48 protein-coding genes, 1 tRNA gene and 2 pseudogenes (2 of these 51 cut by a window edge) are annotated in these 56,868 nt (G+C 73.6%); 17 read left to right on the top strand and 34 right to left on the bottom strand.

Going from position 1 to position 56,868, the window contains the following annotated elements:
- Both OYE22_RS22035 and OYE22_RS22030 read right to left on the bottom strand, forming a co-directional pair.
- A protein-coding gene (locus OYE22_RS22035) for an immune inhibitor A domain-containing protein (protein ID WP_277322009.1) crosses the window boundary here: on the bottom strand, positions 1 to 1,107 show its beginning. The gene continues 1,296 nt to the left of window position 1, outside the view; 1,107 of the gene's 2,403 nt are visible here — the first part of the coding sequence; its start codon is at positions 1,105 to 1,107; the stop codon falls past the left edge of the window.
- Positions 1,108 to 1,303: 196 nt separating this feature from the next.
- Positions 1,304 to 1,720, bottom strand: coding sequence for a hypothetical protein (locus OYE22_RS22030; protein WP_277322008.1), 417 nt, complete (start codon positions 1,718 to 1,720; stop codon positions 1,304 to 1,306).
- 352 nt (positions 1,721 to 2,072) lie between these two features.
- Between OYE22_RS22030 and OYE22_RS22025 the strand changes: the two genes are divergently transcribed.
- The gene (locus OYE22_RS22025) at positions 2,073 to 2,348 is read left to right on the top strand and encodes a hypothetical protein (RefSeq protein WP_277322007.1); all 276 of its coding nucleotides are present in this window, start codon (positions 2,073 to 2,075) and stop codon (positions 2,346 to 2,348) included.
- A 144-nt stretch (positions 2,349 to 2,492) separates the two neighbouring features.
- Here the strand turns inward: OYE22_RS22025 and OYE22_RS22020 are convergent, their stop codons facing one another.
- The 4 genes and pseudogenes from OYE22_RS22020 to OYE22_RS22005 all read right to left on the bottom strand — a co-directional run.
- The gene (locus OYE22_RS22020) at positions 2,493 to 3,032 is read right to left on the bottom strand and encodes an RDD family protein (protein WP_277322006.1); all 540 of its coding nucleotides are present in this window, start codon (positions 3,030 to 3,032) and stop codon (positions 2,493 to 2,495) included.
- 153 nt (positions 3,033 to 3,185) lie between these two features.
- On the bottom strand, positions 3,186 to 4,166 hold the full coding sequence (locus tag OYE22_RS22015) for an RDD family protein (RefSeq protein ID WP_277322005.1): 981 nt from the start codon (positions 4,164 to 4,166) through the stop codon (positions 3,186 to 3,188).
- A gap of 115 nt (positions 4,167 to 4,281) precedes the next feature.
- Positions 4,282 to 5,064 carry an RDD family protein gene (locus OYE22_RS22010; RefSeq protein ID WP_277322004.1) on the bottom strand — a complete coding sequence of 261 codons (783 nt, stop codon included), beginning with the start codon at positions 5,062 to 5,064 and terminating at the stop codon, positions 4,282 to 4,284.
- A 1,009-nt stretch (positions 5,065 to 6,073) separates the two neighbouring features.
- Positions 6,074 to 6,154: pseudogene (locus tag OYE22_RS22005) on the bottom strand (DUF2510 domain-containing protein); the annotation flags it as partial.
- Between the two features lie 356 nt (positions 6,155 to 6,510).
- On the opposite strand from OYE22_RS22005, the gene OYE22_RS22000 reads away from it, so the two are divergent.
- Positions 6,511 to 6,990: an SsgA family sporulation/cell division regulator gene (locus OYE22_RS22000; protein WP_176161864.1), complete on the top strand. Its 480-nt coding sequence runs from the start codon at positions 6,511 to 6,513 to the stop codon at positions 6,988 to 6,990.
- A 17-nt stretch (positions 6,991 to 7,007) separates the two neighbouring features.
- Here OYE22_RS22000 and OYE22_RS21995 read toward each other — a convergent pair whose 3' ends face one another.
- From OYE22_RS21995 to OYE22_RS21985, 3 genes are all read right to left on the bottom strand, one after another.
- Positions 7,008 to 7,400 carry a VOC family protein gene (locus OYE22_RS21995; protein ID WP_277324260.1) on the bottom strand — a complete coding sequence of 131 codons (393 nt, stop codon included), beginning with the start codon at positions 7,398 to 7,400 and terminating at the stop codon, positions 7,008 to 7,010.
- Positions 7,401 to 7,674: 274 nt separating this feature from the next.
- Positions 7,675 to 7,953 carry a hypothetical protein gene (locus OYE22_RS21990; protein ID WP_277322003.1) on the bottom strand — a complete coding sequence of 93 codons (279 nt, stop codon included), beginning with the start codon at positions 7,951 to 7,953 and terminating at the stop codon, positions 7,675 to 7,677.
- 218 nt (positions 7,954 to 8,171) lie between these two features.
- Positions 8,172 to 9,539, bottom strand: a complete 1,368-nt coding sequence (locus OYE22_RS21985; protein WP_277322002.1) for an FAD-linked oxidase C-terminal domain-containing protein — start codon at positions 9,537 to 9,539, stop codon at positions 8,172 to 8,174.
- 421 nt (positions 9,540 to 9,960) lie between these two features.
- Between OYE22_RS21985 and OYE22_RS21980 the strand changes: the two genes are divergently transcribed.
- On the top strand, positions 9,961 to 10,251 hold the full coding sequence (locus OYE22_RS21980) for a hypothetical protein (protein WP_277322001.1): 291 nt from the start codon (positions 9,961 to 9,963) through the stop codon (positions 10,249 to 10,251).
- 189 nt (positions 10,252 to 10,440) lie between these two features.
- Here OYE22_RS21980 and hppD read toward each other — a convergent pair whose 3' ends face one another.
- A complete protein-coding gene (gene hppD / locus OYE22_RS21975) occupies positions 10,441 to 11,586 on the bottom strand; it encodes a 4-hydroxyphenylpyruvate dioxygenase (protein WP_277322000.1) in 1,146 nt (381 codons plus the stop codon).
- A 223-nt stretch (positions 11,587 to 11,809) separates the two neighbouring features.
- On the opposite strand from hppD, the gene OYE22_RS21970 reads away from it, so the two are divergent.
- From OYE22_RS21970 to OYE22_RS21945, 6 genes are all read left to right on the top strand, one after another.
- On the top strand, positions 11,810 to 12,277 hold the full coding sequence (locus OYE22_RS21970) for an Lrp/AsnC family transcriptional regulator (protein ID WP_176161869.1): 468 nt from the start codon (positions 11,810 to 11,812) through the stop codon (positions 12,275 to 12,277).
- Between the two features lie 15 nt (positions 12,278 to 12,292).
- Positions 12,293 to 12,940: an ABC transporter permease gene (locus OYE22_RS21965; RefSeq protein WP_277321999.1), complete on the top strand. Its 648-nt coding sequence runs from the start codon at positions 12,293 to 12,295 to the stop codon at positions 12,938 to 12,940.
- A 118-nt stretch (positions 12,941 to 13,058) separates the two neighbouring features.
- Entirely contained in the window at positions 13,059 to 14,294 is a 1,236-nt protein-coding gene (locus OYE22_RS21960; RefSeq protein ID WP_277324259.1) for a betaine/proline/choline family ABC transporter ATP-binding protein, read from the top strand.
- Complete coding sequence (locus tag OYE22_RS21955; RefSeq protein ID WP_277321998.1) at positions 14,291 to 15,154, top strand: ABC transporter permease; 864 nt, start codon at positions 14,291 to 14,293, stop codon at positions 15,152 to 15,154. Before OYE22_RS21960 ends, OYE22_RS21955 begins: the two co-directional genes overlap by 4 nt.
- Before the next feature lie 179 nt (positions 15,155 to 15,333).
- Complete coding sequence (locus tag OYE22_RS21950) at positions 15,334 to 16,224, top strand: glycine betaine ABC transporter substrate-binding protein (protein ID WP_277324258.1); 891 nt, start codon at positions 15,334 to 15,336, stop codon at positions 16,222 to 16,224.
- A gap of 172 nt (positions 16,225 to 16,396) precedes the next feature.
- Entirely contained in the window at positions 16,397 to 17,137 is a 741-nt protein-coding gene (locus OYE22_RS21945; RefSeq protein ID WP_348652237.1) for a winged helix-turn-helix domain-containing protein, read from the top strand.
- Between the two features lie 213 nt (positions 17,138 to 17,350).
- Here OYE22_RS21945 and OYE22_RS21940 read toward each other — a convergent pair whose 3' ends face one another.
- The 9 genes from OYE22_RS21940 to OYE22_RS21900 all read right to left on the bottom strand — a co-directional run bounded on the left by OYE22_RS21940 (position 17,351) and on the right by OYE22_RS21900 (position 26,716).
- On the bottom strand, positions 17,351 to 18,130 hold the full coding sequence (locus OYE22_RS21940) for a S16 family serine protease (protein WP_277321997.1): 780 nt from the start codon (positions 18,128 to 18,130) through the stop codon (positions 17,351 to 17,353).
- A gap of 217 nt (positions 18,131 to 18,347) precedes the next feature.
- Entirely contained in the window at positions 18,348 to 18,986 is a 639-nt protein-coding gene (locus OYE22_RS21935) for a helix-turn-helix domain-containing protein (protein WP_176161876.1), read from the bottom strand.
- A gap of 422 nt (positions 18,987 to 19,408) precedes the next feature.
- On the bottom strand, positions 19,409 to 21,193 hold the full coding sequence (locus tag OYE22_RS21930; RefSeq protein WP_176161877.1) for a DEAD/DEAH box helicase: 1,785 nt from the start codon (positions 21,191 to 21,193) through the stop codon (positions 19,409 to 19,411).
- 143 nt (positions 21,194 to 21,336) lie between these two features.
- On the bottom strand, positions 21,337 to 21,714 hold the full coding sequence (locus tag OYE22_RS21925; protein WP_187062828.1) for a type II toxin-antitoxin system death-on-curing family toxin: 378 nt from the start codon (positions 21,712 to 21,714) through the stop codon (positions 21,337 to 21,339).
- A complete protein-coding gene (locus OYE22_RS21920; protein WP_277321996.1) occupies positions 21,714 to 21,911 on the bottom strand; it encodes an Arc family DNA-binding protein in 198 nt (65 codons plus the stop codon). Before OYE22_RS21920 ends, OYE22_RS21925 begins: the two co-directional genes overlap by 1 nt.
- Positions 21,912 to 21,943: 32 nt before the next feature.
- Positions 21,944 to 23,608 (bottom strand): MFS transporter, encoded by a 1,665-nt coding sequence (locus tag OYE22_RS21915; protein WP_277321995.1) that lies wholly within the window; start codon positions 23,606 to 23,608, stop codon positions 21,944 to 21,946.
- 288 nt (positions 23,609 to 23,896) lie between these two features.
- On the bottom strand, positions 23,897 to 24,913 hold the full coding sequence (locus tag OYE22_RS21910; protein ID WP_277324257.1) for a putative sulfate exporter family transporter: 1,017 nt from the start codon (positions 24,911 to 24,913) through the stop codon (positions 23,897 to 23,899).
- A 185-nt stretch (positions 24,914 to 25,098) separates the two neighbouring features.
- Positions 25,099 to 25,671 carry a cysteine dioxygenase family protein gene (locus OYE22_RS21905; protein WP_277321994.1) on the bottom strand — a complete coding sequence of 191 codons (573 nt, stop codon included), beginning with the start codon at positions 25,669 to 25,671 and terminating at the stop codon, positions 25,099 to 25,101.
- Positions 25,672 to 25,810: 139 nt separating this feature from the next.
- Entirely contained in the window at positions 25,811 to 26,716 is a 906-nt protein-coding gene (locus tag OYE22_RS21900) for a LysR family transcriptional regulator (RefSeq protein WP_277321993.1), read from the bottom strand.
- A gap of 288 nt (positions 26,717 to 27,004) precedes the next feature.
- On the opposite strand from OYE22_RS21900, the gene OYE22_RS21895 reads away from it, so the two are divergent.
- Together OYE22_RS21895 and OYE22_RS21890 are read left to right on the top strand one after the other, a co-directional pair.
- Complete coding sequence (locus tag OYE22_RS21895) at positions 27,005 to 27,910, top strand: alpha/beta hydrolase (RefSeq protein ID WP_277321992.1); 906 nt, start codon at positions 27,005 to 27,007, stop codon at positions 27,908 to 27,910.
- 452 nt (positions 27,911 to 28,362) lie between these two features.
- A tRNA-Cys gene (locus OYE22_RS21890) sits at positions 28,363 to 28,434 on the top strand.
- 113 nt (positions 28,435 to 28,547) lie between these two features.
- On the opposite strand, the gene OYE22_RS21885 is transcribed toward OYE22_RS21890, so the two are convergent.
- Positions 28,548 to 28,889, bottom strand: a complete 342-nt coding sequence (locus OYE22_RS21885; RefSeq protein ID WP_277321991.1) for a DUF1330 domain-containing protein — start codon at positions 28,887 to 28,889, stop codon at positions 28,548 to 28,550.
- Between the two features lie 584 nt (positions 28,890 to 29,473).
- Between OYE22_RS21885 and OYE22_RS21880 the strand changes: the two genes are divergently transcribed.
- The 3 genes from OYE22_RS21880 (at position 29,474) to OYE22_RS21870 (ending at position 34,761) form a co-directional block, all read left to right on the top strand.
- On the top strand, positions 29,474 to 29,893 hold the full coding sequence (locus OYE22_RS21880; protein ID WP_277321990.1) for a GNAT family N-acetyltransferase: 420 nt from the start codon (positions 29,474 to 29,476) through the stop codon (positions 29,891 to 29,893).
- Between the two features lie 421 nt (positions 29,894 to 30,314).
- Positions 30,315 to 34,511: an amino acid adenylation domain-containing protein gene (locus OYE22_RS21875; protein WP_277321989.1), complete on the top strand. Its 4,197-nt coding sequence runs from the start codon at positions 30,315 to 30,317 to the stop codon at positions 34,509 to 34,511.
- A 34-nt stretch (positions 34,512 to 34,545) separates the two neighbouring features.
- The gene (locus OYE22_RS21870; RefSeq protein WP_277321988.1) at positions 34,546 to 34,761 is read left to right on the top strand and encodes an MbtH family protein; all 216 of its coding nucleotides are present in this window, start codon (positions 34,546 to 34,548) and stop codon (positions 34,759 to 34,761) included.
- Positions 34,762 to 34,875: 114 nt separating this feature from the next.
- Here the strand turns inward: OYE22_RS21870 and OYE22_RS21865 are convergent, their stop codons facing one another.
- Positions 34,876 to 35,478: a TetR/AcrR family transcriptional regulator gene (locus OYE22_RS21865; protein WP_277321987.1), complete on the bottom strand. Its 603-nt coding sequence runs from the start codon at positions 35,476 to 35,478 to the stop codon at positions 34,876 to 34,878.
- Between the two features lie 204 nt (positions 35,479 to 35,682).
- On the opposite strand from OYE22_RS21865, the gene OYE22_RS21860 reads away from it, so the two are divergent.
- Positions 35,683 to 36,315, top strand: a complete 633-nt coding sequence (locus OYE22_RS21860; RefSeq protein ID WP_277321986.1) for a DUF2867 domain-containing protein — start codon at positions 35,683 to 35,685, stop codon at positions 36,313 to 36,315.
- A gap of 168 nt (positions 36,316 to 36,483) precedes the next feature.
- Here OYE22_RS21860 and OYE22_RS21855 read toward each other — a convergent pair whose 3' ends face one another.
- The 9 genes and pseudogenes from OYE22_RS21855 to OYE22_RS21815 form a co-directional block, all read right to left on the bottom strand.
- Positions 36,484 to 38,823: a molybdopterin cofactor-binding domain-containing protein gene (locus tag OYE22_RS21855; RefSeq protein WP_277321985.1), complete on the bottom strand. Its 2,340-nt coding sequence runs from the start codon at positions 38,821 to 38,823 to the stop codon at positions 36,484 to 36,486.
- On the bottom strand, positions 38,820 to 40,883 hold the full coding sequence (locus tag OYE22_RS21850) for a 2Fe-2S iron-sulfur cluster-binding protein (RefSeq protein WP_277324256.1): 2,064 nt from the start codon (positions 40,881 to 40,883) through the stop codon (positions 38,820 to 38,822). The genes OYE22_RS21855 and OYE22_RS21850 overlap by 4 nt, the downstream gene beginning before the upstream one ends.
- 2,441 nt (positions 40,884 to 43,324) lie before the next feature.
- A pseudogene (locus tag OYE22_RS21845) lies at positions 43,325 to 44,222 on the bottom strand (FAD binding domain-containing protein).
- A 776-nt stretch (positions 44,223 to 44,998) separates the two neighbouring features.
- Positions 44,999 to 45,847, bottom strand: coding sequence for a carbohydrate ABC transporter permease (locus OYE22_RS21840; RefSeq protein ID WP_187063086.1), 849 nt, complete (start codon positions 45,845 to 45,847; stop codon positions 44,999 to 45,001).
- A gap of 110 nt (positions 45,848 to 45,957) precedes the next feature.
- Positions 45,958 to 47,013: a sugar ABC transporter permease gene (locus OYE22_RS21835; RefSeq protein WP_277321984.1), complete on the bottom strand. Its 1,056-nt coding sequence runs from the start codon at positions 47,011 to 47,013 to the stop codon at positions 45,958 to 45,960.
- An 11-nt stretch (positions 47,014 to 47,024) separates the two neighbouring features.
- A complete protein-coding gene (locus tag OYE22_RS21830) occupies positions 47,025 to 48,326 on the bottom strand; it encodes an extracellular solute-binding protein (protein ID WP_277321983.1) in 1,302 nt (433 codons plus the stop codon).
- Between the two features lie 512 nt (positions 48,327 to 48,838).
- Positions 48,839 to 49,231, bottom strand: coding sequence for a hypothetical protein (locus OYE22_RS21825; RefSeq protein WP_277321982.1), 393 nt, complete (start codon positions 49,229 to 49,231; stop codon positions 48,839 to 48,841).
- Positions 49,232 to 49,351: 120 nt separating this feature from the next.
- Positions 49,352 to 49,660, bottom strand: a complete 309-nt coding sequence (locus OYE22_RS21820; protein ID WP_176161892.1) for a DUF3039 domain-containing protein — start codon at positions 49,658 to 49,660, stop codon at positions 49,352 to 49,354.
- A 15-nt stretch (positions 49,661 to 49,675) separates the two neighbouring features.
- Positions 49,676 to 50,989: an MFS transporter gene (locus OYE22_RS21815; RefSeq protein ID WP_277321981.1), complete on the bottom strand. Its 1,314-nt coding sequence runs from the start codon at positions 50,987 to 50,989 to the stop codon at positions 49,676 to 49,678.
- Between the two features lie 150 nt (positions 50,990 to 51,139).
- Here OYE22_RS21815 and OYE22_RS21810 point away from each other — a divergent pair, with 150 nt between their 5' ends.
- Positions 51,140 to 52,090 (top strand): LysR family transcriptional regulator, encoded by a 951-nt coding sequence (locus tag OYE22_RS21810; RefSeq protein WP_277321980.1) that lies wholly within the window; start codon positions 51,140 to 51,142, stop codon positions 52,088 to 52,090.
- A gap of 53 nt (positions 52,091 to 52,143) precedes the next feature.
- On the opposite strand, the gene OYE22_RS21805 is transcribed toward OYE22_RS21810, so the two are convergent.
- Positions 52,144 to 52,674 (bottom strand): VOC family protein, encoded by a 531-nt coding sequence (locus tag OYE22_RS21805; protein WP_277321979.1) that lies wholly within the window; start codon positions 52,672 to 52,674, stop codon positions 52,144 to 52,146.
- Positions 52,675 to 53,092: 418 nt separating this feature from the next.
- The gene (locus OYE22_RS21800) at positions 53,093 to 53,740 is read right to left on the bottom strand and encodes a YqgE/AlgH family protein (RefSeq protein ID WP_277321978.1); all 648 of its coding nucleotides are present in this window, start codon (positions 53,738 to 53,740) and stop codon (positions 53,093 to 53,095) included.
- 251 nt (positions 53,741 to 53,991) lie between these two features.
- Between OYE22_RS21800 and murA the strand changes: the two genes are divergently transcribed.
- Positions 53,992 to 55,332: a UDP-N-acetylglucosamine 1-carboxyvinyltransferase gene (murA, locus tag OYE22_RS21795; RefSeq protein WP_176161897.1), complete on the top strand. Its 1,341-nt coding sequence runs from the start codon at positions 53,992 to 53,994 to the stop codon at positions 55,330 to 55,332.
- 798 nt (positions 55,333 to 56,130) lie between these two features.
- On the opposite strand, the gene OYE22_RS21790 is transcribed toward murA, so the two are convergent.
- Positions 56,131 to 56,409: an HU family DNA-binding protein gene (locus tag OYE22_RS21790; protein WP_176161898.1), complete on the bottom strand. Its 279-nt coding sequence runs from the start codon at positions 56,407 to 56,409 to the stop codon at positions 56,131 to 56,133.
- A gap of 356 nt (positions 56,410 to 56,765) precedes the next feature.
- Positions 56,766 to 56,868, bottom strand: the 3' portion of a protein-coding gene (locus OYE22_RS21785; protein ID WP_277321977.1) for an NAD-dependent malic enzyme. The gene runs 1,319 nt beyond the window's last position; 103 of the gene's 1,422 nt are visible here — the last part of the coding sequence; the start codon falls outside the window, past its right edge — the gene reads right to left on this strand; its stop codon occupies positions 56,766 to 56,768.

The raw sequence follows: 56,868 nt of genomic DNA, 5'->3' as shown, positions 1-56,868 counted from the left end.
GCCGAGGTCGTGGCCGTACTCGTGGGCGAAGACGCCGAGTCCGCCGTTCTCCGGCTGCATCGTGTAGTCGCCGACCCAGATGCCGGTGCTGCCGATCTGGGCGCCACCGGACCTGTTGCCCTCCGGGCCCGTCTTGCCGGCGTCGGTGCCGTACGCGTACCAGCGGTGCGCCCACAGCGCGTTCTCGCCCTGCACGCCGCCGCCGGCCGACTCGTCCTCGCCCGCGTGGACGATCTGGAAGTGGTCGATGTAGCCGTCGGGCTCGTTGAAGTTGCCGTCACCGTCGAAGTCGTAGCGGTCCCACTGGTCGTACTTGGCCAGGTCCGCCTTGATCTGCGCGTCGGTGCGGCCGGCGGCCTTCTGGTCCTCGGCCCACCGGGTCACGCCGTCGCGGATCAGGTCCCAGGCGTTGGAGCAGTTGGTGTCGCCGCAGTAGTTGGAGCCGTAGCGGGCCTCGTTGTAGTCGACCTTGACCCAGTCGGAGACCTCGCCCTCGACCGAGTAGCGGCCCGAGGACTGCTTCTCGTAGTACTTCTTGAGCGATTCCTTGTTCTTCGCCTTCGAGAAGTACAGGTCCTCGAAGTGCTTGCGGTTGTAGTCCGCCTTCCAGGCCGTGCTGTTGTCCTTGGCACGGTCCGGCTTGGCTATCTGGTTGTGCGCGGGGCCGGGGTCGCCGCCGTACTTCTTGACTGGGGGCTGCGGACCGTCCGGGCCGTCGGGGTCGTACGTGGTCTCGTTGTCGACCTTGTCGCCGAACTCGACCAGGATCGTGAAGATCTTGTCGGTCTTCTCCCGGCCCAACTCGACGTACTTGCCGCGGTCGAGCTTGACCACCTGGGACGCGCCACGGCGTTCGGCCTTGGCCTCGCCGGAGATGACCTGACGCAGCGCGTCCTCGCGCTGCGCCTTCTGCTGCTCGCTGAACGGGCCTTCCAGGTCGTGCTCGACGTGCTTGCGCGGTGCGGCGGGGTCGTGGCTCGCCGCCTCCGTCGCCGCCGGGGCCTTGGCCGCCGGGGCGCTGCTACGGTCGTCGGCCTGGGCCGCGCTCACCGAGAGCGCGCCGGCTCCGAGAGCGCCGATCACCGTGGCGATGGCGATGGGTCTCATCGCCCTCCGTTGACTTTTCACCTGAGTACTGCCTCCCCAGTCAAGATGAGTGTCGCTATTTGACCGGAGTTAATGCAGAAAAGACAGACCTTGACTTGGACACGCCAGCCCAGTACGTTTTTTGCCCTTCACGCTCCGCATAGCGAACGGCTGGGCGGTGTAATCCAGAGGCGCTCACCAAGTCGCCGCAGTCGGCTCAGTTGTCGGGCGTGGGCCGTCGCGTGCTCACGGGCGGGCACGTCGGGTCCGCCGTCGCTGATGTGAAGCAGGCGTACGCCTCGACCCCGGGCTTGGCGCTCGGGGCGGGCGCCAACTCCTCGACGGCATCGGCACATTCGGACGGGATGGCGTAGTCCCGGGCCTCGACCACAATCCGCTGTTCGATCACCGACCCTCGTTCGGTCGCCAACGGTTGCTCGGTCGCCGCCTCGCGCACGTGCCGATCCCGCCCGTACTCGATCTCGCTCGCGATCTCGACGCACTGCGCGTACGACAGCGGCGGCGTTGTCGAGGAGGGACTCGACTCCGGCCCCTCGGGCACACCCGGCCGGGCCGCCAGGACGATTCCGGCGGCAGCGGCCAACACGGCGACGGTTCCCAGTACATGACGCACGACGGGTCAGCTTCCTTCACGCTTGGCACGGTGACTGCCATATCTGATCAGAAATGCGCAGTCCGCGTGGGGGCAACGTAAGGGCAGCGTGGAATCGGCTGATTACCTGGCCGAACCTCAACGCCCCGACACCCACGCCCCTCCCCCGGCTGTCAACCGGCGCGCGGCGAACGGACGTTGTTTGGCCGGATGATTCCGTGCGCCCCTTGTGCACCGGCACCGTGGGTTAGGTCACGCTTACTGGAAGTCCGTGTGGGGCATTCAGCACCGTAGGGTTTTTTCCGTTGACATCCCCGCGTGACGCTTGCCCCCACAGCGCCCCCATATCGTCTTCTTGAGGACGGATATTGCCATGCCGCGTCCGACCCCAGCCCAGCTCGTCTACGGTTCGGCGACCGTCGTCCTGTCGACCCTCGCCATGCTGCTGCTCTCCGAGGTGCGATCAGGTGCGGGCGTGGCGGTCATCGCGGTGGCCGGCCTCGCCCTCGGGCTGCTCGTCGCCGTGACCGTGCCCATACCCCGGCCCACCCCGGCGTCCTCGGGCCGCGCCGCGGACTCCTCGCCCGTGACCCGGCTCCCGCTCCAGCGCTCCGAGCCGCGCGCCACCGAGCACAGCCTGCACAGCTGACCCGCGCCACACGGCCAGACGCCCGGCCAGGCGCCAGACACACCCGGCCACAGAGCCACCCGGCCAGACACGGCGAAGCCGGCCCGCGAGGACGGGCCGGCTTCGCCGTGTCTGGCCGGGGGACGCGTACGGAGCGCGGTGTGGTCAGCGCGCCTCGACGACCACGGTCTTGGCCACCTTGTCGTGCAGGCACTGCTGGAAGGGCTTGTCCCACAGGTGCCACAACGAGTTGAGCAGCCAGAACAGCGTGCCCAGGAGGATGGGCTGGGCGATGCCGGGCAGGGCGTAGACGGCGGCCCGCGCCCAGCCCTTGCCGCGCGGGATGTCGCCGTCGGCCAGCACGGCCACCCGGATGCGGGCCGCCTTCTTGCCGAGGGTCTGGCCGTCGCGGGCGAGCATGGCGCCCTCGTAGCCGAAGTACACGATGAACGTGAGGACGGCGCTGATCGCGGTCTTGCCGATGTCCGGGTCGTTCGGGTCGTCCATCGCGGACTGCAGCGCACCCGTGGCGGCGAGCGCCAGCGTCCAGATGACGCCGAGGATCAACGTGTCGAGCAGCCGGGCCACGAACCGTTGGCCCGAGGTGGCCAGCGGAGCCATTCCGGCGGGGATGCCGGGGGGCTGCGTCATGGGGTACGGGGAGTGTGGCGGCCCGTACGGGGGCGGCGGCTGGTTGGCGCTCATGCCCCGATTACATCAGCGAGCGCCGCTCGCGCCCAGATCGGGCCTGGGAATACCCCCCGGGTCGTTACCCATCGGCAATCTGTGTCGGCACGAGCCCGCCCCGATCGGGACCGTTGGGCCGGGTGCGACGGGCGGGGCGGGGGCGGCCCGGGCTTACTCGGTGGAGACGACGACCGTCTTGGCCACCTTGTCGTGCAGGCACTGTCGGTACGGCCGGTCCCAGGTGCACCACAGGATGTTGACGAGCCAGAAGAGGAAGCCGCAACACGGGACGATCTGTGGCAGTGCGTAGGTTCCCGCCCGGAACCAGCCGGGCTGCCCCGTCGGATTCGCGCCATTGTTGAGCATCGCCACCCGCAGCTTCATCAGCTTCTTGCCGACGGTCTGGCCGCGCGTGGTGAGCATCAGTCCCTCGTAGATGAAGTAGACGAGCGCGAAGACGATCTGCGTCGCCGACGACTTGCCCGTGTCGTCGGGGTCGGTGGGGTCGTAGCCGCCGAGCGACAGAAGCATGATCACGCTGACCGGGATGGCGACGATGAGCCCGTCGATGATCCTGGCGACCAGCCGTCGCCCGAGCCCGCCCAGCGGCGGCATGCCGGCCAACGGATCGGCGGCCCCGCCGTAGGGGTCGCCACCGTAGGGATCACCGCCGTACGGGGGCACGCCGCCGTACCCGCCGGGCTGGTCCCCGTACGGGCCGCCGTAGGGCCCGCCGTACGGGGAGCCGCCGCCCGGCGAACCGTTGTACGGGCCGCCGCCGGGCGGACCGCCCTGCCCGGCCTGGCCGCCCTGGCCGCCTCCGCCGGGCCAGCCGGGCTGGCTCGCGGCGGGCCCGGGGTGGGCCGCGTCGAACGGGCCCGGTCCGCCGGCCGGGCCCGGTCCGCCGGCGCCGGGTGGGCCGCCCGGAGCCCCCGCGGCCGGCTGGCCCGCGCCCGGGGAGCCCGGGGCACCCGGGGCACCCGGGGCACCCGGGGCACCCGGGGCACCCGTGCCAGGCTGGTCGCCCGAGCCGGCCGCCGGGTCGGGCGCGCCCGACCCGGGGTGACCCGAGGGCGGCTGCGGCGGCTTGCGCAGCGGATCGTCGTCTCGCGGCGGCTCGCCGGGGCCGGGCTGGGGCTGGTCGGTGCTCATGGCCCGAGTCGAACCCGGCGGCGGGCCCGGCGCATCCGGCGAGCGCCGTTCGGGCGACGTGGCTGGCCCGTCCGAGCGGGCGGGCCGCCGCGCGCGCCACCCGCCACCGAACGGGCTACTCCCGGCCCGAGGCCACGAACGTGCGCGCCGCCTTGTCGTGCCAGCACTGCCGCCACGGCCGGTCGAACAGGCACCACACCACGTTCACCAGACCGATGACCAGCAGCCCGAGCACCCCGTACACCAACCACCGGCGCAGTGCCGCGCCGAAGGTCGGGGTGTCGTGGTCCTCGATGTCGAGCACCCGCACCCCGCACAGCTTCTTGCCCAGCGTGCGCCCCCACTTGGCGGTGGGCAGCGCCTCGTAGACCACGCCGAGCAGCAGCAGCGCCGCGAGCGCCAGGGCCAGGTAGCCGCCGGTGGTGCCGTCGAGCAGGTAGACGGTGACGGTCTCGCCGCTCTGCTTGGCCTCGTCCACCTTCTCGTCGATGTGGTCCTTGGCCCGCGTCCACAGCGGCAACACGACGGCGCCGACGAGTCCGCCGAGCACCAGCGTGTCGACGAGCCGGGCGGCCAGTCGCCGGCCGAGCCCGGCCGGCCGGCCCTGCGCCTGGGCCGCGCTCAGGAACGGGTTGTTGACCGGCGGCTTCCACGGGATGACGTCGTCGATCGAGCCGGCGTGCGCGCCGCCCTGGCCCGCCGGCTGGGCGAGGTCGTGCACGCGCTGCGCCCAGTCGGCCTGGCCGGCGCCGACGCCCGACGCCCCAGGAGCGGGGGCGGGCGCGGGGGCCGGTTGCGCGGGGCCGGCCGCCGGGGTGCGAGGCGGGGTGCCCTGAGTCGGGATCTGGGTGCCCGGCACCGGCTGGGGGTGGGCGTCCGGGGCACCGTGGTGCGGCACGGCCCGCGCGGGAGGTGTCGCGGGGGGCCGGCGCGGGGGCCGGCTGGGCCGTGGCCGTTGGCGTGAGGGCGGGGCTCGTCTGGGCCTGCCCCGCGCGGCCCCGCGCGTCGCCGTCGCGGCCCAGCGCCCGGATGGTCAGCGTGCCGTCCCGGCCGCCCGGGGTGGGCGGGCCGGCCGCTGCCGCGTCCCGCGACTGGCCCTGGCCGCCGCCCGGTTCGGCGTCCTGGCGTTCGCGGCGCGGCGCCCGGATGGTGAGCGTGCCGTCGCCGCCGGCCCGCGGCGCGGCCCCGTCCGCCCCGGCGGCTCCGGGCTGGCCGGCGCCCTGGCGGAGGGCGGCGTCGGCGGGAGACGGCTCGGTGGGCGCGGCGCCCTGGCGGGGCAGGGCGGGGGTGCCGCCCGCCGGGAGGGCCGCGCGGGGCGCGGCGCCGGCGTCGAGTTCGCGGCCCCGCGCCTGCGGGGGCTCGCCCGCCGCCGTGGGACCGGGTGCGGCGGGTGCCGGCGCCGGGGCCGGCGCGATGCCGGTCGGCGGGACCACGCGCGGGTCGCCCTGGGCGTCGCCCCAGGCCGGTACGGAACCGGGGCGGCCGGCCGGCGCGTCGTCGGCGCCCCAGGACACGCGCTGGTTCGCCTCGCCACCGAAGCCCGCCTGGCGCGAGGTGTCGGCGTACCAGCCGCCGCCCGGCGCGGGGCCGCTGTCCGGCGACTGCTGCGGGTCGTGCCAGGGCGCGGCGTCGGCGGGTCGGGGGGCACCCGGTGTGCGCACGCCCACCTCGCCGCGCGGGCGCAGTTCGGGCAGCGCGCCGCCCGGGCCGGCGGCGGGGGGCTGCTCGTCGAAGAAGACCGGCCCCGTCTGGTCGGGGACCGCGCCCGCCTGTTGGGTGGTGTCGATCGGCGGCTGCTCGGTCGGGGCGAGCTGCGGGCCCTGGCCGTCGGCGCCGGGCGGCGGCGCGGGGACGGCCTCCCCTTCGCCGGGGGCGGGTCGGCTGGTGCCGGGCACCCAGGCGGCGCCGTTCCAGTAGCGGATGTAGCCGGGGATGGACGGGTCAGGGTAGTAGCCCTGCGTGGGGCCGCTGTCGCCGGGCACGCTCATGGTCTCCGATGTCCCGTATCTGCTCGGCCGCCTGGGCCGTGCTGTCTGTGCGGTGGGTGGCGCTACGCAGTCTGCCGCACCGGCGTGGCGCGGTGAACAGGCGCTCCGCGACCTTCTGGGCTGGCCGCACGGCCCCGCAGCGGTCCCCAGGTCTACCAGAAGCCCCCCTACGCCGCGCCCCGCAATACCCACTGACCACCCGCACGCGGGCGGGTTCAGAAAAAATTCCGACTGAATGTGGGAACTCGCGTAATGGTGCGGGGGGTAGCGCGCTCTAACCCATGCGGGTCGCCACGCGGCGGCTCGTGGTCCACGCAACCAAGCCAACACGACGCAGAGCAGAGAGGGCGCACCGCATGCACACCGTGGTGGAACGAGAACTGGAACTGAACCTGGTGCTGTCTCCCGAGCGCAGCATCCCCGTGCCGGCCAAGCTGGTCTACCGCACGGACGAGCCGTACGCCGTGCACATCACCTTCCACGTGGGCTCCGACTCCCCCGTCAACTGGACGTTCGCGCGCGAGTTGCTCGTCGAGGGGGTGTTTCGACCGTGCGGGCAGGGCGACGTGCGGGTGTGGCCGACCAAGGTGGACGGGCGCAGCGTGGTGTGCATGGCGCTCAGCTCGCCGGACGGCGACGCGCTCCTGGAGGCGTCGGCACCGATCGTCTCGGCCTGGTTGGAGCGGACGCTGCGGGCCGTGGCGCCGGGGTCGGAGAGCGAACGGCTCGGGATCGACGACGCGCTGAGCGAGTTGCTGACGCCGACCCCGGGCGACGACTGGTGGCTGCACGGCCCGTGGCCCTCCGACGAGTCGCCGGAGGGCCACGGGGCGTAGGGGCGCGGGTGCGGAGGTCAGCTCCCGGGCCCCTCGCTGACCGTGAGGAACTCGATGGAGTGCCCGTCGGGGTCGTCCACGTACAGTCCGCGCCCGCCGGAGCGGTGGTTGAGCTGCCGCGGCCCCTGGTGTTCCGGGTCCGACCAGTAGGGCAGGTCGCTCTCCCGGACGCGGGCGTAGATCCCGTCGAACTCCTCCTCGGAGACGAGGAACGCCAGGTGCTGCATGACGATCTGGTCGGGCTGGACGATGAAGTCCGCGTAGTCGATCGTCAGGCCGCCCTCGACGGGCACGGCGACGAAGGGGCCGAACGGCTTGGGCTCGGGGGCGCCGAGCAGACGGGCGAGGAAGCGGGCGGATGCGGTGCTGTCGGTGCTGTGCATGATGGTGTGGTCAAGGCGCGCCGGCACGATGCCTCCTACGGTGCTCATTTCCCGGCTGGAGTCGGGTCGTTGACCCTCTTCGACGGTATGTCGGTGGCCACCGCGCGGGTATCGGCCCTTCGCCGTACGACCCGCGACCCGCCGCCCGTGAGCTTCGACCGGAGGTGCCGGGCGGGGGCGTACGACCACGGACCGGGCGCGGGTTCTCGCGGGAGGAGCGCGGGACGCCACGGCCGTGGCGGACAGGCAAAAGCCCAGTACTCACGTGGCGGTGAGCACTGGGCTTCAGCGGTGCACGAGATCAGTCGCGGTCGAGGTGCGCCAGGAACTTGTTGTGCTTGACGTTGTTCTGGGTGTTGTTGTGGGTCTTGTTCTGCACCTTGGTGTTGATGTCGTCGAAGACGGTGGGAGCGTTCACCTTGGTGTTGGTGGTGTGGTTCACGTCGTCGATCTCGGTGACGACCTTGGTGCGCTCGGAGTCGCCGGTGATGATGTCGGCCGAGGCCGTGCTCATGGCGCCGGCGCCGGCGACGAGGGCCGCGGCGGTGGCGGTGGTAGCGAGAATCTGACGAATGCGCATTTCCTGCTCCTCATGCGAGGTGTTGACAGAACCAGGCCCACTAAACAACCGCGAGAAGCCACGACCGCCCATGACACCACGTATCCGCCGAATTGGCCCCGAATGGACCATAGTTGCGATAGTCCGCTGGTCGGGGCGGCGGCCCGACCCCCGCCCGCGAGGCGCGAGGCGTGCGGGCGGGCGTACGCGGCGGGCCGGGTGCGCGAACGGCGGGCGGATCAGAAGAGCTTGCCGGGGTTGAGCAGGCCCAGCGGGTCGAAGACGGCCTTGACGCCGCGCTGCAACTCAAGGCCGACGGGGCCGAGTTCGCGGGCCAGCCACTCCTTCTTCAGCAGGCCGACGCCGTGCTCGCCGGTGATCGTGCCACCGAGTTCCAGACCGAGGGCCATGATCTCGTCGAAGGACTCGCGGGCCCGACGGGCCTCGTCGGCGTCGGCGGGGTCGAAGCAGACGACCGGGTGGGTGTTGCCGTCCCCGGCGTGGGCGCTCAGGCCGATGGTGAGGTCGTGCTTGTCGGCGATGGCGGCCGTTCCGTCGATCATGTCGGCCAGCCGCGACCGGGGCACGCACACGTCGTCGATCATCGTCGCGGACTTGAGGGCCTCAAGGGCGGGCAGCGCCTGGCGCCTGGCCTGGAGCAACAGCTCCGACTCGGCGGCGTCCTCGGCGGGCACCACCTCGGTGGCCCCGGCCTCGGCGCAGATCCGGCCCACGGCGGCGAGGTCCGGGCCGGGGTCGGGGGTGTCGAACGCGGCGAGCAGCAGCGCCTCGGTGGACTCGGGCAGTCCCATGTGGGTCAGCGCGTTCACGGCGCGGACGCTGGTGCGGTCCATCAGCTCCAGCAGCGCGGGCGCGTGGCCGCGCTCCATGATCGCGCAGACCGCGTCACAGGCCGCGGCGGCCGAGGGGAACTCGGCGGCCAGCGCCCGTTGTTCCGGCGGCGCCGGCCGCAGCCCCAGCACCGCGCGTACGACGATCCCGAGGCTGCCCTCGGAACCGACGAAGAGCCTGGTCAGGTCGTACCCCGCGACGCCCTTGGCGGTGCGACGGCCGGTGCTCAGCAGCCGCCCGTCGGCGAGCACCACGTCGAGGCCGAGCACGTACTCGGCGGTCACCCCGTACTTCACGCAGCACAGCCCGCCGGAGGCGGTGCCGATGTTGCCACCGATGGTGCACTGCTCCCAGCTGGAGGGGTCGGGCGGGTAGTACAGGCCCCGCTCGGCGACGGCGCGGGAGAGGACGGCGTTCACGACGCCGGGTTCGACGACGGCGATCCGGTCCACGGCGCTGATCTCCAGGATGCGGTCCATCTTGGTCAGCGAGAGCACGATGCTGCCGTCGGACGCGTTGGCCGCGCCGGACAGGCCCGTGCGCGCGCCCTGCGGGACGACCGGGACGCGCAGGGCGGTCGCGGTCCGCATGACGTGCTGGACCTGTTCGACGGTGCGCGGCAGGACGACGGCGGCGGGGCTGCCCGCCGCGCAGAAGCTCGCCATGTCGTTGGCGTACGAGCGGGTGATGCCGGGGTCGGTGAGTACCGCTTCGGCGGGCAGTCCTGCGCGCAGTCGCGCCACGAGAGCGTTCATACGTCCAGCCTGGCACCGGTGCCGCCGGGGCGGAAGGTGCCCCGTCCGGCCGCGCCGTCGGCCGCCCCACCAGCGGCCCGGCGGCCGACGGCCCGGGGAACGACACGCGGGCGAGGCCGGGGCCGGGTGCCGGCGGCGCCCGTCCGGGGCGGAACCGAGCCGGGGCGGCCAGGGGTACGAGCCATCGGCAACCGGGGCAAGCGGCCCACAGGGCGTGGTCCGTACGGAAAGGACACAGAACCGCACGTATACGCAGGAGGAGCGAAAAGGTCACGCTGCCGCACCCACTTGGCGGTCAGAAACGGTGCGATGGGATGAACGATCGTCCTTGCCGACAACCGGCCGCGAGGAGCGCAGTTAGTGACTGTGCTGGCGCCTCCACGGCGCCTAGTGCCCAACGCATACCAAGGAAGGTCACCTCATGAACACCAAGAAGGTGCTCGCGGGCTCGATGCTCAGCCTCGCCGCCGCTGGCTTCGCCGTCACCCCGGCGACGGCCGCCGAGAACGAGGACGCCGGCCGCTTCGAGCAGAACATCCAGATCATCGACGATCTGTGCCCGACCGTTCAGGACATCGACGTCCTGGTCATCGAGGTGCTGGACGAGGCCCGCACCAACCAGTGCAACACGATCCACGACAAGGCGGCGCAGATCGACAACTCGGACGCCCCGGGTCTGCCGATCGGGCTGCTGGGCTCCGCCGTCAACTAACAGCGCTGAGCCGCCAGCGCTGTCTCCTGGAGGCATCCTCCAGGCAGAACGGCCCCTGGGTTCCGTGGCCCTCCTCCACGGGCCTTGGGGCCTTCTCCGTGCCCGGGCCCCCCACGGGGGGCCCGGGTTCTCGCCTGTCCGCGCACGGCGTGCGGTGGGCCGGCCCGCGGGAGGGGCCGGCCACCGGGCTCAGAGGTTGCCGCGGCGCTCCTGCTCGCGCTCGATCGCCTCGAAGAGGGCCTTGAAGTTGCCCTTGCCGAAGCCCATCGAGCCGTGCCGCTCGATCATCTCGAAGAAGACGGTCGGCCGGTCCTGGACGGGCTTGGTGAAGATCTGCAGCAGGTAGCCGTCCTCGTCGCGGTCCGCGAGGATCTTCAGCTCGCGCAGCGTCTCGATCGGCACCCGGGTCTCGCCGACCCACTCGCCGAGCGTGTCGTAGTACGAGTCGGGGGTGTCCAGGAACTGGACTCCCGCCGCGCGCATGGCCCGTACGGTGGAGACGATGTCGTTGGTGGCGAGCGCGATGTGCTGCACGCCCGGGCCGCCGTAGAACTCCAGGTACTCGTCGATCTGCGACTTCTTCTTCGCGATCGCCGGCTCGTTGAGCGGGAACTTCACCTTGCGGGTGCCGTCCGCGACGACCTTGGACATGAGCGCGGAGTACTCGGTGGCGATGTCGTCGCCCACGAACTCCTTCATGTTGGTGAAGCCCATGACCTTGTTGTAGAAGCCGACCCACTCGTCCATCTTGCCGAGCTCGACGTTGCCCACGCAGTGGTCGATGGCCTGGAAGGTGCGCTTGGCCGGCGGCTCCACGATGGGGTTGGCGGCGACGAAACCGGGCAGGTAGGGACCGTCGTAGCCGGAGCGCTCGACGAGCGTGTGGCGGGTCTTGCCGTAGGTGGCGATGGCGGCCAGCACCACGGTGCCGTGCTCGTCCTTCACCTCGTGCGGCTCTTCCAGGCCGGTGGCGCCGTGCTCCAGGGCGTAGGCGTACGCCGCCCGGGCGTCCGGGACCTCGATGGCGAGGTCGATGACGCCGTCGCCGTGCTCGGCGACGTGCTCGGCGAGGAAGCGCCCGCGGTCGGTGGCGGGCTTGATGACGGAGGTCAGCACGAATCGGGCGCTGCCCGACACCAGCACGTAACTGGCGGTCTCGCGGCTGCCGTTCTCCGGTCCGGAGTAGGCGACGAGCTTCATACCGAAGGCCGTCGCGTAGTAGTGGGCGGCCTGCTTGGCGTTGCCGACGGCGAAGACGACCGCGTCCATTCCCTTGACCGGGAAGGGGTCGGCCTGCCTGGCCGTCTCGGGGGACTGATCGATGGTCTCTGTCATAGCCGCAGACTCCCCCCGATCCACAAGGTGCGCAATAGTTTGTGCATCTGCTGGACAACTTGACTAGCAGTTCCAGAGTTTCGCCGGACGATCTGTACAGGATGACCATCACGGAGGTGGCCGGGACGCATGGGCATAAGACGGGGTGCGCGAACCGCGGAACGCGAATACGCGGGACGCGGAGATGGGGAACGCGGATACGCGGCTGGCGGGGTGAGCCGTCATGGGCATTGACCGGTTGGACGGCCGGCTGATCGAACTGCTCGCCGAGGAGCCGCGGATCGGGGTTCTTGAGGCGTCGCGCCGGCTCGGCGTGGCGCGGGGGACGGCGCAGGCGCGGCTTGACCGGTTGCAGGCGGCCGGCGTGATCCGCGGGTTCGGGCCACAGGTGGACCCGGCGGCGCTCGGCTATCCGGTGACGGCGTTCGCGACGCTGGAGATCAAACAGGGGCAGGGCGCGGACGTCCGCAGCCACCTCCAGACGGTGCCCGAGGTGCTGGAGCTGCACACCACGACCGGCCACGGCGACATGCTGTGCCGCCTGGTGGCACGCTCCAACGCCGATCTCCAGCGGGTGATCGACCGGGTTGTGGGCTTTGATGGCATCGTGCGGGCCTCGACGGCGATCGTGATGGAGAACCCCGTCCCGCTCCGGATCATCCCGCTGGTGAAGCAGGCGGCCGATGACTGACCGAGGAGGGACGCGATGAGCTTCTGGGAGTACGTCGGCAACCGACGCACCCAGTTACTGCTGGACACCTACCAGCACGCCAGCGCCGTCTTCCAGTGCATGGTGGTCGCCACGGTCCTCGGGGTGCTGCTGGGTGTCCTGACCTACCGCAGCGAGTGGGCCGGCAACCTGGCCATCACCGTCACGGCGACCATCCTCACCGTGCCGTCCCTGGCCATGATCGGCCTGCTCATCCCGATCACCGGGCTCGGTGTCGCGCCGACGGTGACCGCGCTGGTCCTCTACGGGCTGCTGCCCATCGTGCGCAACGCGATCGTGGGGCTGCGCGGCGTGGACCCCGACCTGGTGGACGCCGCCAGGGGGCTCGGCATGTCGCGGCTGGCCCGGCTGGTGCGGGTCGAGCTGCCGCTGGCCTGGCCGCCCATCCTGACCGGCATCCGGGTCTCCACGCAGATGCTGATGGGCATCGCCGCGATCGCCGCGTACGCCTCCGGGCCCGGGCTCGGGAACGAGATCTTCCGCGGCATCTCGTCGCTCGGCAGCGCCAACGCCGTCAACAAGGTCATGGCCGGGACGCTGGGCATCGTGCTGCTCGCGCTGGTCTTCGACGCCGTGTACGTGCTCATCGGACGCCTGACCATTCCCAGGGGGATTCGTGTCTGACACCAGCGACGGCCAGCCCGGCGGCCGCTCCGACGGCCAGCCCGCCCACGCCAGCGGCCGACCCGACGCGGGGTCCGCCGGCAACGCCCCCGCGCGGGGCGCCACCACCGGGGCCACCATCGAGCTGGAGAACCTCACCAAGCGCTACCCGGGCAGCGAGGCGCCCGCCGTGGACAACGTGAACATGGAGATCAGGGCCGGCGAGACGGTGATCTTCGTGGGGCCCTCGGGGTGCGGCAAGTCCACCACACTGAAGATGATCAACCGGCTGATCGAGCCGTCATCGGGCCGCATACGCATCGGCGACGAGGACGTGACCGGCATAGACCCGGTCAAGCTACGCCGCAAGGTGGGTTACGCCATCCAGTCGTCCGGCCTGTTCCCGCACATGACGGTCGCGCAGAACATCGCCCTCGTACCGAAGATGGTCGGCTGGTCCAAGGCCCGCGTCACGGCCCGGGTCGAGGAGATGCTGGACCTGGTCGGGCTCGACCCACGGGAGTTCCACGACCGCTACCCGCGCCAGCTCTCGGGCGGGCAACAGCAGCGGGTCGGCGTGGCCAGGGCGCTGGCGGCCGATCCGCCGGTGCTGCTCATGGACGAGCCGTTCGGCGCGGTGGACCCGATCACCCGCGACCACCTCCAGGACGAGCTGATCCGGCTCCAGCACGAGCTGCACAAGACCATCGTCTTCGTCACCCACGACTTCGACGAGGCGATCAAGCTGGGCGACCGGATAGCGGTGCTGCGGGACCGCTCACACATCGCCCAGTTCGACACGCCCGAGGCGATCCTGACCAACCCGGCCGACGACTTCGTCTCCGGGTTCGTCGGCGCCGGGGCGGCACTCAAACGGCTCAATCTGACCCGGGTACGCGACGTGACGGTCGAGGACATCCCGACCGCGGTGATCGACGACCCGTTGCAGTCCATCTTCGACCTGTTCCGGTCGGCCTCGATCAACGAGGTGCTGCTCCTCGACCGGCACCGGCGCCCGTACAAGTGGCTGCGCCGAGGCGACCTCAGCCGCGCCAAGGGGTCGCTGGCCCGCGCCGGCACGCTCGTCGCCGACACGGTGACCCGGGACGCCACGCTGCGCGACGCGCTGGAGGCGGTGCTCACCGACAACGCCGGCCGGGTCCCGGTCACCGGGCGGCGCGGCGAGTACACCGGCGTGGTGGACATGGAGACGCTGATGAACTCCGTCCACGAACTCCTGGAGGCGGACCGGCTCGACGCCGTGGAACACCAGCACCAGTTGCAGGAGGCGCGCTCACACCTGACCCACCTCGAACAGGAGGGCGCCACGGGCGGCGGCACGCCGCGCGGGCCGGGGCAGGAGGGCGAGGCATGAGCCGCGCGGGCACCCGGGGACCCGGCGGGCGAGCCGGGCGCGCGGGGACGGACGCGCCCCCGCCGGACGAGACACGGGCCGTGGACATCGAGCGCAGGCCGCCCGCGCCCGCCGCCCAGCCACCCCGGCTGACCTGGCAGAAGCTCACCTTCCTGCCGGCCACCATCGCGATCGGGCTGCTGGCCACCTGGCTCTGGTTCCGGGGCGCCGAGCTGGACTCCATCGCGCGCAACGCGATCGCGGACGGCAACGTCTGGCTGCGGCTGCGCCAGCACGTCGAGCTGACCGCGATCTCCACGTTCTTCGTACTGATCATCGCCATCCCGCTGGGCATCGCGCTGACCCGGCGCCGGCTGCGGCCCGCCGTGCCCGTGGTGCTGGCCATCGCCAACATCGGCCAGGCCACGCCCGCGATCGGGCTGCTGGCACTGCTGGTGATCTGGCTGGGCATCGGCACCAAGGCCGCGCTGGTCGGCATCGTCGCGTACGCGGTGCTGCCGGTGCTGGCCAACACCATCGCGGGGCTGCGGGCCATCGACCCGACGCTGATCGAGGCGGCGCGCGGCATCGGCATGTCGGCCCTCGGCGTACTGCGCAAGGTGGAACTCCCGCTGGCCGTGCCGCTGATCCTGGCGGGCGTGCGCACCGCGCTGGTGCTCAACGTCGGCACGGCGACGCTCGCGTACTTCGGCGGCGGGGGCGGGCTCGGCGACCTGATCGCCACCGGCATCAACAACCAGCGCATGCCCGTCCTGGTGCTCGGCTCCATCCTCACGGTGGCGCTCGCGCTCCTCGTGGACTGGCTGGCCTCGGTGGTCGAACTGCTGCTGCGCCCGCGCGGCCTCGAGGGGGACGCATGAGGATGCCGGGGGTACGCGGGAGGAGCCGTAGGGCGGCCACGGGCCGACAGCCGGCGACGGGACGACCGGCCACGGGCCGGGGGGCGGCGGGCCGTGGCCGGGCCACGCTCGGCGTCGGGCTCGCGGCGGCGCTGCTGGCCCCGGCCCTGCTCAGCGGCTGCGGGCTGCACAGCGGCAGCATGATGGTCGACGACGTGGAGCCGGGCACGATAGGCCGCGGCGAACCGCTCAAGGGCGCCAACCTGACGGTGACCTCGAAGGAGTTCACCGAGAACATCATCCTGGGCCAGGTCATCGGCATCGCCTTCCAGGCGGCCGGCGCCAAGGTGCTCGACCGGACCAACATCCAGGGCTCCATCGGCGCCCGGGAGGCCATCAAGTCGGGCGACGCGGACGCGATGTACGAGTACACGGGCACCGGGTGGATCACCTACCAGGGCAACGAGAAGCCGATCACCGACCCCCGGGAGCAGTGGCGCGCGGTGCGCGCGGCGGACCGGAGGAACGGCGTCTCCTGGCTGTCGCCGGCCAGGCTCAACAACACGTACACGCTGACCGTCAACCAGGCGAACGCCAAGAAGTACGGGGTACGCACCCTGTCCGACGTCGCGGCGGCGACCCGCCGCGACGGTTCGCTCAAGCTGTGCGTGGACACCGAGTTCGCCTTCCGCGACGACGGGCTGCCCGGCATGCGCGAGGCGTACGGGATGCGGTGGCCGGGGTCGCGGGTGCGCAAGATGGAGGCCGGCGTCATCTACCGCGAGGTACGCAAGGGCTCGGCCTGCACCTTCGGCGAGGTCACCTCGACCGACGGGCGCATCCAGGCGATGAGGCTGGTGGTCATGGCGGACGACCGACACTTCTTCCCCAACTACAACGCCGCCCCGGTGATCCACGGCAGGACGCTGGAGAAGCACCCCGAGATCGCCGAGGTGCTCGACCCGATCACCGCGAAGCTGACCAACGCGGTGGCGCAGCGGCTGAACGCCAAGGTGGACGTGGACGGCGAGGACCCGCACGACGTGGCCCTCGACTGGCTGGTGGCGGAGGGCTTCGTGAAGAAGGGCTGAGCGGCCCGCACGCCCGGTCGTCACCCGCAGGGCCCCGGTCGCGTCCCCGTGGGGGCGTGGCCGGGGCCTCGTCGTACGCGGTCCGGGGCTCCCACCTGCGAGGACTCACGTGCAAAGAAAGTAGTGCAAAGGAACGCTTGCAAGGCTTTCTTTGCAAGCTTACGGTGGCCGTATGACCACCCACGAGAGCCCACCCCCCGGCCCCGATCCGGGGCCCGCCACGAGCGAGGCGACGCGCCCGCTCCGGCAACTCGACGCGCGGTCGCTGCGCGGCCTGGCCCATCCGCTGCGGCTGCGCCTCCTGGAGGTGCTGCGGCACGACGGACCGGCGACCGCCTCCCAGCTCGCGGACCGGCTCGGCGAGTCCAGCGGCGCCACCAGCTACCACCTGCGCCAGCTCGCCTCGTACGGCTTCGTCGCCGAGGAGACCGGGCGCGGCACGGCCCGCGAGCGCTGGTGGCGGGCGGTACACGAGGGCATCCAGGTCAGCGACCCGGAGACCTTCCTCGGGCACGACGACCCCGCGGTGCGCGGCGCGCTCGACCTGATGCTGCACGAGGTCGCCAGCATCCACACCAGCGAGCTGTCCACCTGGCTCGGCTCGATGCACACCTGGTCCCAGGAGTGGCGCCGTCACGGTGACATCAGCGACTTCACCCTGTGGCTCACCCCCGAGATCGCGGGCGAGCTGGGCAGGCGACTGCGCGAGGTCATCGACGACTACCGGGACCGGGTACCGGCCGACGCCGCCGGCGCCGCCTCCGTCCGGCTCCACCTGCACGCCTTCCCCCGCGAGGGCGGCCAGCGGCACGCCACGCGGGAGCGAGCCGTACGAGAGGGCCAGACCGTACGAGACGACGGAGCCGCGCGAGACGGCGGGGCCGGACGAGACGACGAGGAGGACGCACCATGACGCACTCCGACATTCATATGGCCGTGCACGACCACCGCGCCCGCGAGTTACAGACCGAGGCGGCCACCTGGCGGCTGGCCCACGGGCGGCCGCCGACCGGGGCCGCCGGCCGGGCCGGGTGGCGCGCGCGGGCCGGCGATGGCCTGGCCTGGCTACGCGACCGGTGTGGCTGGGCCCTGGTGGGGCTCGGGTTGCGGCTGGTCAGTCGGCCGCTCAGCAGCTCGGGACCGTTTTACCCGCCGCGAGGGCCCGGAGGGAGGACACCGCGTCCTTCAACTCCTTGACCGGGATGAGCTTGAGCCCCTTGGGCAGTTCCTCCGTGACGTCGGAGCACTGTTCGCGGGGGACGAGGAAGACGCTGGCGCCGTCGCGCTTGGCCGCCTTCGGCTTGAGGCCGACGCCGCCGACCGGGCCGACCTTGCCGTTGGCGTCGATCGTGCCCGTACCAGAGATGATCCGGCCGCCGGTGAGGTCGCCGCCGCGGCCGTCGCCGTCGAGCTTGTTGATGATGCCGAGGGTGAACATGAGCCCCGCGCTCGGGCCGCCAACCTTGGCGAGCCGCAGCGTGACCTTCACGTCCTTCGGTGAGCGGTGCAGGTAGCCCAGCGCCGCCTGGACCGCGGAGTCCTGGGACTCCTTCATCTCCTCGCGGTTGTGCTTGTCCACCTCCTTCGGCGAGTCGCCGACCGGGTAGACGGAGTCGCGCGGCATCACCGCGCGCCCCTCGTTGAACCAGCCGCTGATCACGTCCTTGAGGCGGATGTCCGCGTCCGGGCCGGTGGCGACGATGGCCGTCATCCGCAACTGCCCGCTGGTCTCGCGGGTCGGGGCGCCCTCGATGGTGATCACCGGTTGGCCCCGGTCGGACCCGAGCACGTTCGCGGTCAGCCCGGGGTAGGCGATCGAGAACGGCAACGGCGCGAACGCGGCGACCGCGAGCAGGGCGACGACGAGCGTGGAGCAGACCGCGAGGATGCGAGCGCGAGGAGACACGTCCGCCACCCTAAGGGACGGCAACGTTTCCCCGGCCGGGCAGGGCTGCTGGGCCGGACAGAGCTGCTGGGCCGGGCAGGGCCGGCCGGCCGCGGCGGGGCGGCGCCGCGGGGGGCGGGCCCGCGCGGTACGGCGGGCCCGCGCGGTACGGCGGGCCCGCGCGGTACGGCGGGCCCGCGCGGTACGGCGGGCCCATGCGGTACGGCGGGCCCGTCGCTCAGCGCAGGGCGTCCGCGACCTCCTTCGCGGCCTCGACCACCCGCGGGCCGACCCGCTCGGGCACCGAGTCGGTCAGCATCACCACGCCCACGCTGCCCTCGATGCCGGTCACCCCGAGCAGCGGCGCGGCGGCGCCGCTCGCACCGGCCTCCAGCTCGCCGTGGGTGAGGGCGTAGCCGCTGTCGGTCAGGCCGTTGCGGGCGGCGAGGATGGCCCGGCCCGCGGCGCCGCGGTCGAGCGGGTGGCGGAAGCCGGCGCGGTAGGCGACGTGGTAGTCCGTCCAGGTCGGCTCGACGACGGCGACGGCGAGCGCCTCGGCCCCGTCCACCAGCGTGAGGTGGGCGGTGGCGCCGATGTCCTCGGCGAGCGCGCGCAGCGCGGGCATGGCGGCCTCGCGCACCAGCGGGTGTACCTGCCTGCCGAGCCGCAGCACGCCGAGGCCGACCCGGGCCCGGCCGCCGATGTCCCGTCTGACGAGGGCGTGTTGTTCGAGCGTGGCGAGCAGGCGGTAGACGACGGTGCGGTTGACGCCGAGCTTGTTGGACAGTTCGGTCACGGTCAGGCCGTGGTCGGTGTCGGCCAGGAGTTTGAGGACACGCAGCCCTCGATCGAGCGTCTGAGAGGTCTCCGCGGTCACGACGCCCCCTTCTCGGGTGAGTGGCGGCCGATTCCGGTTCAGCGCCACCGGTCCCATCGGCAGCGCGCGGAAGAGGCCACCGGTCGCGGTTCGCACGCACCGGCCGCGCTCCGCGGCGGCGCTGCCACGGGGCGTGTGCGTGGGGGAACGCTAGCGAGCGAGTTCGCTCAGCGGAAGAGCTCGTCCACAATCCGGTCAACTGCGCGACACCTCGCGCCCGGTGTGCGCCCCGATATGGGTCGATGGGCCCGCATTCGGCGGGCCGAGCCGATGGCGCACGGGAGCGCGGAGGGGCGCGGTAGTGCGCGCCGGGCCGACCGTACGGCGGGGCGGCGCGCCCGGGGGCGCGCCAACCCCGCGACAGGGGCGGGTTCGGAGCGGTTCAGGCCGGTGACGGGCGCGGGTTCAGGCCGATCGCGCCGTCAGCGCATGCGGGTGGCCCACTCCCGGACCTTCTTGATCCGCTCGCGGATCTGGCCGGCGGTGGCCTCGGCGCTCGGCGGACCACCACAGACCCGGCGCAGCTCGGTGTGGATCACCCCGTGCGGCTTGCCGCTCTGGTGCACGTACGCGCCGACCAGGCCGTTCAACTCCTTGCGCAGGGCGAGGAGTTCCTTGTGGCTGACGACGGGGCGGCGGTCGGCGGGCAGTTCGAGGAGGTCGGCCTCCTCGTCGGGCTTCTTGCGGCTGTGCGCGATCTGCCGCGACTGCCGGCGCTGGAGCAGCATCTGCACCTGGTCGGGTTCGAGCAGGCCCGGGATGCCGAGGTAGTCCTGCTCCTCCTCGCTGCCGGGGTGCGCCTGCATGCCGAACTCGGCGCCGTCGTAGAGCACCCGGTCGAAGACGGCGTCCGACTCCAGGGCCTCAAAGGAGAGTTGGTCCTGCTCGCCGGTGTCCTCGTCCTGCTGCCGCTCGGCCTCCTGGAGGAGCTTGTCCTCCTCCGCGTACGGGTTGTCCTCGCCCTCCTTCTTGGGCTTGTCGAGGACGTGGTCGCGCTCGACCTCCATCTCGTTGGCGAAGCCGAGCAGCGTCGGGATGGTCGGCAGGAAGACGGAGGCGGTCTCGCCGCGCCGCCGGGAGCGTACGAAGCGGCCCACGGCCTGCGCGAAGAACAGCGGCGTCGAGACGGTGGTGGCGTACACGCCGACCGCGAGCCGGGGCACGTCCACGCCCTCGGACACCATGCGCACCGCGACCATCCAGCGGCTGTCGGACTGGCTGAACTCGTCGATGCGCTGCGAGGCCGCTGTCTCGTCGGAGAGTACGACCGTCGGCCCGTCGCCGGTGATCTTGCGCAGCAGCTTGGCGTACGCGCGGGCCTGCTCCTGGTCGCTGGCGATCACCAGGCCGCCGGCGTCCGGGATGGCCTTGCGCACCTCGCTGAGCCGGCGGTCGGCGGCGGCCAGCACGTTGGGCATCCACTCGCCGCGCGGGTCGAGCGCGGTGCGCCACGCCTGCGAGATGGCGTCCTTGGTCATCGGCTCGCCGAGCCGGGCCTCGATCTCGTCGCCGGCCTTGGTCCGCCAGCGCATGTTCCCGCTGTACGACAGGAAGATCACCGGGCGCACGACGCCGTCGCCGAGCGCGTTGCCGTAGCCGTACGTGTAGTCGGCCGAGGAGCGGCGGATGCCGTCGTTGCCCTCCTCGTACGTCACGAAGGGGATCGGGTTGGTGTCCGAGCGGAAGGGCGTGCCGGTCAGGGCGAGCCGGCGGGTGGCCGGGTCGAACGCCTCCAGGCACGCCTCGCCCCAGGACTTGGAGTCGCCCGCGTGGTGGATCTCGTCCAGGATGACCAGCGTCTTGCGCTGCTCGCAGCGGTTGCGGTGCAGCATGGGGCGCACGCCCACGCCCGCGTAGGTGACGGCCACGCCGTGGTACTCGCGGCTGACCGGCCCGGCCGAGTACTCCGGGTCCAGTTTGATGCCGACCCGCGCCGCGGCCTCGGCCCACTGCTTCTTCAGGTGCTCGGTCGGCGCGACCACGGTGACCTGCTGCACGACGTGGTGGTGCAGCAGCCAGGAGGCCAGCGTCAGGGCGAAGGTGGTCTTACCGGCGCCGGGCGTCGCGACGGCCAGGAAGTCGCGCGGCTGCTCCTGGATGTACTTGTCCATCGCCCCCTGCTGCCAGGCACGCAGCTTGTTCGCGGTACCCCAGGGGGCCCGGCCGGGGAAGGCGGGTGAGAGGTGGTGATTCGCGGTGGTAGTCACGGTCTCCGTCGGGCTGGCTCGGGATCGGCAACCGCGTCAGCCTACCCGTGCCACCACCCCCGGCACGGGCGTACGGGGGTGGTGGGGCGGGGGTGGGACTCAGGTCACACTCCCTCGCCCCCGTCGCGCCGGGGCGAGGGTGTTTACGCCGAGGAAGCCGCGAATCGCGGCAGCAATTCCGCGATTTTGGGTACGTCCAGCTCTCCCTGGGCCACGTTCAAGACGAAGCGCTCGGCCTCGTCCACGTCGAAGCCCTCGACCAGCGGATGGCCATTGACGTGCAGAAAGACCCAGGTCGCGTACCAGGCGAGGCGCTTGTTGCCGTCCACCATGGCGTGGTTTCGGGCCAGCGACTCCATCAGCGCGGCGGCCTTCTGCCACACGTCGGGGTACGCGTCCTGACCGAACACGCTGGCCTGGGGGCGAGCGAGTGCGGACTCCAGCAATCCGTAGTCGCGCACCTCGCTCTCCCCGAGACGCTGGGCGAGCCCCAGCAACTGGGGCAGGTCCAGGAACTTCATCAGGCGAGCCTCCGGTTCAGCTCGGCGCTGACCTTCAGCACGTGATCGGCGGCCTCGTTGTAGAGCCGGGAGTGTTCGTTTATGGCGGCCATCACGGCGTCGTGAGCGAACGCCTGCATGCTGCGCCCCTCAGCTTCCGCGCGTTCCCTGAGGGCGTCGAGCTCTTCTTCCGTGAAACGCAGGTTAAGTGCAGCCATAGCGGCACGGTACCACGTGGTACCACGCCATACTACGCCTTCCCCGGCCGCAGCCGCGTCGTCACGAACGCTCCGACCAGGGCCATCGCGGCCATGCCGAGCAGGACCGCGGCGAAGGCGGCCGGGTGGCCGCCGGAGCCGGCGGCGTCGGCCGCGTCGTGTGTGCTGACCGTGGCGGAGCCGCCGCCGAAGGCGACGAAGAGCACGCCGCTCGCGCCGACCAGCGAGATGTTGCCGAGCGCGTCGGAGACCTGGAGGGACGCCGCGTTGGTGCCCGAGTCCTCCGGGCGGGAGAGCTTGAGCAGCAGCACGCTGCCGCCGGAGATCGTCACGCCCATGCCGAAGCCGCCGATGACCCAGGAGGCGGCGACGATCCACGCGGGCACCCCGTCGATCAGCGCGGTGGCCGCCAGCGCGATGGACAGCGCGATCATCAGCATGCCCAGGCCCATCAGCCGCTCCCGGTGCGCGTCCAGGCGCGGCCGGCTCTGCGCGTACGAGCCGAGCGCCCAGGTCAGGCCGCCGCCGGTGAGCGAGAGGCCGGCCATGGTCGGGGACAGGCCGCGCTCGGTGACCAGCATCAGCGGTACGAAGGACTCGGCGCCCAGGAAGGTGCCGGCCGCCAGGCCGCGCAGCAGCACCACCGACGGCAGCCCGCGCGCGGCGCGGAAGGTTCCGGTGGGCAGCAGCCGCAGGACGCACGGCACGAGCAGCGCGGCGCCGGCGACGCCGGGCAGCAGCGAGAGCCAGCGCAGGTCCTGTACGGCGAACTGGAGCAGCCCGGCCCCGGCCGCGACCGCGAGGGCCAGCAGGATGCGGCGGCGGTCCATCGCCGCGCTGTGCTCGCCGGGCGGCAGCTTGCGCAGCGCGGGCAGCATCACCATCAGCGGCAGCAGCACCAGGACGGGCATGCCGAGGAAGACCCAGCGCCACCCGACGTGCTCGGCGATCGTGCCGGCCACCACCGGGCCGACGATCACGGGCAGCACCCAGGCGGTGGAGAACGAGGCGAGCACGGCGGGCTGAAGCCGCTGCGGGAAGGCGCGGCCGACGACGACGTACAGCGACACGATGACCAGGCCGCCGCCGACGCCCTGGACGCCGCGGCCGGCGATGAACATCCACATCTGGGTGGCCGAGCCCGCGACGACCAGCCCCGCGCCGAACGCGGCGACCCCGGCGAACAGCGGCGCCAGCGGTCCCCTGCGGTCGCACCACTCGCCGGAGAGCGTCATGGCGAACAGGCTGGCGGTGAAGTAGCCGGAGAAGGCGAAGGCGTACAGCTCCACGCCGTCGAGCCGCTCGGCCGCCACCGGCATGACCGTGGTGACCGCGCTCGCCTCGAAGGCGATGAGCGAGACGACGGAGATGATGCCGAGGGTGAGCGCGCGGTAGGCCCGGCTGAAGACGGTGGCCTCGCTCGCGGGGATCTCGTCGCCGGCCCCGTCACGGGTCTCGTCCCGGACCCCGCCCTGGGCCCCGTCCTGGGCCCTGGCGTCGGCCCCCTCTCGGGTCTCGTCCCGGGGTCTGGCTTCGGAGGACACGGCGACGTCGGGCGCGGGGTGGGAGGGGCCGGGTGGGGCGGAGGTGACGGGTGCGGCGCCGGATATGCCGCCGGCGGCCCGGACGACACCCGCGCCGCCGGCGGGTGAAGGGGCCGCGCCGGCATCCACGGAGCGCGGATCGAGGTCGGTCATGGCGTCAGAGTAAGGGCCACGAACCGCGTTGACCCCTGTCTGAAGGCGGTGTTCCGCTCGGCCATCGGGCCTACGACCTCGGTGTCCTTCGCGGCGCGGCGCGGCCGTACGGAAGACCGGCACGCCCCACACGAGGCCCCCGCGCGGGGCGACGGTGCCGGGCCCGGGGCTCGTACGGCCGTACGCTCCCGGGCCCGGCACCGGACGCGGCCCGGGCCCGGGGGTGGTGGGCCCGGCGCCTGGCGGCGGCCCGGTGCGCGGCGGGAGGAGTCCGCGCGGGCCGGGCCGCTACGCCGTCAGCAGGACGCCCGCGTACGAGACGCCCCCGATCACCACCCACGAGCACAGGCCGAGCGCGGCGACCCGGCCGCCCGTGCGGGCCAACGTGGGCAGGTGCACCGCGCTGCCGAGGCCGAACAGGGCGGCGGCCAGCAGGAGTTCCTGCGCGTGCCCGGCGACGTCGATGGCGGCGCCGGGCAGCGCGCCGGTGCTGCGCAGGGCGACCATCGCCAGGAAGCCGGCGACGAACAGGGGCACCAGCGGCGGGCGGCGCGGGGCGGACTGAGTGGAGGTCGTGGTGGTCGAGTCGGTGGCGGCACCGCTACGGGAGCGGGCCCGGGCCCGTACGGACAGAGCGACGGCCGCCACCAGGGGCGCGAGCATCGCCACGCGCATGAGCTTGACCAGCACCGCGTCGCCGAGCGCGGCGGAGCCCGCGGTCTGCGCGGTGGCCACCACCTGCCCCACGTCGTGCACACTGGCCCCGGCCCAGCGGCCGAACTCCGCGTCACTGAGCCCGAGCGGGTGTTGCAGCAGTGGCAGTACGGCGATGGCGAGGGTGCCGCACAGGGTCACCAGGGCCACCGAGGTCGCCACGTCCCGCTCGTCGCTGTCGGACGCCTCGCTGACCGCGCCGATCGCGGACGCGCCGCAGATCGAGTAGCCGGTGGCGATCAGCAGCGGCTGGTCACCGCGCAGGCCGAGCTTGCGGCCGAGCCACAGGGTGCCGAAGAAGGTCGCCCCGACCACGGCGAACACCATGCCCACCGTCGCCCAGCCGAGGCCGAGCACGTCGTCCAGGCTCAGCTTGAGGCCGAGCAGCACGATGCCCAGTCGCATCAGCCGCTTGCCGGCGTACGACAGGCCGGGGCGGCAGCGTCCCCGTACCAGCGCGCGCACGCCGCGCACGTGCGCCGCGACCACGCCGAGCACCACCGCGATGGTCAACATCGGCACGGCGGGCAGCAGTTGGTGCGCGCCCCAGGCCACGGCGACGCCACCGGCGGCCAGCGCCAGGCCGCCCAGCTTGTCCGAACGGGCACGCCGGGGCGGCGGCTGCTCGCCCCGCCCGGTGTTCGATCGGGCAGGCGTGCCGGGCGGCGGGGGCAGCGCGGCCGCCGCCCGGGGTGGGGCGGGCAGGGCGCTCGCGGGGCGCGGGTGGGGGCGTAGGTGCACCCATAGCGGGGTCGGGTGGGCCGAGCGCGGCCGGCTCACAGCTCGTCCGCGGGCAGCTCGTACACGCGGCGCACGCTGGTGCCGAGCCGCGCGATGTCGGCCCCGTAGATGTGGATCGAGATGGCGGTCTCGGTACCGGTGTTGCACACCCGGTGGATGTCGCCGGGGGGCGCGAACCCGCACACCGAGCCGAGCGGGTTGACGACGTCCTGGGTGGCCACCAGGCGCGAGGTGGCGCCGTCGGAGACCAGGCGGTAGCGGCGCTCGCTCTCCTCGCCCTCGTGCACCCCGGTCACGCACCAGGACACATGGTCGTGGATGGACGTCCGCTGGCCCGGCAGCCACACCAGGGCCACGACGGAGAAGCTGCCGTCCCGCTCGGCGTAGAGCAGGTGCTGCCGGTAGGTGTCGGGGTCGCCCTCGCGCTGCTCGTCGGTGAGGAGGTCGGGACAGGTGAGGTGGGGGCCGAGCCGTTCGCCCACCAGGTAGGCCGTCAGGTCCGGCGGCAGGCCCCGACCCACGGCCTCCCGCACGTCCTCGACGAGGGCGTCGAGACGCGCGGTCGTGCGTGCGGCCCTGAAGGGCGTGGGGGCGGTCGGAGTACGCATGCTCGAAGCGTCACGCCGCCCCCCGCGCGCCGTCTAACAACAGTTCCTTGGCCGCACCGGGGCCCGCGCTTATGGATGGACCGCGCGCACGGACCGCGCGATCGGCGGCGGGGGAGGTACGGAAGGAGAGGGGAACGGGTCAGCAGCCGACGCGGCGCTCGGCGGCGGCCCGCAGTTCGTCGAGGACCAGCGCGGTGGCCGGGACGCGCAGGTGCTCGCGGAGCACGTACGCCGAGACCTGCCGGCGTGAGGCGGGGTCCAGGGCCCGGCCCGCGACCTTCTGGTGGCACAGGAAGGACAGCACCAGCGAGGGCATCATGGCCACCCCCACGCCCGCCGCGACCAGGCTCTGCACGACCAGGTTGTCGTCGGAGGTGAAGGCGATGTCGGGCGCGAAGCCCTGCTCGGCGCACTCGTGCAGGAAGTTGGCCCGACATCGCAGGCAGCCGGCGATCCACCGTTCCTCGGCCAGGTCGATGAGCTTGACCGCGCGCCGCCTGGCCAGCGGGTGCCCCGTGGGCAGCAGGATGGTGAGCTGGTCCTCGAACAGGCGCACCTCCACCACCTCGTCCGGCACCTCCTCGTGCAGGCCGGGGTAGGTGAAGGCCAGCGTGATGTCGCACTCGCCGCGCGCGAGGCGGCCCAGCGACTCGGGCGGCTCGCCCTCCAGGAGTTCCACCCGCACGCCCGGGTGGCCGACCGCGAGCGAGGCCATGACCTCGGGTATCAGCGTCGCGCTGGCGCTGGGGAAGGCGCACACCCGCACCCGGCCCGCGCGCAGCCGGGTGATGGCGTCCATCTGCTGCTGGGCCGTGGCGATGGTGTCGAGGATGACGTCGGCATGCCGGGCCAGCGCCTCGCCCGCCTCGGTCAACCGCATTTGCCGGCCGACGCGGGTGAACAGGGCGGTGCCGACGTCCCGTTCCAGAGCCTTCATCTGCTGTGTGATCGCGGGCTGCGTATAGCCGAGCGCGCGGGCCGCGCCGGAGTACGAGCCGGCTTGCAGAACCTCGCGGAACGTGTGGATGTGCCGGGAATCGAACACGCCTTCATCATAAGCAGAAGTTGGGGTAGAGCGGCAGATCCCCTCGTTACGCGTATAGAAGGGCCCCTGATTCGCGCCTCTGGCGCCCCACCCGCACCAAGCCGCAGGCCGGAGCCGCGCACCCGGCGTGCCCCTCCCCCGCTCCGGCCCGCCAACGACGCCACCGGCCCAGCCCGCCGTAACCCGCCAGCCCCGTGTCCCGGGCCCCCGTCGGCCCCGCGCGCTGGGACGACGCGCCCCGCGCGCACGCCGCGCGGGGCGGGCGGGCGGATGCGGCAAGCTGGACGAATGTCGCATGCCACCGCACCGCACGCCCTGCGCCCCGGCGCGCACCGGTACGCCTCGTACGACGGCGCCGAACTCGCCTACCGCGTCCTCGGCCCGCGCGACGGGGCCGCCGCGCCGCCGCTGGTCTGCCTCGCCGGCGGCCCCGGCCGGGACGCCGCGTACCTCGGCGACCTCGGTGGGCTCGACGAGCACCGGCCGCTGGTCGTCCCCGACAGCCGTGGCACCGGCGCCTCGCCGCCCGCCACCGACCCGAGCGGCTACGCGTTCCCCCGCCTCGCCCAGGACCTGGAGGCCCTGCGCCAGCACCTCGGCCTTGAGCGGTTCGCGCTGCTCGCCCACGACGCCGCGGCGGCCACGGCCCAGGCGTACGCCGCGGCCCACCCCGAACGGCTCAGCCACCTCGTCCTGGTCTGCCCGGGCGCCCGGCTCCAGGGCGAACTCCCCGACGACGCCCGCGAGATCTTCGAGGCCCGCTCCGACGAGCCCTGGTGGGAGGACGCGTACGCGGCGGTCCAGGCCCTGCCCACCGCCTCCGACCTGGACGACGTACGCGACCTGCTACGCCGCGCCGCGCCGCTGGCGTACGGCCGCTGGGAGGAGCCGCAGCAGGCGCACGCGGCGAGCGAGGGCGCCCAACTCGGCCCCGTCCCACGGGCCGGCTTCTGGCAGGGCGTGGACGAGGCGGCCCGCCTCGCGCTGGTGGAACGGCTGGAGGCGGTGCGCTGCCCGGCGCTCGTGGTGACCGGCGCCCGGGACGGCGTGACCGGCGTACGCGCTGGCGAACTCGTCGCCGCCTCCCTCGCCCACGCCAGCGCCCGCGCCCTCCCCGAGGTCGGCCACTTCCCGTGGGTGGACGCGCCGGACCTCTTCCGCACGACGGTGGAGGACTTCGTTCGCGGCGCGTAGGCCCTGCCGGGCGGCACCGGGGGTGGGGGTGGCGGGACTCGGTCCGTGCGGGTGTGTCTGTGGGGGGCGCGACGGCGGCCGTACGGGAGTGGCGGGCTCTCGCGCGCGGGCGCCTACGCGGGGCGGACTCCGGAGCGGACGGCGGCGGAGGCGGGTGAGGGTGCCGGGGCCGGGGGCCGATCGGGCAACCCGGCCTGCCCCATCGCGCACGCCCGCGAGGGCCCCACTTCGGGCCCGCGCGGCGGCCGGACCTCGCCTCACCAGGGGGCTCGCCGCCTCGGGGGCCGCAGTCGATCGTGGCGGCCGTGTTGCGGTCACATGGCAAGCGCCGCGCACTCGTTGACCAACCCGACCCGCACCGGCTTTAGTCATCTCAGCAACACCGCGACACCCCCGGTGAACGATCCGATTCCCTCCCCACGGAGCGGAACCGGAACCCACACCGGAAGCCCGGCCGTGTGCCCGAGTGGTTTAGGGGCTCGCCTGCAAAGCGAGTTACGTGGGTTCGATTCCCGCCACGGCCTCTTCGTACGAGGATTCCTCGTTCTCTCCCCGCGATGAGGATTTCCCCCGCCGCAGGGTCTGCCTGTGCGGCGGGGAATTCCCCTCCACGGCGGCGGGTTTCTCCCCGTACCACTCAGCCGGCCTCCGCGCGCAACGCGCGGGCCCGCTCGGCCGGGTCGTAGTCCGGCCCGACGCCCTCGACCAGCACCACGTCACCCTCGATGTGATCGGTACGCAGCCGCAGAATGGCCTGATAGGCGGGCGATTCGTACCAGGCGCGCGCATCGTCGAGGCTCGGGAACTCGATCAACACCATGCTGCCGGGCCACGTACCTTCCAGAACGTCGGCCGGCGGCCCGTGAATGACGAACCGCCCGGCGAAGGGGTCGAGCGTCGCCTGAATGCGCTCCAGGTACTCGATGATGTCGGAGTGATTCCGACGGCTGCGGAGATGAGCGAAGCCGTACGCGGTCATCACGGATCACCTTCGTTCAGAGCGGGGGCTGGGCAAGGCCCAGAAGGTAGTGGGGGCGGCTGGGTGGAGCGATTACCTCGGGGGTAATTGCGGGGCGCCGGGGGGCGTTGTCGCCGTGCGCGTCGGGGTGGGGGTGTGCGATGCCGGGGGCGGCCGGGCGGCGACGACGTGCCGGCGGGCTGGTCACACTGGGGCTCGTAGCGCGGCCCTGCCAACGGGCGCCCGCTGCGGTCCTTGGGGGTGCATTCCCTTCATCGCTGCTTCGATCCGAGCCTGGGACGCCTCGGAAGGCCGAGCGGCGGCCCCCTTTGACCCCGGCGCCCCCGTCGCAACGCCGGCCGCGCGTCAGGGCCGCCCCCGTCAGCCGCTCGGAGACCGTACGTCGCCACCGCGAGCGACCCACGCCACAGCCGGCAACCATCGTCACCCGACCGCCCGGCCGGTCGGGAGCCGAGTGACGCACCGCCCTCGCCAGACACCCACCCGCCCCCGGAAATTGCCACCCGCACACGCCACCCGCTCCGCTATTCTCCGCATTCCGTGCCCGGTATTCGCTGCCGGTGCGGTGAGGAAGGGGCGGTGGCGTGGAGATTCGGCGGGCTGGGGAAATTCGTGAGGTGGTCGCGGCCGAGCACCTTTTCGACGGGCCGGCCCGGGTCGGCGCGGCGGAGCGTTTTCTGCATGAGCCGGGGCATCACCTGCTGATCGCCTACGTGGCGGAACGGCCCGTCGGAATGATCACCGGCGTGGAGACCACCCACCCCGACAAGGGAACCGAGATGTTCCTGTATGAACTTTCGGTGGACCCGGCGTATCGGCGGCGCGGCGTCGGGGGCTCGCTGGTCCGGGCGCTGGCGGAGCTGGCGCGGGAGCGGGGGTGCTACGGCATGTGGGTCGGTACGGAACGCGACAACACGGCGGCGCTCGCCACCTACCGCGGGGCGGGAGCCGCGGACGAGGAGGACTTCGTGGCGCTCACGTGGTCGTTCCGGAACCACGGCTGAACCACGACCGAACCACATCGCCCGAAACGCGAGCAATACAGCAGGGGAATGGGAAATGTGGCCTACGCGAGGTGTCACCCACCGACGCCAGGCCACTTGTTACTACCCGTAACCGATCCCCCTAAATAGACCCCTATGGCACCCCTAGCGAGATATTGGTCAACACGGTCCTGCAAACTCTATTCACGCGGCCGTCACGGAACAGTTTCATCATCCTCATAAACTCAGGGGACTTCGCTGGCAACCCCTACGATGTGGCCTGATTCCCCCTCTCGGTGGCCACCATGGCGCGGTTTGGCTCTTAAGATCATCGTGCGGCTTACCCGTCGTTGTGGTGGCTGAACATCGGCCAACGACCGGGCCGAATCCCTCCATTTCGCTAGCGCACGAGGTGAAAGTTTTGCGGTCTGAGACTCGCGAAATGCGACTCCCGCTGTCCAACGGACAGAACGAGATCTGGTTCAGCCAGCAGCTCGACCCGGAGAGCACCCAGTTCCGGATCGGCGAGTACATAGAGATACATGGCCCGGTCGACGCCGGGCTGATGGAAAAGGCTATGCGGCAGGCCGTCGCGGAGGCCGAGCCGCTCAACACGCGGTTCGGTGACGACGGCGGAATTCCCTGGCAGGTGTACGAGCCGATCACCGAATGGGACTTCCCCGTCCTCGACGTCAGCGCCGAGGACGACCCGGACGCGGCGGCCGAGGAGTGGATGCGGGCCGACCTCGCGCGCGTCCTCGACCTCACCCGCGACCCGCTGTTCCGGTACGCGCTGTTCAAGCTGGAGCCGGAGCGGTACGCCTGGTACCAGGGGCTGCACCACATCGTCACGGACGCGGCGGGTGGTGCCCTCGTCGCCCGCAGGACCGCGGAGCTGTACACCGCGCTCGCCACCGGAACCGACGCCCCGCCCTCCCCCCTGGGCCCGTTGCGGCAGTTGCTCGACAAAGACGCGCAATACCGGGCATCGGATGATTTCACCAAGGACCGCGAATACTGGACCGAGCGCTTTCGCGACTATCCGGAACCGGCGCGACTCGCCGGCCGACGGGCCACCGTCTTCGAATCCCGTATCCGCGAGACGGTATTCCTCAGCGAGGAGGAGGCGGTACGGCTGCGCGCTTCGGCCCGGGCCGCCGGGACGCACTGGTCGGCATTGATGATCGCGGCGACCGCCGCCTACCTGCACCGCCTCACCGGCGAGCACGACATCATCCTGAGCCTGCCGGTCGCGGCGCGTACCGACGCGGAAACGCGCACCGTGCCCGGCATGTTCGCCAATCTGCTGCCGCTGCGCATCGCGGTGCGCGGTGAAACGCGCGTACGCGACCTGCTCAAGCAGGTCTCCCGCGAGGTGCGGCAGGCGCTGCGGCACCAGCGTTACCGGAAGATCGACCTCGCCCGGGACCTCCAGTTGCCGGACGGCGGGCGCGGGTTCAACGGCCCGCACGTCAACATCATGTCCTTCGGATACGACTTCACCTACGACGGGCACCGCGTCACCGCGCACAACCTCTCCAACGGGCTGGTCGAGGACCTGGCGATCATGGCGTACGACCGGTCGGACGGCACCGGTATCCGTATCGACCTCAACGCCAACACCGACCTGTACTCCGAGGCGGAGCTGGCCACGCATCGGCGTCGCTTCATCGACCTGGTGACCGAATTCGCCGACGCCGACCCGCACGCGCAGCAGCGCACCGTGGGCGACATCGAGTTGCTGAGCGCTAAGGAACGCGAGCGCCTCCTCTTCGACTGGAGCGGCGGCACCAGGGCGGGTGACACCGGCGGCGAGGGCGCCTCCGGGGCCGCGGCGACCACCGGTGCCACCCATGCCGCCGACGCCGCCAATGCCGCCGACGCCACCGATGCCGGCGCCGCCGCCGACACCCTCCCCGTGCTGCTCGCCGCGCAGGCGACCCGTACCCCCGAGCGGCAGGCCGTCGTCGCCGGTGACGAGCGGTTGAGCTACGCCGAGTTGGACGCGGCGGCGAGCCGCCTGGCGCACCTGCTCGCCGCGCGCGGCGCCGGGCCCGAGCGGACCGTGGCCGTCGCGCTCCCCCGCTCCGCCGACCTCGTCGTGACGCTGCTCGCCGTGCTCAAGACGGGCGCCGCGTACCTGCCGCTCGACCTCGACCACCCGGCCGAGCGCCTCGGCTACCTGCTCACCGACGCGGCGCCCGCCCTGCTGGTCACCCGCTCCGACGCCGCGCCCGAGGTCGGCCCGGCCGCCGACGTACCGACGCTCACCCTCGATGACAGCGATGTCAGGCAGGCGCTCGCCGCCCAGCCCGCCGACGTGCCGCCCCCGCACGCGCCGCTGCCCGCGCACCCGGCGTACGTGATCTACACCTCCGGCTCCACCGGCCGGCCCAAGGGCGTGCCCGTGCCGCACGAGGCCATCGTGAACCGGCTGCGCTGGATGCAGGACACCTACCAACTGGCCGCCGACGACCGGGTGTTGCAGAAGACCACGGCCGGGTTCGACGTGTCGGTGTGGGAGTTCTTCTGGCCGCTGCTGGCCGGCGCGACGCTGGTGCTGGCCCGCCCCGGCGGCCACAAGGACCCGGTCTACCTGGCCCGCGTCATCCAGGAGCAGTCCATCACCACGGCCCACTTCGTGCCGCCGATGCTGGACGTCTTCCTCGCCGAGCCGGACGCCGCCCGGTGCCGGAGCCTGCGCCGCGTCTTCTGCAGCGGCGAGGCGCTGTCCCGGGAGACCGCCGAGCGCTTCCACGCCGAGCTGCCGCAGGCGCGCCTGCACAACCTGTACGGGCCGACCGAGGCCGCCGTCGACGTCACGTACCACCCGGTCGAGCCGGGCGGGAGCGGCCCGGTGCCCATCGGGCGGCCGGTCGCCGGCACCCGGCTGTACGTCCTGGACGAGGGGCTGCGGCCGTGCCCGCCCGGCGCGCCGGGCGAGCTGTACCTCGCCGGGGTGCAACTGGCCCGCGGCTACCACCGCCGCCCGGCGCTGACGGCCGGCCGGTTCGTCGCCGACCCGTACGCGCACCTGTACGGCGTACCGGGCGAGCGCATGTACCGCACCGGGGACCTGGCGCGCTGGCGCGCGGACGGCGCCGTCGAGTACCTCGGCCGCACCGACCACCAGGTCAAGCTGCGCGGCTTCCGCATCGAACTGGGCGAGATCGAGGCCGCGTTGCGCGCGCTGCCGGGGGTCGCCCAGGCGGTGGCCCTCGTCCGCGCCGACACCCCCGGCGACCAGCGGTTGGTCGCCTACGTGACGGCGGAGACGGCGGAGACGGCGGACGTGGCGGGCATCCCGGGGTCGGGCGCCGACGCGGGCGGGAACGGGGCGTCGCCGCTGGACGTCCCGGCCCTGCGCGCGCGGCTCGGCCGCACGCTGCCCGACTACATGGTGCCCGCCGCGTTCGTCGTCCTGGACGCGCTGCCGCTGAACGTCAACGGCAAGGTGGACCGGGCCGCGCTGCCCGCTCCTGACGTCACCGTCACCGCCGCCGGCCGGCCGCCGCGCACCCCGCACGAGGAGTTGCTGTGCGGGCTGTTCGGCGAGGTGCTGGGGCTGCCGTCGGTCACCATCGACGACGACTTCTTCCACCTCGGCGGGCACTCGCTGCTCGCCTCCCAGCTCGTGAGCCGGGTCCGCTCGGCGCACGGCGTGGAGCTGACGATCCGCGACCTGTTCGCCGCGCCGACCCCCGAGCGCCTGGCGCACCGCCTGGACGCGGCGCTCGCGGCGGCGGCGGGGTCAGGCCCGGCCGCGCGGCACGGCCTGGAGCCGTTGCTCGCACTGCGCGCCGAGGGCACCCGGCCCCCGCTGTTCTGCGTCCACCCCGGCGGCGGGCTCGGCTGGCTCTACTCCGGACTGCTGCCGCACCTGGGCGTGGACCAGCCGGTGTACGTGCTCCAGGCGCGCGCGCTGAGCGAGCCGGGCAGCCATCCCTCGACGGTGGCCGAGATGGCCGCCGACTACCTGGCGCAGATCCGCGCCGTGCGGCCGAGCGGCCCGTACCACCTGCTCGGCTGGTCCTTCGGCGGGCTGGTCGCGCACTCGATGGCCGTCCAGTTGCGGCGGGCGGGCGAGGAGACCGGGCTGCTGGCCGTGCTCGACGCGTACCCCGACTACCGGCACACCTTCGACGACCTGCCGCGGCTCAGCAAGCGGCAGTGGCTCGGCCTGCTCCTGGACGACGTCGGCGGGCGCGACCTGGCCGCGCCGGAGCCGGAGGCGGCCGGGGCGCCGGCGGAGGAGGAGTTGGCGGCCGACCTCAGTCGCGAGACGGGCCTGCCCGCGCACCTCCTGGAGGGCCGGGAGAGCTTCCCGCTGCTCGACATCTTCCGCAACGACCTGGAGCTGATGCGCACGTTCACGCCGGAGGCGTACGCGGGCGACATGCTGCTCTTCACCGCCGACCTGGACATCCCCGGCCACCAGCGCGACCCCGCGCACACGCCGCGGGCGTGGGAGCCGTACGTGGGCGGGCTGCTTGACGTGCACCACGTCCAGGCGCAGCACTACCACCTGATGCGGCCCGAGCACGTCGCGGTCATCGGCCCGGTGGTGGCCGCCGCGCTGCGCAGCCCGCGTGCCACCGCCTCCCCCTCGGTGGCGGACCGGCCCGCCCTGACGCACTGACCACTCCAGCCCCCACCGCACGGAAGGACCACCCATGACGAACCCGTTCGACGACGAGGGCGGCCGCTACCTCGTACTCGTCAACGCCGAGGAGCAGCACTCGCTGTGGCCCGCCAGCACCGCCGTCCCGCCGGGCTGGACGGTGGCGCACGCCGAGGACAGCCGCGCCGCGTGCGAGGCGTACGTCGAGGAGCACTGGAGCGACCTGCGCCCGGCCAGCCTGCGCCGACTGACGGAGCAGGCTGGCTGATGGAGCGGGCTGGCTGACGGAGCAGGCCGGCTGGCGGAACAGGCCGGTTGGCAGAACAGGCCGTCGTACGACGGCGAGCGGGCCGGGTCGCGCGGAGCGGCCCGGCCCGCTCCCTCATGTGCCCTGGGTCGTGAGGGCCACCGCCGCGTCGAGAAGCGTCGCGGTCAGGGCGGGGAGCCCGGCGGGGGGCTCGGAGAGCAGGAACAGCCAGGCGAAGGCGGGGCCGACGAGCACAGCGTTGAGCACGGCCGGGTCGGGGCGGGTGGTGAGTTCGCCGCGCGCCGCCGCGTGGTCGAGGATCTCCGTCAGGGTCCGGCGCTGGGCCCCCAGGTACCTCTCGTTGAACCGGTCGTGGAGCGCGGGGTCGGCGTGGACGTCGGCCAGCAGGCCGGGGACCGTGCCCGGCGGCGCGGACGCCATCGCCTCCGCGACCTCGGCGAGCACGGCGGCCAGGTCGGCCCGGAGCGATCCGTGGTCGGGCGTCACGGCCAGGAACCGGTCCGGCAGCAGGACGTCGAAGATCATCTCCTGCTTGGTGGCGTGGCGCCGGTAGATCGCCGCCTTGCCGACGCCGGCCCGCGCGGCCACCTCGGCCATCGTGAGTCGCGCGTACCCCACCTCGACCAGGAGTTCCCGGACGGCGGCGGCGACGGCGGCGTCGACGCGGCTGTCCCGGGGGCGGCCCCCGGGGTTGCGTGCTTGCTTTCGAGCGGACATGGGCGCATCATACGGAACCAGGAGTAACGAAACTGACAGTTCCAAAACGACCGGTCTCGTTATGCCACCGCGACCGTACCGGCACGCCGTCCACGCCCAGGAGCGCGCGGGCGCCGTCGCGGCCATCGACGGGCGGCCGGCCGGCTGAGCGACCGCCGGTTCCGGCCCCATCGGCACAGCACACCCGCTCGGAGGGAACGACCGATGCGCATACCGAAAGCCGCCCACACCGCACAGCCGTGGCGGGTCCACGAGTTCACCCGGGACTTCCGGATCGAGGACGTGTGGTCCTTCCGCGCGCCTGACGCCGGGCCCGACGACTTCCCCGTGATGCTCCAGGCGCTGAAGACTGCCTACGACACCCGGAAGGCCCCCGCCCCGGTCCGGTTCCTGTTCGCGGTGCGCTGGAAGCTCGGCGCCCTGCTCGGCTGGGACACTCCCCAGGCGGGTCTTGGCGGGCGGGTCCCCTCGCTGCGCGACCGGCTCCCGCCGGACCTCGCGCGGACCGCGCACGACGCCGCCCCCTGCACCGACCCGTTCTCCGAGGTGTACCAGCTCGACCACGAGGCGGCCCGCGAACTGGGCAACAAGACCGTCCACACCATCATGCACCTGGGCTGGGTACCGACCGACGACGGCGGACACGAACTGCGCATGGCGGCGCTGGTCAAGGACAACGGCCTGTTCGGCCGGCTCTACATGGCCGCGATCCTGCCGTTCCGGTACCTCGTCGTCTACCCGGCGCTGACCCGCCAGTGGGAGCGCGCCTGGCTCGACCACGGCCGCCCGAACCGGCGCGCCGCGAACGGCCCGCCGACGACCACCGGCCCGAGCTGACCCATCCGACCGGCCCCAACCGCCCTGCCCGGCGCGGCGGGTGGCGGCCGACCGAGACGGCCGCGCCGTCGGCCACCGCGAACCCGGGCGCGGGTGGCCGGGCGCGCTGGCGGTCAGGCTGGGAGGCGTGGCGGGCCGGAGGGTTGGCCCGGCCCGCCGGGGCCGGGCCTAGCGGCGCTCGTCGTGCACGACGGCCGACTGGGGCCGGATCGGCAGCCGGCCCACCGGGCGGCCGGTGGCCGCGCGGACGGCGGAGGCGATCGCCGCCGGGGAGGTGACGACCGGGACCGCGCTGACCGCCTTGGCGCCGAACGGCGCCACCACGTCGCGCTCCTCGATCAGCTTCACGATCTTGATGTCGGGCACGTCGAGCGCGGTCGGCAGGGCGTAGCCCGTCAGGTCGGGGTGGCGGACGATGCCGCGCGAGGTGCGCAGGTTCTCGCTGAGGGCGGCGCCGATGCCCTGCGTGACGCCGGCCTCGATACGCGCCCTGAGCTGCCTCGGGTTCAGCGCGCGCCCCACGTCCTGGGCCACCGTCAGTTCCACCACGCGGACGGCGCCGAGTTCCACGTCCACGTCCACCACGGCCCGGATCGCGCAGAACGCGAGCCCGACGTACGCGTCGCCCTGCCCCGAGTCGTCCAGCGGCTCCGTCGGGTGCGGCCGGCACTGCGCCGTGGCCCACAGCTCCTTGCCCTCAAGCGCCTCGGCCACGGTCGTGCTGAGCACCCCGTCGTACGAGGTGATCTTGCCGTCGGCGATGGTCAGCAACTCCGTCGACATGCCGAACTTGTGCGCCAGCGGCTGGAGGAGTTGCGTACGGACCATCTTCGCGGCCCGCTCCACCGCGCCGCCCGACACCCAGGTGTGCCGCCCACGGGCGGCGGGCCCGGCCGGCGGCTGGTCGGTGTCGACGGGCGCGATGTGCACCTCCTCGACGCCCAGGGTCTCCTGCACGATCTGCCGGGCCAGCGTACTGAAGCCCTGCCCGGTCTCCACGGCGGCGCAGACCACGGTGGCCACCGAGCCCTGCACCTTGACGGTGGCCGTGGACACCTCGTCGGTGCCCTCGGCGCCCAGCATGTGCACCATGCCGAGCCCGTAGCCGACGCCGCGCCGCACGGCCCCCGGGTCGCCCGCTCCGTCCGGGCCGCCGGGCAGCGGCCACTCGCTCTCGTCCGCCTCCGCGTCGTCCCCCGGCAGCGGGGGCAGCGGCTCGTCACGGACGGCCGTCAACAGGTCGGCCACCGGGGCCGGGCAGGTGACGGTCTGGCCGGTGGGCAGCAGATCACCGGTGGCCATGACGTTGCGCATCCGCAACTCGGCCGGGTCGAGGCCGAGCTTGGCCGCCAGCTTGTCCATCTGGCCCTCGTACGCCGCGCACACCTGCATCGCGCCCTCGCCGCGCACGTGGCCCGACGGCGGGTTGTTGGTGCGCACCGCCCAGCCCTCGATGAACGCGTGCGGCACCACGTACGGGCCGCAGGCGAAGGAGACGGCGGCGGCCAGCGCGTCGGCCGAGGTGTCGGCGTAGGCGCCGGCGTCCAGCAGGATCTGCGCCTCGACCTTGAGCAACGTGCCCTCGGCGTCGGCGTGGTGGCGGTAGCGCAGCAGCGTGGGGTGGCGGTGGGCGTGCCCGAGGAAGGACTCCTCGCGGGTCGCGGCCAGCTTGACCGGGTGACCGGTGCGCAGCGCGAGCAGGCCGAGCGGCAGCAGCATGCCGGCGTCCTCGCGCTCGCCCATGGCGCCCGGCACGCCGGTCACGACGACCTTCACCAACTCGGGCGGCAGCCCGTAGCAGGCGGCGGCCAGGTCGCGGTCAGCGTGCGGGTCGGTGGAGGCGGTGTACAGCTCCACGCCACCGTCCGGGCGCGGCACGGCGAGCCCGGCCTCGGCGCCGATCGGCGCCGGGTCCTGGCGCCCGATCCGGTACACGCCCTCGACGATGACGTCGCCGACCACGCTCGGGTCGCCGTAGCTGAGCGGGATGTGCCGGATCAGGTTGCCGTCGGGGTGCAGCGGCTCGGCGCTGAACGCCTGCTCCGGGTCGGTGACCGGGTCGAGGACCTCGTACTCGACGGCGATGGCCGCCGCCGCGAGGCGGGCCGTGTCGGGGTGGTCGGCGGCCACAGCGGCGATCGGCTCGCCGTGGTGGCGCACCAGGTCGGTGGCGAACACCGGCCGGTCCAGGACCTTACGCCCGTGCGCGGCGTCGCCCGGCACGTCCGCGTGCGTGACCACCGTCCGCACGCCGGGCATGGCGTTCGCCGCCGAGGTGTCGATGGAGACGATGCGCGCGTGCGGGTGCGGGGAGCGCAGCACCGCGGCCCACAGCAGCCCCTCGGCCCACAGGTCGGCGGCGTACGGGAAGACGCCCTGCGTCTTGGCGATGGAGTCGAGCGGCGGCACGGACACGCCGAGCCCGTGCGGTGCCGGCGGCCCCGGTACCGCACCGACCACCGTCGCAGGCACGGTGGCGGCGCCGTGGCCGTCCGCGGTTCCCGTCATGCCGATTGCCTTCCGCTGCCGCCGTCGTCGTGAAGTGCCCCGCCGCCGTAGGCGATGTCCTGGCCGTCGTAGGCGATGTCCTGACTGCCGTAGGCGGGGTCCTGGCCGCCGTAACCGGGGCCCTGACCGCCGTGGCCGTTGGTGCCGTAGCCCGCGTAGTCGGGTGCGGTGTGGCCCGTGCCCTGGCCCAGCGGGTCGTGCCCGGCGTCGTACGCGACGGGCGCGCCCTGCGGTGCGCCGTGCCCGGGGTAGCCGGCCGGGAACGCGCCCGGGACCGCCGAGGGGTCGGCGGGGTGCGGGGCGTCGTGCGGCGGGAACTGACCGGGGCCGGGGCCGGCGTTGGCGGCCGGGCCGCCGTCGCCGGCCGGGCTGTCGTGCGCGGCCTCGTCGGCGGCGGCAGCGGCCTCACGGCCGGCCACCACCTCGCGTACGGCGTCGAGCACGCCACGGTAGCCGGAGCAGCGGCAGAGGTTGCCGCAGATCGCCTGTCGGGTCTCCTGCTCGGTGGGCGCGTGGTTGCCCTCCAGCAGGTCGTGCACGGTCATCGCGAGGCCCGGCACGCAGAAGCCGCACTGCACGGCGCCCGAGTCGGCCAGCGCCCGCTGCACGTCGCTGGGCTGCCCGCTGGTGGCCAGCCCCTCCACGGTGCGGACCTCGGACCCGGCGGTGGTCGCGGCGGGCACCAGGCAGGAGGCCACCAGACGCCCGTCGACCTGCACCGAGCAGGCCCCGCACTCGCCCTGCGAACAGCCGTCCTTGGCACCCGCGAGGCCGAGCCGCTCGCGCAGCACGTACAGCAGCGACTCGCCGATCCACGCGCCGGTCACGGGCCGGTCGGCGCCGTTGACCCGCAACACGTACGAGGCCAACGGGTGCTCGGTGTGCGGGTCGGCGGGGGCGGCCCCGGAAGCGGCTTCGGGGGTCGGGGCGGCGGCGGTCCCGTCGGCGTCGGCGGACACCGCCGACGTGGGCGCGCCCGCCGTCACCTCGGCGCTGTCGGCGCCATCGGCGCCGGCCGCGTCCGCTCCCGCCGGTGCCGGCACGGCGGCGGGGCCGTCGTCCTCGGGGCTCTCGGCGGCGTCCGGGTCGGTCGCGTCGACGGCGGGGCCGGCGTCGGAGCCCGTGTCCGGGCCGGCCGTGGGGCCGTCGCCCGCGACCTCGGGGCGCGGCTGGTCGGCCGGGCCGTCATCGCCAACCGCCGCGACTCCGGGGCCCTCCCCCGCACCGGGCTCGGCCGGGGCCTCGGCGCCGCTCGGGGCGTCGGCTCCGTTCGAGGCGTCGGCACCGGCGTCACCGCCGGCGGCGGTCCGCGACTCGGGCGCCACGGCCCGGCGTGGGCCGGGGATCGCGGCGGGGTGCGCGTCGGCGTCGGACTCCGCGTCGGCGTGGGCCGGCTCGGCGTGGACCGGCTCGGCGTGGGTCGGCTCCGCGTGCGGGTGGGCGGGGGTCGGCTCGGCGTCGGCCTGGGCCTGGTCGGCCGGGGCGTGCCCCGGCTCCGCGCCGCTCAGGGCCGCGCCGGCCAGGTTCGAGCCGGCGCCGTCGGTGCGGGAGGCCTCGGTACGGGGCGCGTCCGCGTGGGAGGCGTCGGTACGGGACGCCTCGCCCTCCGCGAGCGGGTGCCCGGCGCCGGGACCGGCCGAACCGGCGTCAGCGGGAGCCGCGTTGGCGGTTGCGGCATCGGCGGGGACGGCGTCGGGGGCGACCGGGCCGAGGGCGATGGGCGTGCGCGCGTCGGTGGCCGCGCCGTCGCGCGCCGTCGCGCCGTCCGGCTGCGCGGGCGTGCCGTGCGGCGGGGTGCCGTGCGGCGGGGTGCCGGGCGCCGGAATGCCATGCGGCGGCGTGCCGTGCGGGGGAGCGCCGTCGATCGGCGTGCCCTGGGCTGGTGTCGCGCTGCCGGGGGCGCCCTGGACGGGCGTGCCGTGCGCCGGGGTGCCCTGCGCGGGGGTGCCCTGTGCAGGGGTGCCCTGCGCCGGGGTGCCGTGGGTCGCGGTCCCGGGCGCGGGGGTCCCGTGCGCCGGCGTTCCGGGGACGGGGGCGCCCTGCACCGGTGGGGCGGGCATACGGGTGCCCTGCGCGGGCGTGTGCGGGGCGGTGGCCTCGGGGGCCGGGGTCGGCGCGCCGGTGACCGGGGCCTGGTGCGCGGCGTCGGCGAACTGCTCGGCCTCGCCACCCACTTCGCCGGTGGGGCTCGGCTGGCCGTCTCCGTGCGTCGCGCCCTCCCCGTGCGTCGCGCCGTCGGCGGTCGGCGCGGCGGCGGGCGCCGGCGGCTGGTGCGGGTCCGCGACGGCCGGGTCACCGGCGTCGTCGGAGTGCGCGTCGGCGCCGGGAGTCGCATCGACGCCGGGCGCGCCGGGGTGCGCCGGCGCGGAGTGCTGCTCGCCCCGCGGCGACCGCTCCCCGTGCGGCGGCTGGGCCGGACCGTCGTGGCCGGGGTCGCCCTGGGCCGGCACCCGGGGGCCGGCGGCGGTGGACGGGGCGGCGGGGAAGCCGAACTGGCCGGAGGTGTCCGGCAGTTGACCGTCCGGGCCGGGCGTGGGCCAGGGCAGCCGGGCGGCCGGCACGTCACCCGGCTCGCCGGCGGCGCCCTGCGGCGCGCGGGCGTCCCCGGGGGCGTCGGCGCGCACGCCGTCGCCGGGCGCGGTCGGGGCGTGCGGCGCTTCGTCCGCGCGCGCCGGCGCGCCCTGCGGGGCGTCGGGTGCGGCGGCGCCGGGCGCGTCGGCGCGCTCGGCCTCGGGACGCCCCGGGCCGGCGCCCGTGGTCGCGGGCCGCTCGTCGGTCGGGGCCGTATCGCCGGCCTGGCCCGCACCGTCGACCGGGTCCTCGGCGGACGCCTGGTCCGCCGTCTGGTCCGTCGCCGCGTCCCCGGGCGCCCAGTGCTGGGCCGCCGGGCCGCCAGGCTGGCCGGCGTCAGGACCGGGCTGACCGGTGCCGTCGTCCGCCGGCGCGGCGGCGCCGTCGGTGGCCTCCGCACTGTCGGGGTGCGCGGGGTACTCCGGCTGCTCGGGTTGGTGCGTGGGGCGGGGGCGGTACGGGGCGACCAACCGGTCGGCGAGCGCGTACGCCTCCGGCGCCTGTCCGGTCATCGGTTCGCCGGGCTCCGCCGCGCCCGCCACCGGCCACTGACCGGTGCTCGCGTCGCCGGCCGGTGGCGTCGGCCACTGCGGAACGCCCTGCGGGCGGTGCGGCTCGTGCGGTCCCGGGTCCTGCGCCGCCGGGCCCTGCCGCTCGCCGGGGTCCGGGCGCTCGCCCAACTGCTGCCCGGGCAGGCCGGTGCCGGCCTGGGCCTGGTTCGGCACACCGTGCCCCGCGGTGTCGTCGGGCCGGCCGGAGCCCGGCCGGTCGGTAGCGTACGGGGCCTGCTCCGGGCCGCCGTAGGGGTGGCCCGGCTCGGACTGGTCGGCGCCGGGGCCGGCCTGCGCCGCGTACCCCTGCTCCGGGTAGGGCGCCTGGTCGGGGTCGGGCCCGTGGCCGTAGTCGGCGGGGCCGGCCGCGTCGGTCGGGTAGCCGGGCGGGTAGGAGTCGTGGTCCTGCGGTCCGGCGCCCGGCGTTTGGGCGGCCGGCGTCGGCTCGCCCGGGTGCGGCCGGTCGGCCCGCGGGCCTCCCGGGTGCGGGGGCAGCCCGAACCGGTAGGCGCTCATGGTGTATTCGCCGGTTTCCTCGACGCTGTCGTCGCCGACGGTGGGCAGCGTCCACTGCCCGGTCCCGCCGAGCGCGGAGGGCACCGGCCACTGCGCGGTTGCGTGCGGGTCGTGCGGCTGGCCCTGCGCGTCCGCCCCGCCCGCCTCGTGCGCCCCGCCGTCGCCGTACGGGTCGTGCGCGGGGTCCCGCTGGCCGGGGTGGCCCTGCTCGCCGTGGCCGAGGTCGTGTTCGCCCGTGGCCGCGCCCCGCTGCCCGTAGCCGGCCTGACGGTGCTCGCCGCGCGGGAACTCGCCCGCCTCATCGGGGCCGTCGTCGGCGGCGAGCGGGATCGACCACTGTCCGGTCGCGGGCTGGCCGCCCGGCGTCGGGTCGGCGCTCTGATCCGGGCCGTGCGGCAGCGACCAGTGGCCGGTGACGGCCGGGTCGGCGCCGGGCCCGTCGGCGGGTCCGGCGTGCTGCGCGTACGGCTGGTCGTACGGCGTCGCGTACGGCTGCGCGCCCCGCTCGTCGGCGTGCCCGCCGTCCTCGGGGCCGGCGGCCAGCCTCGGCGGCGTGGACTGCGGGTGCCAGTGGGCGCCGGGGGGCGGCGTGTAGCCGGTGCCGGGCGCGGCCAGCGGGTCCCAGCCCTGCGGCAGCGGCGCCGACGGGTCGGCCAGTTCGGGCGGCAGTTGCACGAAGGCGGTGCCCTCGGCGTCGTACTCCGGGCCGCTCGGCATCGGCTGCCAGCCGGCGAACGCCTGCGGCGCGCCGCCGGGCACCCCGTAGCCCGCGTCGGGCGTGCCGTGCTCCGGCTCGTCGGCGCGGCGCGGCTCGGCCTCGGGCCCTGTCGGGTGGCCGGGGCCGCGCGGGTGGTGTTCAGAGGTCATGCGAGCGCCCTCCCCAGTGCTCGGCGGGCCAGGATCGCCACCGTACGCCGCAGGTGGAGGGCGGCGGGCGGCAAGGGGGGGTGGTTCGTGGGCGCCGTCCTCGGGGGCCGGCGGGTCCGGGATGCAGGCGGCGGCCACGTACTCGCCGAAGGCCGCGCGCACCTCGGGGGCCAGGCCGCGGGCGCCGTCCCAGTCGATGAGCGAGGCCACCCACGCCTCGGCGTCCAGCGGGCGCAGCGGCATCGGGGCGACGGCGCCGACCGCGCAGCGCACGCCCCGGCGCGCCGGGTCGAGCACCACGGCCACCGACGCGATGGCGCGGCCGGGGCCGGTGCGGCCGGTGGCCTTGAGGAAGGTCTGCGGGGCGTGCAGCAGCGGAACGCGGACGAAGCCGACCAACTCGCCGGGCCGCAGCATCTCCACGCCCGCCAACAGGTGGCTGACCGGGATCTCGCGGCTGCCGTCGGGGCCGACGATGACGAGGGTCGCCTCAAGCGCGGCGAGCACGGGCAACGCGTCGCCGGTGGGCCCGCTGGTGACGACGTTGCCGCCGAGTGTGCCTGCGTTGCGGATCTGCGGCGGCCCCGCGGCGCGCGCCGCGGCGGCCAGCGCCGGGATCAGCGCGGCGAAGTCGGGACGGCCCATGCGGGCGTGCGTCAGCCCGGCGCCGAGCAGGGCGTGCCCGTCCTGGTACTGCCAGCCGCGGATCTCGCTGATCCGGCCGAGGCCGACCAACGCGGCGGGCCGCAGCAGCCCGGAGTTGACGGCCGCCATCAGATCGGTACCACCCGCGACGGGCACGGCCGCGGGCATGGCGGTCAACGCCGCCACGGCCTCGTCGAGCGAGCCCGGCAGCGTCACCGTGTGCGCTGCGTGCGGTACGTGCGTGGTCAACCAGATGCCCCTTCCCCGGTCCCCGGTGTCCCGGCTGCCAGCCGTACGGTACGTGCTGACGGCCTGGACGTGGCAACTCTGGCACACATCGACGACCCGCCGCCGCGAGGGTCCACGAAGCGGGGATCCACCCCAGAGATGTGGATAGTCCGATTTCACCGAAGTTCCGGACGATTTCCGCTTGCTGGCGGAATGCCACTCTTCAGGGGCTTCGGGGACGCCGCGCGGTTCGCACCGTGTCACGGTCCACCGTGACCTGACGACGGAGCGACCCGCTCCGCGCGCCGACGGGCTCACACGATCGGGGCCGCCCCTCGCTCGGACGTCCGAGCCGGGACGGGCGAGGTCGGGCGGGACCGGGTGGGGACGAGCGAGGCCGGGCAGCGGTGGACGCGCGAAGGCGGGCGGCGCGGGCCGATGCCGCGCCCCGGGACGGGGCGGGCATCCCGGGTCGCCCGTATCACCCACACCGCACATGTCACTGATGCCGCCCATGTCACCCGTGTCATCGATGCGCCCGGGCGCGGCCATGCGCCGGCGGAGCCCGCCGGTGCGCCGCTGCCGCGCAGCCGTGCGCCGGCCGTGCGCGCCCCGGGCGGCCGGGCGCGGCCGGTGGTGAGCGGGGACTGGCCGTCGGGGGGGCCGGCCGGCGCGCGGCCGGAGTCACCGTGGCGCCGGGGCGGGACGCCGGGGCACCCCGACACCGGGTCAGGACGCCCCGCCCGGCCCCGCCCGAGCGCCGGGCGGGGCCGGCCCCTTCGCCGGCGGCCGGGCCGTCAGTCCTTGACCGCCCCGCCGAGGCCCGACACGAGCCGCCGTTGGACCAGGACGAAGAAGACGAGCACCGGGATGGTCATGATCGTCGAGGCCGCCATGATGCCGCCCCAGTCATTGCCCTCGTCCTTGAAGAACACCAGGAGCGCCATCGGGAGCGTGGAGTTCTCGGTCGCGCTGATGATGAAGGACTTGGCGAACAGGAAGTCGTTCCAGGTGGAGATGAAGGAGAACACGCTGGTGGCGATGAGCCCCGGGAGCACCAGCGGGAACAGGATCTGCCACAGGAAGCGGGTGCGGCTCGCGCCGTCCAGGTAGGCGGCCTCCTCAAGGGACTCGGGGACGGCCTTGACGAAGCCGCGCAGCATCCAGATGGCGAACGGCAGCGAGAACGCGATGTGCGGCAGGATCAGCGAGCCGAGCGTGTTCAGGCCGATGCCGGGCACGCTGTCGCCCAGGTCGCGCATGAGGAAGAACATCGGGATGGTCAGCGCCTCGACCGGCACCATCTGCGCCACCAGGAACATGATGAGCACCGTCGTGCGCATCTTGAACTTGAAGCGCGTGACGGCGGTGGCCGCGAGGAAGGCGATCAGGGCCGAGGCGACGACCACGGTGCCGGCGACCAGGAGGCTGTTGAGGAAGTAGCGGCCGAAGTCCTGCTGGTCGAAGACGCGCCGGAACGCGTCGAGGGAGGGGTTCAGGGTCCACGGCCGTGGATTGCTGGACTGTACCTCGCTGGCGGGCTTGAACGCGGAGAGCACCATCCAGTACAGCGGGAAGGCGACCACCACGGCGATGAGCACGGCCGCGGCCTCGGCGGCCAGCCGCCACGGCCGGCGCACGCGCAGCCGCGAGCCGCGCCGTGGCCGGTCGGCCGGTGCCTTGGTGACGGGCCGGTCGGCGGGCGCGGGGCGGGCGGAGCCGGCGTCCGCGGACGAGGGGCTCGCGGTCGAGGGGCTCACAGCTCTTCTCCTTGCCTGCGCAGCAGCCGCAGATAGATCAGCGTCACGGCGAGCAGGATCAGCAGCATCACGATGCCGATGGCCGAGCCGAGGCTGTATTGCGAGGAAGCGAACGCCTTCTGGTAGGCGTACACGTTCAGCACCAGGTTCTGGCCGGCGATGCCGCCACCGTTGGTCATCACGTAGATCTGCGTGAACACCTTGAAGTCCCAGATGATGGACTGGATGGTGACCACGACCAGGATGGGCCGCAGCATCGGCGCCATGACGCTGCGCCAGATGCGCCAGTTGGACGCGCCGTCCAGCGAGGCCGCTTCGAGCACCTCGCCGGGGATGGCCTTGATGCCCGCGTACACCGTCACCATGACCAGCGGGAACGAGCACCACACGACCTCGAAGAGGACCAGCGCGAAGGCGCTGTAGCGGTCGTAGGTCCAGGAGAAGTCCTCGAAGCCGGACAGGCCCACCCAGACGAGCATCTTGTTGACCGGGCCGAAGTCGGGGTCGAAGAGGAAGACCCAGACCGTCGAGCCGGTGATGGCCGGGGTCGCCCAGGCGCCGAGCGCGGCGAGCATCAGCGCCAGTCGGGGTACCGCGCGGATACGGGTGAGCAGCACGGCCAGCCCGCAGCCGACCACGAGGGTGGAGAGGACGCAGACCGCGGCGAACACCAGGGTGGCGACCAGCACCTCCCAGAACTGCCGATCGCTGAAGAGTTCGGTGTAGTTGGCGAAGCCCTGGAAGGTGGCCGGCTCGCCGCCGCTGACCTGGGCCTGGGTGTACTCCAGGAAGGAGATCAGGCCGAGTTGGTAGATCGGGTAGACGAGCAGCGCGGCCAGCACGATCAGGGCCGGTGCCAGGTAGAGCCACGGCGTCCAGCGCGAGGCGCCGAGCCCGCCGGGGCTGGTGCCGGACTTCGGTGCGCGGGGGCCCGCGCCGCCGCGCCGCCCGCCCTTCGCCACGGCGGACACCGGGGCGGGGGCGGCAGCGGCGGCGGCCGGGGCGGGCGACGCGGGGGCGCCGGGGGCCGGGGAGGAGGAGTCGGGGGACATCACTGGCTCACTCAGCCCGCTTCGGTGAAGGCGGCGTCCATCTTCTTGCGCGCCTCGTCGGCCGCCGCGTCCACGTCCTTACGACCGCTGACGATCTGCTGGAACATCGTCGGCAGCACCAGGCCCGCGTCGATGGCGGCCCAGCCGGGCGACGCGGGGACGAACTTCGCCACGTCCAGGGTCTTCACGAACGGCGCCGCGAACGGCTCACGCGCCGCGGCCTCCTTGCGCACGTCGGTGTAGGTGGGCAGGAAACCCATCGCGTCGAAGAGCGCGCCCTGCGTCTTCTTGCTGGTGAGCGACTGCATCAGGTCAAGGCCGAGGGTGCGGTGCGAACTGCTCTTGAGCAGCCCGATGTTGTTTCCGCCCGCGAACGCCGGAGCAATCTCGCCGGCCTTCTTGCCGGGCAGCGGAACCACGGCGTACTTGCCCTTGACCTTGCTCGCCTCGATGGCCGGGTGGTTGAAGTTACCGGCGATGGCCATGCCCGCCTTGCCGGAAGCGAACGCCTCGACGGTGTCGTTGCCGCCCATCTCGGCGCACTTGTTGGCCGGGCAGTTCTGGTCGCCGAACAGCGCGGTGTACGCCTTGATGCCGGCCTTCGACTGCGCGCTGTCGATGGTCGAGCGGTAGGCGCCGTCCTTCTCGGAGGCCAACTCGCCGCCGTTCGACCACAGGAAGGGCATCGCGCCGTAGGTGTACGCGCCGCCCACCGCGAGTCCGTACAGGTCCTTGCGCTCGGCCCGGATCTTCTCCGCGGTGTTGACCAACTCCTCCTGGGTAGTCGGCGGCTTGAGGCCGAGGTCCTTGAAGACGTCGGTGCGGTAGTGGAGCGCGCGCACGCCGACGAAGAGCGGGGAGCCGTACGTCTTGCCCTTGACGGTCACCGACTCCTTGGCCGTGGCGTCGGTGTCCTTGCTCTGCGGCCAGCTCGCGAACTCCTCGCTGATGTCCGCGAGGCCGCCGTCCTGCACGTAGCCGGCCGTGTCCGTGTTGCCGTACTCGATCAGGTCAGGGGCGCTCTTCGGGTCGTTGAACGCGGCCTTGATCTTCTCGGCCCGGGTGTTGATCGGGATGTAGGTGACGTCCACGTCGACGTCCTTGTGCTTGCCGCGGAAGTCCGCCACGGCCTGGTCGACGACCTTCTTCTTGGGGTCGTTGTCCACCTCCTGGAAGAGCCAGACGCGCAGCGTGCCGCTCTTGTCGTCCTTCTTCGCCTCGTTGTCCGAGGTGGACGGGGCGCAGGCGGTGGCGGTGAGGCCGGCCGTGACAAGTGCCGCCACCGGCGCGGCTATTCGAGCAAAGACGTTCATATACGGAAACCCCCACGGAGTGGCGTTGCACGATGCGCAACGCCCGTTTCGCTTTGCACAATACGGAGGAGGTTAAGGGCCGTTGTCTGGCCGTACAAGAGGTCCCGACCACTTCGTGACCGGCAAAAAGTGTCCACAAGGCCCGGCATGTCGACATGCGTTGGCCGCGCGACCGGCCAGCCCGGCCGGCGACGCCCGCCCCCGGCCCGGCCCGACGGACCCGCAACGGGGACGGCGACCGGCCCACGCGCGGACCCGGGCGAGGGAAGGACAGGAGGAGGGAGGAATCCACCGGGCGGCCCGGCCACCTCCACCTGATCGAGGGACCGGCTACCGGTCAACGCGGAGCGCGGCGCGGCGCGTTGGTCGCGGCGGTACGGGTCTCGGCGGCACGGGAAGCGGCGGTGTGACGACGCGTCGTGGTGGCGGCGGCGCCGGGGCCGTGGCGGCGACGGGGCGTGGCGCGGCGCGGAGCGTACGGGGAGGCGTACGCGAGGGGGTGCGGGGCCGGGTTACTCCGGGAAGCGCTCGCCGGGGTAGGCCGGCTCGGGGAACGGCACGGCTTCGAGGCGGGCGCCGGCCGCGCCGAGCCTGGCCACCACCTGCTCCCAGTCGGGCCAGCAGGCGTGCATCCGGCGGAGCAGGCGGGGGCTGGCGACCAGGACGACGTCGCAGCCGGGGTCGTCCGCCCACTCCAGGAGCCTGTCCATGGACGCCTGGAGCACGGAGAACACGCTGCTGCCCACGGGCTGGTAGCCCCGCTCGGCGGCGAGTCGGCCGCACTGCTGCAGTTGCGCGTCCCAGTCCTTGTCGAACTGGCTGAAGGTCGGCGAACCCTCGTCGGACTCGTCGACCTCCCGGGCCCCGAAGACCAGATACGCCGCCCGTTCCACCCGCCCGCTCATGGCAGCGACCTTACTGCCCGGCCCGGCCCGACAACACCGCGCGCCCGGCCCGTATCCGCTCGGGATACGGGCCGGGCGCGCGGGCAGCCTCCGGGCGCGGGCGGCGTGAGCCGGCAGCGGCTACTTCTTGCCGTCCTTACCGCCCTTGCCGTCCTTGCCCTTGTCGCCTCCGGCACCCATGCCCTCGAAGATCTCCTTGCACATGGGACACACCGGGTACTTCTTCGGGTCACGGCCGGGGACCCAGACCTTGCCGCAGAGTGCGACGACGGGAGATCCGGAGAGCGCGCTCTCCATGATCTTGTCCTTCTGTACGTAATGGGCGAAGCGCTCGTGGTCGCCGTCGCCGTTCGACACCTGCGGCGTCGGCTCGACGAGGGTGCCGGTACCTGCCCCGCGCTCGGGCTCGGGCTGAAGAGGAGTGCTCATACAGCCCAAGGGTACTCACGCCTGGGGTGTGCCCGGCGCCCCACCGTCCACAACACGCGCCGGGCCCGCGCCGCCGGCCCCGCACCCCGCCCCGTCGCCGCCCGCTCGCGCGACCTCGCCAACCGCCCCCGCCACGCCGGCGCCTGCCGCGCCCGCGTCCGCCGCGCCCGCGCCTCGCGCGCGGGCCGCCCCGGCGCCCGCCGCGCGCCCCGTGCCCAGGTGCAGCAGCAGGCTGAGGCCGAGGATCGCGGCGGCGGCCCAGGGCAGCGCGTCGCCGGGCAGGCCCGCCGCGAGCGCCAGGCCGCCGAGGGCGGAGCCGACGGCGCTGCCGAGGTAGAGGGCGGAGTTGTTGAGCGCGAGCGCCACCGTGCCGCGCCGCGCGCTGACGGCGAGCAGTTGGTGCTGCTGCGGCACCTGGAGCGCCCAGCCGCCCGCGCCCCACACCACCAGGGCCGCGCCGACCAGCAGCGGCACGCCGGCGACCGGGGCGAGCACCAGGTGCGCCACGCCCACGGCGGTGAGCAGGGCCGCGACCAGCGCCCGCACCCGCCCCGTACGGTCCACCAGCGGCCCGATCAGCAGGCTGCCCAGCACGCCGCCGGCGCCCCAGGCCCACAGGTAGGGGGCGATGCCCTCGATGTCGCCGGCCGCTTCGAGCACCGGGGCCAGGTAGGTGTACAGGCCCAGGCTGGCGACGGCGCCCAGGAAGGAGACGCCGACCACCCGGGCGACGGCCGGGTCGGCGATGGCCCCGAGCCGCGCCCTGGCCGGCACCGGGGGCTCGGCCGGAACCTGCGGCAGCAGCACCGCGAGCCCGCCGATGGCGACCGCGCCCAACGCCGTGACCAGGCCCATCGTGGCCCGCCACGACGCGTGCTCGGCGAGCAGCACGCCCAGCGGCACGCCCAGCACGGTGCCGGTGCTCATGCCGCCCATCACCAGGGCCAGCGCCTTGCCCCGCCGCTCGGCCGGCACCAACGCCGAGGCCGCGGCGGTGGACAGCGCCGCGTACACCCCGGCCCCGGCGCCCGCCACGACGCGCGAGGCGAGCAGCAGCGCGAGCGAGGGCGCCACGGCGGTGAGCCCGTTGCCCAGCGTGAAGACGGCGAGGGCGACCAGGATCACCGTCTTCGGCCTGGCGCCCGTGAGCAGCCCGGCCACCAGCGGCGCGGACAGCGCGTGCGCGAGGGTGAAGGCCGTGACCATCTGGCCGGCCAGCGACACGGTGGTGTCGAGGTCGTCGGCGACCACGGGCAACAGCCCGGCCATCACGTACGCGTCCAGGCCGAGGGTGAACGCCCCCAGCGCGAGCAGCGAAACCTTGCGCACAGTGCGCTCCTTGAGGTTGACGGTCGTGGGTGACCGGCGGCCCTGCCCCGCCCGGCAGGCCCAGCCGGAACGGGGCGGCGGGCCGGAAGCGTAGGCACTCTCCGGATCGCCGGGGAAATGCCGGAGCGCGGGCACTTATGCTCGGGAGGCATGAGTGGTGACGAGCGGTCCGAGGAGAACGGCGACGAGGCGCGGGGGCCGGTGGCCGCGGGGCCGCTCGGCCTGCCCGACGTGGAGTTGCGGCACCTGCGCGGCTTCGTGGCCGTGGCCGACGAGCGCAACTTCACGCACGCCGCGCGCCTGCTCGGCATCGGACAGCCCGCGCTCACCCGCACCGTGCGGGCCCTTGAGGAGGCCGTGGGCGCCCGCCTGCTGGAGCGCAGCACCCGCCACGTCGCGCTCACCGACGCCGGTCAGCGGCTCTACGCGGAGCTGGGCGTGCTGCTCCCCCGGCTCGGCGAGGCGCTGCGCGCGCCCTGCCGGCACGCCAGGCTGCGACTCGGCTTCACCTCGCTGCTACCGCTCGCCTGCGCCGGGCTGACCACGGCCTTCGAGTCCGCGACCGGCGCCCGGGTGCGCCTGGTGCGCCGGGACACCCCGCTGGCCGGCCTGGACACCGGCGACTGCGACGTGGCGGTGGTACGTGGCGAGGTGCCGCCGGACCGGCGGGCCGAGGTGCGCAGCAAGGTGGTCGCCCACGAGGCGCGGGTCGCGGTCGTCGCGCGCGACGCCACGGGGGCGGCGGCCCCGGTGGCCCGCCGCCGCGTCCTGGACTGGACCGAACTGGCTGACCTGCCGCTGGTGGTCAACACCGTCACCGGCACCACCCGCCCCGAGCTGTGGCCCGCGGACCGGCGCCCCACCCTGGCGTGCACCAGCGGCAACTTCGACGAATGGCTGGAGGCGGTGGCCGCCGGCCACGGCATCGGCGTGGCACCGGAGTCGGTCGCCCAGCGCCACACGCACCCCGGCATCCGCTTCGTACGGCTGAAGAACGCTCCCCAGGTCGCCGTCCACCTGGCCGTCCCGGCCCGTGGCGCCCACCCGCTGGCGGCCCAGTACTACGCCATGACCAGCGCGAACTGGCCCGCCAGCGACTGAGCCCGGGAGCAGCCGGGCCCGGGCGGCGGGTGCGCACCGGGCCCGGCCCGGCGTCAGCGCCAGCGGTTGTTGCTGGTGTGGTCACCGGCGAGCCAGCGGTCGAGGTCGGCGTGTGCCGTCGTACGCCGCTCGGCGTCGATCCGCTCCGCGTCGGGGTGGTCGACGACGAACTCCAGCATCAGCGCGTTGGGGTCCGTGATGTAGAGCGAGACGCAGAAGCCGTGGTCGATCACATAGGTGTCCGGCTCCGTGTAGCCGGCCTCGGCGATGCGAGCCCGCAGCGCGTCCTGGGCCTCCTGCTCGACCTTGAAGGCGATGTGCCGGAACGGGGTGAAGTGGATGTCGGTCGCGAACTCCTTGTGGTCCGCCGCGTCGGCGAACTGGAAGAAGGCCAGGGCGCCGCCGTCGGCGAGACCGTAGAAGGTGTGGGAGTAGGCGCGCTCGGCGCCGAACAAGACGTCGCGCTCGCTCCAGGTGGCGACCAGCGGCAGACCGATCACGTCCTCGTAGAAGCGTCGGGTGGCTTCCTGGTCGTCGGTGATCCACGCGTGGTGGTGGAGGCGCAGCGGGAGGGTTTGACTCATGGCGGATCAGCTCCTTTGTCGAACCTCGGGCAAGGCGGGGGGCGGTCCTGGTCGACCGCCGACCGCCAGCTCCACTGCCCAGGATGCGACAAGCTGGTTTAACGTTGAACTAATTTCCGCCACGACTCCCCTCACCCGAAACGACACTTTCCCCAGGGGCCTGACCTGTGAAAACGGAAATTCCATAGCGAGCGCCGAGCAGAACCGCCCCCTCGCCCACCAGGCCGGCCACGCCCCCCGACGGGCGCCCCGACCTGGCCACACTCCGGCCGCATGGCTATTCGCCAACGGGGCGCACCTGTGTCCGCATCCAGCGGGCCGACCCCGCCGAACGCCCGCGCCACACCGCCCCGGTCAACAGGCCGTCCGCCCCGTTCGCAGGCCGCCGGCAGCAGTCGGGCGGGACACCCCGCCACCGTCAGTTGAGCGAGGCGTCGTCTGGGTACGTGGCCACCATGGCCAACTCGCTGCGCTGACGCCGCAACACGGAGCGCCACAACCGCTCCGGATCGGGCGACGACACGTCGCCGGGCTCCGACTCCACGACGTACCACGCGCCCTCGACCAGTTCCTCTTCCAACTGGCCGGGGCCCCACCCCGCGTACCCCGCGAAGATCCGCAACGAGCCGACCGCCGAGGCGAGCAGCTCCGGCGGGGCCTCCAGGTCAACGAGGCCGATCGCGCCGTGCACCCGGCGCCAGCCGATGGGGTCGCCCCGGCGCACGCGCGCCCGGGAGCGGGCGGCCGCCCCCTCGCCGGTCGGCGGCGGGCCGGGCTCCCGCACCCGGTCACCCTCGATCGACTCGCCCGGCACGACGGCGACGCCGAGCGCCGAGTCCAGCGACACCGGCCCGCCCTGGAACACCACGCCCGGCTCGCCCGCCAGCGCGGCCCACGATTCGAGGATGTCGCCGACGCCGACCGGCGTCGGCCGGTTGAGCACTACGCCGAGCGAGCCCTCCTCGTCATGGTCGAGCAGGAGCACGACGGCACGGTCGAAGTTCGGGTCGGCAAGCGCCGGCGTGGCGACGAGCAACCGTCCTGTGAGCGAGGACACCTCGGTCATGCGCACATGATCCCGCATTTCCGGCTCATACGGGGGGTGGAAGCCAAGTCCCGACCCGGGAGCAGGTGGGGCGTACGACAGCAGCGACGGCGCACATCACGGAGAGTCGAGGGCCGAACACCCTTCGCACACACGAGGGCGGAGGCCGGTGGCCGAGAGCCGATCGAGCTTACGGAGCGGCTCCCGTTGGCCATTACCCTTTCCTTTTGCCCCCCTTGCTCATCAAGGCCCATCCCAGGAACGCGAGACTTATGACCGGCACCGACGATGTACTCCTTGTCCACGGCGGCACCCCGCTGGAGGGCGAGATCCGGGCCCGGGGCGCGAAGAACCTCGTGCCCAAGGCCATGGTCGCCGCACTGCTCGGCAGCGGGCCCAGCCGGCTGCGCAACGTGCCCGACATCCGTGACGTACGCGTCGTGCGCGGGCTGCTGCAGCTCCACGGGGTGACGGTGCGCCCCGGGGAAGAGGCGGGCGAGCTGGTGTTGGACCCGTCACACGTGGAGAGCGCCAACGTCGCGGACATCGACGCACACGCCGGTTCGTCGCGCATCCCGATCCTGTTCTGCGGCCCGCTGCTGCACCGTCTCGGCCACGCCTTCATCCCCGGGCTCGGCGGCTGCGACATCGGCGGCCGGCCGATCGACTTCCACTTCGAGGTGTTGCGGCAGTTCGGCGCGACCATCGAGAAGCGGGCCGACGGCCAGTACCTGGAGGCCCCGCAGCGGCTGCGCGGCTGCAAGATCCGGCTGCCGTACCCGTCGGTCGGCTCCACCGAGCAGGTGCTGCTGACGGCGGTGCTGGCGGAGGGCGTCACCGAGCTGTCCAACGCGGCGGTCGAGCCGGAGATCGAGGACCTCATCTGCGTACTGCAGAAGATGGGCGCGATCATCTCCATGGACACCGACCGCACCATCCGGATCACCGGCGTGGACCGGCTCGGCGGCTACAACCACCGCGCCCTGCCGGACCGCCTGGAGGCCGCGTCCTGGGCCAGCGCCGCGCTCGCCACCGAGGGCAACATCTACGTCCGGGGCGCCCAGCAGCGCTCCATGATGACCTTCCTCAACACCTACCGGAAGGTCGGCGGCGCCTTCGAGATCGACGACGAGGGCATCCGCTTCTGGCACCCCGGCGGCCCGCTGAACGCCATCGCCCTGGAGACCGACGTCCACCCCGGCTTCCAGACCGACTGGCAGCAGCCGCTGGTCGTCGCGCTGACCCAGGCGTCGGGCCTGTCGATCGTGCACGAGACGGTGTACGAGTCCCGGCTCGGCTTCACCTCGGCGCTGAACCAGATGGGCGCCCACATCCAGCTCTACCGCGAGTGCCTCGGCGGCTCCGCCTGCCGCTTCGGCCAGCGCAACTTCCTGCACTCCGCGGTCGTCTCCGGACCCACCAAGCTGCAGGGCGCCGACCTGGTCATCCCCGACCTGCGCGGCGGCTTCTCGTACCTGATCGCCGCGCTGGCGGCGCAGGGCACCTCCCGGGTGCACGGCATCGACCTGATCAACCGGGGCTACGAGAACTTCATGAGCAAGCTGGGCGACCTGGGCGCGAAGGTGGAGCTGCCGGGCGCCGGCGCCCGCTGACGCCCACCGGTCGCCCCCGCGCGCCGGTCACCCCGCGCACCACACGCCGCCGCCCCGCCCCGGGCCGTACGCCCGGAGCGGGGCGGCGCGCTGTCGTGCGCCGGGCCTCGGGCGCCCAGCGGCGCGAGCCGTCGGGCGGGGCATAAGACCGCCGGCTGTGGGCCGCAGGGCGTGAGCCGTGGGCCGCAGGGCCGCTCGCGCATCGCGGAGGCGGCGGGTCCGCTAAGAACGATCATGGCCGTAAACAGCCGCTCGATCGCGCTCACAGCGAATGTTTTCAGCCAGCCTCCGCGCCCGCCCCGAACCGCCCGTCCAGCCCCGTGCGAACCGCCACCGGGCCCCGCTCCCCCGCCCCGGAGTAAGCCGAAAGAGCGCCCCGCGACGGGCCCCGTCCGCCACCCCGCGCCGCCCGGCCGGGCCCGCCGTGGCGTCGACACCCGGCCCCACTGGCCCAGTCACCCGCCCCGCCGGGGCGGCTTTCCGTGGGCCGACGGAACGGCCCCGTCCGTCGCCGCGGGCCCGCCCGCCGGGCTCCCCGGCCGGCGCGCGCCCCAAAGCCGCCCCAGGCCGCCTCACAGGGCCTTTTCGTACGCCTCTCGTACGCCCACAGGACGCTGGAAGCACACCTTCCGGCGCCCGGTGGACCGCTGGCCGGCGCGAAGGGGGCCAGTGGGCGGTGGAGCGGGGCGGGCCGGATGGCGCGGCGGGCGGGAGAAGTGGCCCACGCCACACGGGGTGGACACACGGCAGGGGCGGCCACCCGATGTGGGTGGCCGCCCCTGCCGTGTGTGTCGGGACTCAGCCCTTGGCGGCTTCCTTGAGCTTGGAGCCCGCGGAGACCTTCACGCTGTAACCGGCCGGGATCTGGATGGGGTCGCCGGTCTGCGGGTTGCGCGCGGTACGAGCGGCACGGTGGGTGCGCTCGAAGGTCAGGAAGCCGGGGATGGTGACCTTCTCGTCGCCCTTAGCAACGACCTCACCGACGGTCTCGGCGAGCGCGGCCAGCACGGCGTCCGCGTCCTTACGAGTCACCTCGGCGCGGTCGGCCAGCGCGGCCACCAGCTCACTGCGGTTCATGTTGTACTCCCGTGTTCTTCTTGCCAATGAGGCGTGAGATCGAAGCCGATGCTGCCAGGGCCCTCGGACAGTCCCCGGACCCGGGTCCGATCTTTCGATCTTTCCGCGCCCTTGGGGGTCCCCCCTGGACTTCAGTCCTCGGGGGAGCATCCTGCCCGCACCTATGGCGCGAAAGCCAATCCGGCACCCTGGGGAGTCACACGAAAAGCGCCACTGCCTCATTGTGATGACGCTCCGTCCGCTCCTGGCAGCACACCGCAGGGTTCGCTTCGCGTCTTGCTCAGGGGCTGCGGCCGTTGTGCTGCCCGCCACCCTACGGCCGCCCGAGCGACCCCTCGCACCGCGACGCGCCGTGCCTAGACCGCCGTGGTGCCGGTCACAGCCTTGGCGGCGTCCCGTACGGCACCGGCCACCGCGCCCGCGACCTTGTCGTTGAAGACGGACGGGATGATGTAGTTC

This window comes from Streptomyces sp. 71268 (genome assembly GCF_029392895.1).
Taxonomy (GTDB): Bacteria; Actinomycetota; Actinomycetes; order Streptomycetales; family Streptomycetaceae; genus Streptomyces.
This window is presented reverse-complemented; position numbering and strand designations above follow the sequence as displayed.

Bases quoted from the DNA above. Each gene is read 5' to 3' on its own strand.
- OYE22_RS22025 (WP_277322007.1), top strand. From the start codon at position 2,073: ATGCCGCGTCCGACCCCAGCCCAGCTCGTCTACGGTTCGGCGACCGTC.
- OYE22_RS22020 (WP_277322006.1), bottom strand. From the start codon at position 3,032: ATGAGCGCCAACCAGCCGCCGCCCCCGTACGGGCCGCCACACTCCCCG.
- OYE22_RS22015 (WP_277322005.1), bottom strand. From the start codon at position 4,166: ATGAGCACCGACCAGCCCCAGCCCGGCCCCGGCGAGCCGCCGCGAGAC.
- OYE22_RS22000 (WP_176161864.1), top strand. From the start codon at position 6,511: ATGCACACCGTGGTGGAACGAGAACTGGAACTGAACCTGGTGCTGTCT.
- OYE22_RS21990 (WP_277322003.1), bottom strand. From the start codon at position 7,953: ATGCGCATTCGTCAGATTCTCGCTACCACCGCCACCGCCGCGGCCCTC.
- OYE22_RS21985 (WP_277322002.1), bottom strand. From the start codon at position 9,539: ATGAACGCTCTCGTGGCGCGACTGCGCGCAGGACTGCCCGCCGAAGCG.
- OYE22_RS21980 (WP_277322001.1), top strand. From the start codon at position 9,961: ATGAACACCAAGAAGGTGCTCGCGGGCTCGATGCTCAGCCTCGCCGCC.
- hppD (WP_277322000.1), bottom strand. From the start codon at position 11,586: ATGACAGAGACCATCGATCAGTCCCCCGAGACGGCCAGGCAGGCCGAC.
- OYE22_RS21970 (WP_176161869.1), top strand. From the start codon at position 11,810: ATGGGCATTGACCGGTTGGACGGCCGGCTGATCGAACTGCTCGCCGAG.
- OYE22_RS21965 (WP_277321999.1), top strand. From the start codon at position 12,293: ATGAGCTTCTGGGAGTACGTCGGCAACCGACGCACCCAGTTACTGCTG.
- OYE22_RS21955 (WP_277321998.1), top strand. From the start codon at position 14,291: ATGAGCCGCGCGGGCACCCGGGGACCCGGCGGGCGAGCCGGGCGCGCG.
- OYE22_RS21950 (WP_277324258.1), top strand. From the start codon at position 15,334: ATGATGGTCGACGACGTGGAGCCGGGCACGATAGGCCGCGGCGAACCG.
- OYE22_RS21945 (WP_348652237.1), top strand. From the start codon at position 16,397: ATGACCACCCACGAGAGCCCACCCCCCGGCCCCGATCCGGGGCCCGCC.
- OYE22_RS21925 (WP_187062828.1), bottom strand. From the start codon at position 21,714: ATGAAGTTCCTGGACCTGCCCCAGTTGCTGGGGCTCGCCCAGCGTCTC.
- OYE22_RS21920 (WP_277321996.1), bottom strand. From the start codon at position 21,911: ATGGCTGCACTTAACCTGCGTTTCACGGAAGAAGAGCTCGACGCCCTC.
- OYE22_RS21915 (WP_277321995.1), bottom strand. From the start codon at position 23,608: ATGACCGACCTCGATCCGCGCTCCGTGGATGCCGGCGCGGCCCCTTCA.
- OYE22_RS21905 (WP_277321994.1), bottom strand. From the start codon at position 25,671: ATGCGTACTCCGACCGCCCCCACGCCCTTCAGGGCCGCACGCACGACC.
- OYE22_RS21895 (WP_277321992.1), top strand. From the start codon at position 27,005: ATGTCGCATGCCACCGCACCGCACGCCCTGCGCCCCGGCGCGCACCGG.
- OYE22_RS21885 (WP_277321991.1), bottom strand. From the start codon at position 28,889: ATGACCGCGTACGGCTTCGCTCATCTCCGCAGCCGTCGGAATCACTCC.
- OYE22_RS21875 (WP_277321989.1), top strand. From the start codon at position 30,315: ATGCGACTCCCGCTGTCCAACGGACAGAACGAGATCTGGTTCAGCCAG.
- OYE22_RS21870 (WP_277321988.1), top strand. From the start codon at position 34,546: ATGACGAACCCGTTCGACGACGAGGGCGGCCGCTACCTCGTACTCGTC.
- OYE22_RS21865 (WP_277321987.1), bottom strand. From the start codon at position 35,478: ATGTCCGCTCGAAAGCAAGCACGCAACCCCGGGGGCCGCCCCCGGGAC.
- OYE22_RS21860 (WP_277321986.1), top strand. From the start codon at position 35,683: ATGCGCATACCGAAAGCCGCCCACACCGCACAGCCGTGGCGGGTCCAC.
- OYE22_RS21855 (WP_277321985.1), bottom strand. From the start codon at position 38,823: ATGACGGGAACCGCGGACGGCCACGGCGCCGCCACCGTGCCTGCGACG.
- OYE22_RS21850 (WP_277324256.1), bottom strand. From the start codon at position 40,883: ATGCCCGCCCCACCGGTGCAGGGCGCCCCCGTCCCCGGAACGCCGGCG.
- OYE22_RS21835 (WP_277321984.1), bottom strand. From the start codon at position 47,013: ATGTCCCCCGACTCCTCCTCCCCGGCCCCCGGCGCCCCCGCGTCGCCC.
- OYE22_RS21830 (WP_277321983.1), bottom strand. From the start codon at position 48,326: ATGAACGTCTTTGCTCGAATAGCCGCGCCGGTGGCGGCACTTGTCACG.
- OYE22_RS21825 (WP_277321982.1), bottom strand. From the start codon at position 49,231: ATGAGCGGGCGGGTGGAACGGGCGGCGTATCTGGTCTTCGGGGCCCGG.
- OYE22_RS21820 (WP_176161892.1), bottom strand. From the start codon at position 49,660: ATGAGCACTCCTCTTCAGCCCGAGCCCGAGCGCGGGGCAGGTACCGGC.
- OYE22_RS21810 (WP_277321980.1), top strand. From the start codon at position 51,140: ATGAGTGGTGACGAGCGGTCCGAGGAGAACGGCGACGAGGCGCGGGGG.
- OYE22_RS21805 (WP_277321979.1), bottom strand. From the start codon at position 52,674: ATGAGTCAAACCCTCCCGCTGCGCCTCCACCACCACGCGTGGATCACC.
- OYE22_RS21800 (WP_277321978.1), bottom strand. From the start codon at position 53,740: ATGACCGAGGTGTCCTCGCTCACAGGACGGTTGCTCGTCGCCACGCCG.
- murA (WP_176161897.1), top strand. From the start codon at position 53,992: ATGACCGGCACCGACGATGTACTCCTTGTCCACGGCGGCACCCCGCTG.
- OYE22_RS21790 (WP_176161898.1), bottom strand. From the start codon at position 56,409: ATGAACCGCAGTGAGCTGGTGGCCGCGCTGGCCGACCGCGCCGAGGTG.